The sequence below is a fragment of the Rodentibacter pneumotropicus DSM 21403 genome (assembly GCF_000379905.1).
Classification (GTDB): Bacteria; Pseudomonadota; Gammaproteobacteria; order Enterobacterales; family Pasteurellaceae; genus Rodentibacter; species Rodentibacter pneumotropicus.
This window is the reverse complement of the sequence record NZ_KB904042.1, coordinates 1-57,671: the sequence shown is the minus strand read 5'-3', so window position 1 is coordinate 57,671 and position 57,671 is coordinate 1. Positions and strand designations below refer to the sequence as shown.

General features: G+C 38.6%; 41 protein-coding genes, 3 tRNA genes and 1 rRNA gene (1 of these 45 running past the window's edge). 24 read left to right on the top strand and 21 right to left on the bottom strand.

Annotation, left to right across the window (positions count from 1 at the left end; translation table 11 throughout):
- The 7 genes from A3GE_RS12325 to A3GE_RS0102945 all read right to left on the bottom strand — a co-directional run.
- Positions 1 to 353: the 5' end (the start) of a hypothetical protein gene (locus A3GE_RS12325; RefSeq protein ID WP_018355793.1), read on the bottom strand. Its footprint begins 787 nt before the window's first position; the window shows 353 of its 1,140 coding nt (coding positions 1–353); its start codon is at positions 351 to 353; its stop codon lies beyond the left edge, outside the window.
- 3 nt (positions 354 to 356) lie between these two features.
- Positions 357 to 704, bottom strand: coding sequence for a hypothetical protein (locus tag A3GE_RS0102970; protein ID WP_018355792.1), 348 nt, complete (start codon positions 702 to 704; stop codon positions 357 to 359).
- Between the two features lie 101 nt (positions 705 to 805).
- Positions 806 to 1,987, bottom strand: coding sequence for a hypothetical protein (locus A3GE_RS11695; RefSeq protein WP_018355791.1), 1,182 nt, complete (start codon positions 1,985 to 1,987; stop codon positions 806 to 808).
- A 3-nt stretch (positions 1,988 to 1,990) separates the two neighbouring features.
- Positions 1,991 to 4,954, bottom strand: a complete 2,964-nt coding sequence (locus A3GE_RS0102960; RefSeq protein WP_018355790.1) for a toxin VasX — start codon at positions 4,952 to 4,954, stop codon at positions 1,991 to 1,993.
- Positions 4,944 to 6,395: a DUF4123 domain-containing protein gene (locus A3GE_RS0102955; protein WP_018355789.1), complete on the bottom strand. Its 1,452-nt coding sequence runs from the start codon at positions 6,393 to 6,395 to the stop codon at positions 4,944 to 4,946. The genes A3GE_RS0102960 and A3GE_RS0102955 overlap by 11 nt, the downstream gene beginning before the upstream one ends.
- 192 nt (positions 6,396 to 6,587) lie before the next feature.
- On the bottom strand, positions 6,588 to 8,663 hold the full coding sequence (locus tag A3GE_RS0102950; protein ID WP_018355788.1) for a type VI secretion system Vgr family protein: 2,076 nt from the start codon (positions 8,661 to 8,663) through the stop codon (positions 6,588 to 6,590).
- A gap of 58 nt (positions 8,664 to 8,721) precedes the next feature.
- A complete protein-coding gene (locus A3GE_RS0102945) occupies positions 8,722 to 8,991 on the bottom strand; it encodes a PAAR domain-containing protein (RefSeq protein ID WP_018355787.1) in 270 nt (89 codons plus the stop codon).
- A gap of 284 nt (positions 8,992 to 9,275) precedes the next feature.
- On the opposite strand from A3GE_RS0102945, the gene tssB reads away from it, so the two are divergent.
- From tssB to tssM, 12 genes are read left to right on the top strand one after another with little or no spacing between them, the layout of a single operon-like run.
- Positions 9,276 to 9,773 carry a type VI secretion system contractile sheath small subunit gene (tssB, locus tag A3GE_RS0102940; protein WP_018355786.1) on the top strand — a complete coding sequence of 166 codons (498 nt, stop codon included), beginning with the start codon at positions 9,276 to 9,278 and terminating at the stop codon, positions 9,771 to 9,773.
- A gap of 10 nt (positions 9,774 to 9,783) precedes the next feature.
- Positions 9,784 to 11,271, top strand: a complete 1,488-nt coding sequence (gene tssC / locus A3GE_RS0102935; protein WP_018355785.1) for a type VI secretion system contractile sheath large subunit — start codon at positions 9,784 to 9,786, stop codon at positions 11,269 to 11,271.
- A gap of 7 nt (positions 11,272 to 11,278) precedes the next feature.
- Complete coding sequence (gene tssE / locus A3GE_RS0102930; protein ID WP_018355784.1) at positions 11,279 to 11,695, top strand: type VI secretion system baseplate subunit TssE; 417 nt, start codon at positions 11,279 to 11,281, stop codon at positions 11,693 to 11,695.
- Entirely contained in the window at positions 11,696 to 13,450 is a 1,755-nt protein-coding gene (tssF, locus tag A3GE_RS0102925) for a type VI secretion system baseplate subunit TssF (RefSeq protein ID WP_018355783.1), read from the top strand.
- Positions 13,414 to 14,412, top strand: a complete 999-nt coding sequence (tssG, locus tag A3GE_RS0102920; RefSeq protein ID WP_018355782.1) for a type VI secretion system baseplate subunit TssG — start codon at positions 13,414 to 13,416, stop codon at positions 14,410 to 14,412. Before tssF ends, tssG begins: the two co-directional genes overlap by 37 nt.
- The gene (locus A3GE_RS0102915; protein WP_018355781.1) at positions 14,413 to 15,180 is read left to right on the top strand and encodes an FHA domain-containing protein; all 768 of its coding nucleotides are present in this window, start codon (positions 14,413 to 14,415) and stop codon (positions 15,178 to 15,180) included.
- Positions 15,181 to 15,193: 13 nt separating this feature from the next.
- Positions 15,194 to 15,877 carry a type VI secretion system lipoprotein TssJ gene (gene tssJ, locus A3GE_RS0102910; protein ID WP_018355780.1) on the top strand — a complete coding sequence of 228 codons (684 nt, stop codon included), beginning with the start codon at positions 15,194 to 15,196 and terminating at the stop codon, positions 15,875 to 15,877.
- Positions 15,878 to 15,880: 3 nt separating this feature from the next.
- On the top strand, positions 15,881 to 17,227 hold the full coding sequence (gene tssK, locus A3GE_RS0102905; RefSeq protein ID WP_018355779.1) for a type VI secretion system baseplate subunit TssK: 1,347 nt from the start codon (positions 15,881 to 15,883) through the stop codon (positions 17,225 to 17,227).
- Entirely contained in the window at positions 17,227 to 18,072 is an 846-nt protein-coding gene (icmH, locus tag A3GE_RS0102900) for a type IVB secretion system protein IcmH/DotU (RefSeq protein WP_018355778.1), read from the top strand. Before tssK ends, icmH begins: the two co-directional genes overlap by 1 nt.
- A gap of 32 nt (positions 18,073 to 18,104) precedes the next feature.
- The gene (locus A3GE_RS0102895) at positions 18,105 to 18,737 is read left to right on the top strand and encodes a type VI secretion system-associated protein TagO (RefSeq protein ID WP_018355777.1); all 633 of its coding nucleotides are present in this window, start codon (positions 18,105 to 18,107) and stop codon (positions 18,735 to 18,737) included.
- 2 nt (positions 18,738 to 18,739) lie between these two features.
- On the top strand, positions 18,740 to 20,194 hold the full coding sequence (locus A3GE_RS0102890) for a TssA family type VI secretion system protein (protein ID WP_026215363.1): 1,455 nt from the start codon (positions 18,740 to 18,742) through the stop codon (positions 20,192 to 20,194).
- The gene (gene tssM, locus A3GE_RS0102885) at positions 20,191 to 23,877 is read left to right on the top strand and encodes a type VI secretion system membrane subunit TssM (protein WP_018355775.1); all 3,687 of its coding nucleotides are present in this window, start codon (positions 20,191 to 20,193) and stop codon (positions 23,875 to 23,877) included. Before A3GE_RS0102890 ends, tssM begins: the two co-directional genes overlap by 4 nt.
- A 134-nt stretch (positions 23,878 to 24,011) precedes the next feature.
- Here tssM and A3GE_RS0102880 read toward each other — a convergent pair whose 3' ends face one another.
- The 6 genes from A3GE_RS0102880 to A3GE_RS0102845 all read right to left on the bottom strand — a co-directional run bounded on the left by A3GE_RS0102880 (position 24,012) and on the right by A3GE_RS0102845 (position 35,225).
- On the bottom strand, positions 24,012 to 24,527 hold the full coding sequence (locus A3GE_RS0102880) for an Hcp family type VI secretion system effector (RefSeq protein WP_018355774.1): 516 nt from the start codon (positions 24,525 to 24,527) through the stop codon (positions 24,012 to 24,014).
- 2,257 nt (positions 24,528 to 26,784) lie between these two features.
- Positions 26,785 to 29,676, bottom strand: a complete 2,892-nt coding sequence (locus A3GE_RS0102865) for a toxin VasX (RefSeq protein WP_018355772.1) — start codon at positions 29,674 to 29,676, stop codon at positions 26,785 to 26,787.
- Between the two features lie 7 nt (positions 29,677 to 29,683).
- Positions 29,684 to 31,060, bottom strand: a complete 1,377-nt coding sequence (locus A3GE_RS0102860; protein WP_018355771.1) for a DUF4123 domain-containing protein — start codon at positions 31,058 to 31,060, stop codon at positions 29,684 to 29,686.
- Positions 31,061 to 31,166: 106 nt separating this feature from the next.
- On the bottom strand, positions 31,167 to 33,764 hold the full coding sequence (gene tssH, locus A3GE_RS0102855; protein WP_018355770.1) for a type VI secretion system ATPase TssH: 2,598 nt from the start codon (positions 33,762 to 33,764) through the stop codon (positions 31,167 to 31,169).
- A gap of 194 nt (positions 33,765 to 33,958) precedes the next feature.
- Positions 33,959 to 34,519 carry a CDP-diacylglycerol--glycerol-3-phosphate 3-phosphatidyltransferase gene (pgsA, locus tag A3GE_RS0102850; RefSeq protein ID WP_018355769.1) on the bottom strand — a complete coding sequence of 187 codons (561 nt, stop codon included), beginning with the start codon at positions 34,517 to 34,519 and terminating at the stop codon, positions 33,959 to 33,961.
- A gap of 103 nt (positions 34,520 to 34,622) precedes the next feature.
- Entirely contained in the window at positions 34,623 to 35,225 is a 603-nt protein-coding gene (locus tag A3GE_RS0102845; protein WP_026215361.1) for a peroxiredoxin C, read from the bottom strand.
- 138 nt (positions 35,226 to 35,363) lie between these two features.
- Here A3GE_RS0102845 and metC point away from each other — a divergent pair, with 138 nt between their 5' ends.
- The 3 genes from metC to A3GE_RS0102830 all read left to right on the top strand — a co-directional run bounded on the left by metC (position 35,364) and on the right by A3GE_RS0102830 (position 38,717).
- The gene (gene metC / locus A3GE_RS0102840; RefSeq protein WP_018355767.1) at positions 35,364 to 36,554 is read left to right on the top strand and encodes a cystathionine beta-lyase; all 1,191 of its coding nucleotides are present in this window, start codon (positions 35,364 to 35,366) and stop codon (positions 36,552 to 36,554) included.
- Positions 36,555 to 36,661: 107 nt separating this feature from the next.
- Positions 36,662 to 38,017 carry a UDP-N-acetylmuramate:L-alanyl-gamma-D-glutamyl-meso-diaminopimelate ligase gene (gene mpl, locus A3GE_RS0102835; protein ID WP_018355766.1) on the top strand — a complete coding sequence of 452 codons (1,356 nt, stop codon included), beginning with the start codon at positions 36,662 to 36,664 and terminating at the stop codon, positions 38,015 to 38,017.
- Between the two features lie 193 nt (positions 38,018 to 38,210).
- Positions 38,211 to 38,717 (top strand): DUF2301 domain-containing membrane protein, encoded by a 507-nt coding sequence (locus A3GE_RS0102830; protein WP_018355765.1) that lies wholly within the window; start codon positions 38,211 to 38,213, stop codon positions 38,715 to 38,717.
- Positions 38,718 to 38,874: 157 nt separating this feature from the next.
- On the opposite strand, the gene gltS is transcribed toward A3GE_RS0102830, so the two are convergent.
- The 4 genes from gltS to A3GE_RS0102810 all read right to left on the bottom strand — a co-directional run bounded on the left by gltS (position 38,875) and on the right by A3GE_RS0102810 (position 45,305).
- Positions 38,875 to 40,089, bottom strand: a complete 1,215-nt coding sequence (gltS, locus tag A3GE_RS0102825; protein ID WP_018355764.1) for a sodium/glutamate symporter — start codon at positions 40,087 to 40,089, stop codon at positions 38,875 to 38,877.
- Positions 40,090 to 40,122: 33 nt separating this feature from the next.
- Positions 40,123 to 42,381: a DNA topoisomerase IV subunit A gene (gene parC, locus A3GE_RS0102820; protein WP_018355763.1), complete on the bottom strand. Its 2,259-nt coding sequence runs from the start codon at positions 42,379 to 42,381 to the stop codon at positions 40,123 to 40,125.
- Between the two features lie 13 nt (positions 42,382 to 42,394).
- Positions 42,395 to 44,293 carry a DNA topoisomerase IV subunit B gene (gene parE / locus A3GE_RS0102815; protein ID WP_018355762.1) on the bottom strand — a complete coding sequence of 633 codons (1,899 nt, stop codon included), beginning with the start codon at positions 44,291 to 44,293 and terminating at the stop codon, positions 42,395 to 42,397.
- 76 nt (positions 44,294 to 44,369) lie between these two features.
- Positions 44,370 to 45,305, bottom strand: a complete 936-nt coding sequence (locus A3GE_RS0102810) for a Kdo(2)-lipid IV(A) acyltransferase (protein WP_018355761.1) — start codon at positions 45,303 to 45,305, stop codon at positions 44,370 to 44,372.
- 98 nt (positions 45,306 to 45,403) lie between these two features.
- Between A3GE_RS0102810 and hldE the strand changes: the two genes are divergently transcribed.
- Positions 45,404 to 46,834 carry a bifunctional D-glycero-beta-D-manno-heptose-7-phosphate kinase/D-glycero-beta-D-manno-heptose 1-phosphate adenylyltransferase HldE gene (gene hldE, locus A3GE_RS0102805; RefSeq protein WP_018355760.1) on the top strand — a complete coding sequence of 477 codons (1,431 nt, stop codon included), beginning with the start codon at positions 45,404 to 45,406 and terminating at the stop codon, positions 46,832 to 46,834.
- Positions 46,835 to 47,224: 390 nt separating this feature from the next.
- Positions 47,225 to 47,494 (top strand): 30S ribosomal protein S15, encoded by a 270-nt coding sequence (gene rpsO / locus A3GE_RS0102800; RefSeq protein WP_005628925.1) that lies wholly within the window; start codon positions 47,225 to 47,227, stop codon positions 47,492 to 47,494.
- 105 nt (positions 47,495 to 47,599) lie between these two features.
- On the opposite strand, the gene mrcB is transcribed toward rpsO, so the two are convergent.
- From mrcB to erpA, 3 genes are read right to left on the bottom strand one after another with little or no spacing between them, the layout of a single operon-like run.
- Positions 47,600 to 49,945 (bottom strand): penicillin-binding protein 1B, encoded by a 2,346-nt coding sequence (gene mrcB, locus A3GE_RS0102795; protein WP_018355759.1) that lies wholly within the window; start codon positions 49,943 to 49,945, stop codon positions 47,600 to 47,602.
- 6 nt (positions 49,946 to 49,951) lie between these two features.
- Positions 49,952 to 50,305 carry a YacL family protein gene (locus A3GE_RS0102790; RefSeq protein WP_026215360.1) on the bottom strand — a complete coding sequence of 118 codons (354 nt, stop codon included), beginning with the start codon at positions 50,303 to 50,305 and terminating at the stop codon, positions 49,952 to 49,954.
- 1 nt (position 50,306) lies between these two features.
- Positions 50,307 to 50,651: an iron-sulfur cluster insertion protein ErpA gene (gene erpA, locus A3GE_RS0102785; protein ID WP_018355757.1), complete on the bottom strand. Its 345-nt coding sequence runs from the start codon at positions 50,649 to 50,651 to the stop codon at positions 50,307 to 50,309.
- A gap of 126 nt (positions 50,652 to 50,777) precedes the next feature.
- On the opposite strand from erpA, the gene map reads away from it, so the two are divergent.
- Together map and glnD are read left to right on the top strand one after the other, a co-directional pair.
- A complete protein-coding gene (gene map, locus A3GE_RS0102780; protein WP_018355756.1) occupies positions 50,778 to 51,584 on the top strand; it encodes a type I methionyl aminopeptidase in 807 nt (268 codons plus the stop codon).
- Between the two features lie 71 nt (positions 51,585 to 51,655).
- On the top strand, positions 51,656 to 54,247 hold the full coding sequence (glnD, locus tag A3GE_RS0102775; RefSeq protein ID WP_018355755.1) for a bifunctional uridylyltransferase/uridylyl-removing protein GlnD: 2,592 nt from the start codon (positions 51,656 to 51,658) through the stop codon (positions 54,245 to 54,247).
- 135 nt (positions 54,248 to 54,382) lie between these two features.
- On the opposite strand, the gene hemL is transcribed toward glnD, so the two are convergent.
- Positions 54,383 to 55,666 (bottom strand): glutamate-1-semialdehyde 2,1-aminomutase, encoded by a 1,284-nt coding sequence (gene hemL, locus A3GE_RS0102770; protein ID WP_018355754.1) that lies wholly within the window; start codon positions 55,664 to 55,666, stop codon positions 54,383 to 54,385.
- A 125-nt stretch (positions 55,667 to 55,791) separates the two neighbouring features.
- Between hemL and wecA the strand changes: the two genes are divergently transcribed.
- The 5 genes from wecA to A3GE_RS10990 form a co-directional block, all read left to right on the top strand.
- Entirely contained in the window at positions 55,792 to 56,856 is a 1,065-nt protein-coding gene (gene wecA / locus A3GE_RS0102765) for a UDP-N-acetylglucosamine--undecaprenyl-phosphate N-acetylglucosaminephosphotransferase (RefSeq protein WP_026215359.1), read from the top strand.
- A gap of 165 nt (positions 56,857 to 57,021) precedes the next feature.
- Positions 57,022 to 57,098: transfer RNA gene (locus A3GE_RS0102760), tRNA-Arg, on the top strand.
- Positions 57,099 to 57,120: 22 nt separating this feature from the next.
- Positions 57,121 to 57,196 (top strand) — tRNA-His (locus A3GE_RS0102755).
- An 18-nt stretch (positions 57,197 to 57,214) separates the two neighbouring features.
- Positions 57,215 to 57,291, top strand: a tRNA-Pro gene (locus A3GE_RS0102750).
- Positions 57,292 to 57,458: 167 nt separating this feature from the next.
- Positions 57,459 to 57,671: ribosomal RNA gene (locus tag A3GE_RS10990) — 16S ribosomal RNA — on the top strand; the annotation flags it as partial.

The window sequence follows — 57,671 nt, the reverse complement described above, 5'->3', positions numbered from 1 at the left end:
ACAATAAAATACCCCCACCATCTTTCTTCTTTTCGAGTTTTATCTGCCTCAAGTCTATATATTTCTTTCGGTTCACCCCAACGAGTAACATTAGGATCGGAGATTGATTCAACTTTAGAATATTCCTTTTCAAACCACACTGTTGGTTGAAATGCAGCATAAATATAAGTTTTTGTCATTTCTTGGTAACGGGCATCAATAAAATCATAATACCCCCCTCCCATTAGGATTAGTCCAAGTATAATTTTTATCCATCCCCAACGTTTTTCTTTCAATTCAATAGCATTTTCATCGGTTTTTCTAAACCAACGACGCATTAAATGCTGCTCTTTCTTTGTTAATTCATTTTGCATTACTTACTCCGAATAGCCGTCATCTATTGCTTTTTCCATTACGGATTGTGCTTGTTGTTGGATTTCCTTCGTTTTATTTTCAAACACTTCACTCAAATAAACATCCTCAAAGGTGTCGCCTTCCTTATCCGTAAACTCCGCAACAATACGAATATCTTCTGTGTAGATATTATTTTCTGCAAGATAAAATGTGACTTCACTGGGAGTTCCTGCATAAAACCGTTTAATCGGGTGTGCTTGAGGGGAGCCCCATTGATACAGGTTAATGACCAGATTATGTGTGGTTGGTTCTGTGTGCCTAAATTCGGCACAGCTAATACGGTAATAACCTTGGCTGATTTTGCTATTCATTGTGAAAACAAAGTGCGGTCATTTTTCTTGGTATTTATACTGAAAAAATATCTAAAATTTTAACCGCACTTTTACCAAGCGTTAATTTAAATAAAATATAACTATTTCTTATTCCTGTACTTGAGTTTCTGCGTTTTCCATTTATTTGGTTTGGGTGGTTTAGCGCAAGGCTCGACATCCTTTGCTTCATTTCCCCAAGCAATACCGAATCGGTTGTAGTGTAATGAAAGAATCGGATATTCATATAACTGAGGGCAGGGTACGATACCATAGCCCGCTTTGATATTTTCCTCCTGCGAGATAATCTTCATATTTTTAAATTTCCACTTTAATCTCATCCCTTCTTCATAAGTACCCATCTCAAATGCAGGAAGTGCCGTGATATGAGGGGCTTGTTCGGTAAAATAACGTTCAATTTCTTTTTCCAACACTTCGTCTTTCGGTAATTTACGGCAGTATAAGCCACCGTCTATCCAACCAAATAAAATCTTTTCTAGGCATTCAAAAATACTTGGACGGGTTTCCAGTGCTTTCATCATACTTGCAATGCGTTCCGGTGGCGTATGCGGGTTCATAAACTCCACTAAAAACCGTTTAAGTACAGCGCCTTTACTATGTTGGTACATTCTTGGGGAGAGCATAAAAATCATAAATATCATCGGTAACCACATGGTGCGGTCTGACACAATCATTTGTGAGCCGCCTCTAAAATTAGCAAAGTGTTTTGCTTGTTGATACGGATGAACCCAGAAAAATAATGCTCCGCCTACAAATGCAAAATATTCAGGAAACGGGCGCATGAGTTTATTGACTTCCGTTAAATAAAACTTGTTATTCACATAGGTGTAAATAATGCCTCGTTTGCGGTCAAAACGGACTCTGCGTTTGGTTGGCCAGAGGCAGTAGATTAAAAATAGAGCATATTTACCTGCAATAAAATAACCAACCCAAACACCGTTTTTATGGTGATCCCACATTCTAGCCATATATTCATTTTTAGTTTCCCCAAACCTTGTATAATTAGGATTATTATCATCTTCTATACGCGAAAACTCTTTTTGAAAACGGGTTTCAGGTTGAAATGCAAATTTTAGCTCTTGTATCGTAAATGCTTGGTAACGGGGATCAATAAAATCATAATAAATCCAAGTAATAAACAATGGTATAAAGAAAAACTTAATTAATCCCCAACGTTTTTCTTTCAATTCAATAGTATTCTCACCGTTTTTTTTAAACCAACGGCGCATTAAACGCTGCTCTTTCTTTGTTAATTCATTTTGCATCATTTACTCCGAATTACCTTCCTCTATTGCTTTTTCCATCACAGACTGTGCTTGTTGTTGAAGTTCCTTCGTTTTATTTTCAAACACTTCACTCAAATAAACATCCTCAAAGGTGCCGCCTTCCTTATCCGTAAATGTCGCAATAATACGAATTTCATCTATATGAATATTGTTTTCGGCAAGGTAAAAGGTGACTTCGCCGGAAGCGCCTGCATAAAACCGTTTAATCGGGAGTGCCTGAGCGGAACCCCATTGATACAGGTTAATGACCAGATTATGTGTGGTTGGTTCTGTGCGTCTAAATTCGGCACAGCTAATACGGTAATAACCTTGGCTGATTTTGCTGATTTTTAATCCCGATTGAATATCATATTCATAGAGTTCTTTTTCAAAACCTTGACTGATTAAAATATAATCTTCAACTTGTTTATTCATTGGTAGTCCGCCACCTGCAACGGCATCTACCTGACCGGTAGCTAGCAGTTCCAACCTTGCGATGTGTTGCTTGGTTATATCTGCTATTTCCTCGTTAGCTAAAATTGCTGCACGCTGGATTTGATTATTAACATCATCGCGTTTTTCACCCCAATAAAAATAATCTTTTTTACCCCAAAAGCCTTTTTTCACCCAAGTTTCTAATGGTGTGGAACCCCAAAGGAATATTGAAGCCGTAGCTACCAACAAAATAATCCAACCAACAGGACCAAAAGAAGAGAAAACGGGAATCATACCTACCAAGATCATTGCACCGGAAAGTATGATCGCACCGTTCGCTACTATTGATACTTTATCTTCATTCACAATAGCCTCTTGTAACCCACCCCAAGCAATCACCATAGTCAGCACTCCGCCAACCACCGCAGCGCCTGTATAAGCCAGTGCCCGCAGACCAACCAATATTGAGCGAGTTGAAGCGCCGGCAATATTTCTTAACACGCCCATTCCCGCCCCCGGTTTGCCGATTAATTTCAAGGCATACGCCATATCCGCCGTTCCCACCGAAATATCCAGTATTGCTGTGGTTTTGACTATTACCGGGTCTAATGCCAGTCTGCCAGCTGCCGTCCGTGCCAATTTTCTCGGTATGGTTAAGTCATTGTTTAATGACAGTATCCCCGCATAAATCGCCAATACCCCGCTAAATCCATAATAGCGTTCGGTAAGCTGTATGCGGGCTTCCAAATCCCGAATTTCATCGAGGGTAATTCGCCGGTAATTGATTAAGTCTTGTTTGATTTGGCGGAGTTCTTTTTTAATGGCTTTCTTACCGCCATTGCCTCGGCGGTGATTATACTGTCGTGAACGTTCTTCCTTTATCAGCCTGTCTATCTGCTTGTCCGCCACTTCGGCAAAGAAATAATCGGCATTTTTGATTAATCTTTTCTCATCCCAACCATAAATCGCCATCACCTTATCAAACTGTATTTTTCTTAATGCTGCTAAATTCGCCACGGTGCGTCCGCTGTTCAGATACACATGCTCCATACCTCGGAAATAGCCTTGTAATATATTATGCCGTTGCTGGGGAGGAAGTATTTTCATTGCCAACCCGTACACCGCATCGGTTACTTTTTTACTGTGCTCTTTCAGCCACCCCATCGTGGTCGGGGCATTATTGGCAGGTGCCGGTTTATCACTAAACAAATTTTCTAATACTTCAACACCGTCAGCGGTGCATTCTAACCCATAGGTTAAATCCGCCAGTAAACGATAAAATACATAAACACCACGGTCGATACTGTTTTCAGTCGGAGTATAACTAACAATATCACTGGAAATATTGAAAAATTCTTTAAACGATGCACGTTGTGCGAGTTGAACCACTTGCTTCACCAATTTGCCCGCCGGTTTTTCATAACGCTCAAAGGGCTCTTTCAGTAAAGCGGTCATTTTGCTGTTGAATTCATTAATCAGCGCACTTTGTACGCCTTTTTGCTCAATGACCCGTTGTTTTGTTTTAAGCGGATAGGTTTTTCCCCGTACATCATAAGCAATTTTCGGGTCAATAATATTGCCGATAGTTATCGGATAGGCATAACGGGCGTAATAGGCTTTTTGTTTTTCCGTTAGATCAATAATAACTTTTTGTAACTCATGCATTTCACCGACAACATCCTGCAACGCCACCATCAATCCCGTTTCTTGATAATCAGGTAAACCGGCTACAGAGGTGGGGATAGCAGCATAGTTGAGTTTTGTGTACCAACTTTGTGTTTGCTCGGATAAATCATTTGAGTTTTTAGGCGGTTGATATTCCAATACATGTATGTTGAGGTCTTTTAACGGCGCCGAATGTTTTTCCGGCGTGTTAATATTGACCGTTGTCATGACTATCTGTCTTAATTTATCGTCTTTTTCAAAGCGTTCAATGATTTCTGATGACCACATATACTCACTATAAGCAATATCGACAATATCAACATCTTTATCAACAAATACGGTATTGAAACTTTTGATATGAGAAATACAAGGGTAGTTTTTTGTGTCAATTTGACCAAGAGCCCAGTCGCCGTTCGCACCTTGCTCGCCCCATTTGCAAAGTAAAAAGCATGCGTTTAATCCGGCATTTTGACCGGTGCTCAATTGCTCAAATTCGCTTGCGCTATTGGTGTCATCATTGTTGGTCACATAGCGAAATACCAGCCATTTTCCTTTATCATCGGTAGAAAATAAACGGTGTTTGGTATGGGCATAGATATAGACAAAACCTTGGCGGAGTTGCATCAGTGAGTGTTCCGATGATTGCCCGATACCGGCAGGTGCAGTCTCAGTTAAGGCCTTGATGTTTCCCGCACCGGCTTTTGCTAAATAATCAATACTTAATCCATAACGTACAGGATAAAGGGGGATAATCGGTAATTCACATTTGCTGTGTCCGTCTGACAATTCTTGAGCGGCTTGATTGATTTTGGCCGCATCAAGCTTCATTTTAGGTTTAGTTTGTTTGGTCTGTTTGCTATTTTTCATCTTTATTTTCTTTCTCAATGAGATTATTCATTAGCGTTTCAAGTAAGTTTGTCGTTGAAAACTGTGTTTTTTGCCAGAGCTCTTCAAGCAAGGTGAAATAATTCAATTCATTATTTTCAGCAATTAAACGACCGACTAAATAAAACCAATATTCACGTTGGGATTGTGCTATGTTGCGTGATTTAGCCTCTTCTAACCACTTATCAATGATATCTAAATCAACTTCGTCAAAATAGTCTAACGCCATATTTTTTAATGTCGATTTTGTATTGAGCCATTTACTGCGTTCAAAAGCGTTCCGCTCTACTTCGCCTAACTCAATCTTCGCAGGTTGTGTATTTTCCAGTAACGGGTTTAAATTAAAGCAAATAAACTCGTACTCCACCCGCAAGCCAAAGGCTTCAATGATTTGTTCTTGCGTTGGGCTTGTCGGTGTTGTGTCGTCTTTTTCTGCCTGCCCGTTTTCTTTTATGTCGGTTTTCACGCCAAACAGTGCTGCCAACTGGGCGGGATAATGGGTCAGTTGTGGTAGATAACGATTCAGGACCAACGGGTCGTAGAATCGGAAGAAGTACCATTTTTCTGCTTTGGGGTCGTAAAGATGTGTCCATTTTCGTAGATGGTGATAAACCTCATCAAAGGATTTTCGGCTTTTAATAAAAATCACCGGATTAATTGCCCAGTGGCTAAACACCTTGCTGTCACTTTTTCGGAAAAGGCGTTGTAAGAATGCCACGGTTTCTTGTTGATAAGGGTCAAACTCTAAGAGATAAGGGGCTTGGTCTTCAAGCATTTGCCCGACTTTGCCGGTATAGAGGTTTTCAAGTCGTCCGGCGGATTCAAGGCGGGAAGGAAAGCTGACGGCTTTGGCACAATCGACCACGGCGTAAAAGTGCGGTGGATTTTGGGGCTGTTTTTCCTTTTCTTCTCTTTCTTCTTCCTTCTCTTTTTCTTTCTTATGAGCCGCTTGATTTAGGATGTTGTGGTATTCGCCTAATCCCTCAAAATCCGCAAAGAAACTTGACCGCACTTCATCAGGCAATACCGTAGGCGCAATAAATTCGGTAAAGGGGGTAAAGTGCACGGAATGTTGATTTAGATAGGATTCAACATTTTGTCCGTGTTGTTCGCCTTCCTCTTGCGTATATAAACAGAGTAGAGGAGTGCTTGTTGAAATCTGCTGTGCTGCACGCCAAAGTTTGGCATCAAAACCGTGTCGGGTGAACCAAGTTTGAATGGGGAGCGGGGCGAGTTGAGCCTGTCCGTCAAGTTGATTGTCGGCAAGGTAAGTCTGAATTTGTTGGTAATAATCCTCGGTATCGTCGGCAAGACAAAGCAGGAATGCCGTGCGTGTGAGGGGGGGCTGCTGTGTCGGGCTGAGATGATAATGGGTCAGCCGGATTTGTGGTGAGGTTTGAGGTATCAGGTCGTTGATTCGCATGGTGATAATTTGTTTGGTTTTGAATGAAAATGAAGGTTAAAGTGCGGTAGATTTTCGCATTGTTTTAAATTAAAAAATACCCAATCAATTGACCGCACTTTAACCTCACGATTAAACAGCTAAACAGCTAAACAGCTAAACAGCTAAACAGCTAAACAGCTAAACAGCTAAACAGCTAAACAGCTAAACAGCTTAGTTTTTCTCGGCTTCTTTTTTCTTATTTTTCATGGCTTCACATACCTGACAAAGTTCTTCTCCCTTATTGGCTAAAAAAGAAAGGGTTTCAATTTTATCCGGTGCACCGCCGGTGGTGACTAAATCGCCTTTGACGGTGACTTTGCCTTTAAGGGTAATCCCTTTGCCGTCAATAATAATGGTTCCAGCGGGACCGGCAAGACGCATTTTCGTCTCTGCATCCATCTTGGCATGTTTGGTATGATGTTTTAATAATTGCCCCACTTCAAGTTGTGCTTTGCGTTGAACAATATGCTTATAGTCCCGACCGGTTGTTGCCGCTTGGTTTGCATAGATATCCATGGCGAGATGGTTCCCAATATTGAGCACCTCATCTTTTTCAATCTTGGTCATCCGATTACGATTGATTTTATTGGTTTGGTCACGCCCGACGGTTAAGGATTCATCCTGCCCGACGGTTTCCGTGCGGTTGTTGCCGATATGGATGGTTTCATCATGTCCGACTTGTTCGGAACGGTCGTGACCGATTTGGGTGGTCTCATCATTTTTCACCACATTATTTTGGTCCCGTTCGGCATGAATAAACACTTCTTCTTGACCGTTTTCGTCTTCAAAACGCAGTTCATTAAAGCCATTGCCTTTATGGGTTTTGGATTTAATGGTCATCCGGGTTTTATGTTCGGGTAAGGCATAAGGCGGTTCGGTCGTACTGTGATAGGTTCGACCGATAATCACCGGTTGGTCCGGGTCGCCTTCTAAGAAATCGACAATGACTTCATGCCCGATACGGGGAATGGCAATATGGCCGAACTGAGCGCCTGCCCAACCTTGGCTCACCCGAATCCAACAAGAGCTGTGTTCGTTGTTTTGTCCTTCCCGATCCCAAGGGAACTGGACTTTGACCCGTCCCCATTCATCACAGTAAATCTCTTCATCGGCAGGACCGACCACATGGGCTGTGTGCGAGCCTTCCACCACCGGTCGGGGTTGGGGAGTCGGACGCCATTGGGTGGTACTTGGAATGAGTTTAATGCGGTTTTCATAACGATTGCCGTCTTCCCCGGCTTCTTCTTCCAATACGCCGGGTTGCCACCCGTAATGCTCGACACTCACAATGAGCCAATCACGATTAAAGGCATCACGGGAATGACCGGTTAAGCCAAACACATAGCCGGGCTGAACGCGTAAATCATCACTGTGGGCAAAGGCGAGTTCTGCCTCACGGCGTTCGTAGTCTAAACGGTATTGGGTAAAGGGTTTACCTTGCGCATCCCGCTTATAGCGTCCCGGGTAGTCATAACGCTCATATTGTCCTTGATGATTTTCGCCAAGCTCATTGGTCTTTTGTACGATAGCCTGATGTTCTTGATTATAGCGGGGATTAGTGAAGGTGTAGTCACGTAAGGTTTGGAGGGTTGAGCTGAGTTTTTCTTCGTAGGCCCAATGCCATATTGCGGCTTCAGGGCGTTCCCCGGCAGGCATGGCGTTATAAATCAGGTCGCCTTTTTTGAGGGAAAGGGCGGTACTATTGGCGAAATGAAGGATATGGTTTTCTTTTGTATGCTCAAAATAGTAATAAGTTCCTTCCTCCGCCGCCAATCGTTCAATAAAATTTAAATCGGTTTCGCGGTATTGTACGCAGTATTCTCGGGTCCAATAGGGCGTTTGCAGATGGAATTGGTTTTGTGGCGTATGATTTTTTTGAAGGAGGGTTTCGATAATTTTTTGGCTGTCTTGCTGTTGGAAGATACGCAAATCGCTTTGTAAATTTGCACGGCAAAGAGAAGGTTCAATTACCATGCGATACCGAGTACGGGAAAAGCCGGTTTCCCCTTGATTAAAGCTTGTTACGATACCGTTCACATGGCGAATTGCTTGCTCGCCTTGCCAAAAGGTGAGTGTGGCGTTGTGGTCGATAATGGTGAAGAAATCAGGTTCGGCACCAGAGCTTGCAACATCCAGTTCTAGGTGGAATAGGGAAGAAAGTTGTTCTTTTAACACGAAACGAACGACATCAAATTGGATATGCTCGTTTACGGTGAGACTGTAGCGATAATCTGATTGTACTGCCATGGGATATTCCTATAAAGATACGGTTTTAACCAGGTTTATATAATTTCAGTTTTTAAATTTATGTCTCAGCTTTAACAAGAGATTGAGAGGCTATAAGTTCAGCGCCACAAGCGGTTTTCATACCTTCTAATGCTACCCCTCTACCATTAGCTGACATTTTAGATGAACTTTCGGCAATAGGAAAATTGCCTTTACACTTGGGGCAAGCAACGAGATCACCTTGTAACGCAATGTTTTTACCTCCTGCTGTCATAGAGTGTGAGCCTTGTAGGACCGTTCCTCCGTGAGTGGTTTTGTCTCCAATCACAATCACGTAACGAGCTGACATACCTTACCTTCTCCTGTTTGTAAAGTTTATTTTGAACATTCTAAACTAAAATACTTAAATTTTCTCAAGTAATTTCATTTTTGTTGGAAAATTAAATTTTTATAGTAAAGGCATAGCTGAATTTGTGTATATTTTTATAATGAACATTTTAGTTTGTGCTATATTGATTTCTAGCATTGATTTAGTTATAGGGATTTTCTATAATCGTACCATTTCTATACAAACAGTGTCGTATCACAGCTTCTAACAATCGGAATGTTGTTTACTATCAAAGAGGATTTTATATGTCAAAAACAGGTTCTGTCGCACCAAAAGAGCGAATTAATATTAAATACACTCCAGCTACCGAGGGGCAGACTGAGGAAGTTGAGTTACCCTTGAAACTTCTTGTAACGGGTGATTTTAAAGGTTCTACTGAAGAGCTAAGCCTTGAAGAAAGAGAAACAATTTCTATTGATAAACATAATTTTGATGCGGTAATGGAACAATCAAATTTAACGATTGATGTCGTTGTTCCAAACCGTCTAGAAGAAAATAGTGAAAATCAAGATATTGCGGTAAATCTTAAGATTGAGAGCATGTCTGATTTCTCTCCGGACAATATTGCGAAGAAGGTTCCTCAATTGAATAAGCTTTTAGAATTGAGAGAGGCATTGCTTGCTTTGAAAGGACCAATGGGAAATATTCCTGCATTTAGAAATAAATTACAGGAGCTAATTGCAGATCCAGATGCAAGAGAGTCATTAGAAAAAGAATTAGCTATCATTTTAGAAAAAGAATAGGGTAGGACTTATGGTTGCGAAAAATCAAACAGCAAACGCTGATAAGAACATCCAGGCAACAAGCTTGCTTGATCAAGTAATGGAGCAGACTCGCTTTAAACCTGATAATGAGGATTATAGTATTGCTCAGCGTGGGATTGCTGAATTTATCTCTGAAATGTTGAAATCAGATAATGCGGACACTGTTGTAAATAAAAACTTAATTGATGAAATGATTGTCCGCCTAGATGAAAAAATTAGTCATCAAGTGGATGAAATTCTGCACAATGAAAAATTCCAAGAAATAGAATCAGCTTGGCGCGGCCTAAAATTACTTGTTGATCGTACTGATTTTCGTGAGAATATCAAAATTGAACTATTAAATGTGAGCAAAGAGGAATTGCTTGACAATTTTGAATATGCGACAGATATCACACAAAGCGGATTATATAAACATGTTTATTCTGCTAACTATGGACAATTTGGCGGTGAACCCGTTGCTGCTATAGTAGGTAACTATACATTTACTCCGTCTACTCCAGATATTAAATTGTTAAAATATGTGTCTTCTGTTGGCGCTATGTCTCATGCTCCATTTATTTCTGCTGCTGGACCAGAATTCTTTGGTTTAGACAGCTATGCTTCTTTATCTGAAATTAAAGAAGTTAAAGATATTTTTGAAGGGCCTCGTTATGCTAAATGGAGAGCTTTGAGAGAGTCGGAAGATTCTAAATATCTATCCTTAACTATGCCGCGTTTCCTATCTAGATTACCTTATGATCCGATTGAGAATCCTGTAAAAACCTTTAATTATCAAGAGGGAATTAACGGTAAACATAGTAACTACCTATGGAGTAATGTTGCGTTCTTAATGGCTTCAAAAGTAACAGATAGTTTCGCAAAATATCGTTGGTGTCCAAATATTATTGGTCCACAAAGTGGTGGTGCAGTTGAAGATCTCCCTGTGCACTTATTTGAGTCATTTGGCCAACTTCAAGCTAAGATTCCGACAGAAGTATTAATTACGGATCGTAAAGAGTTTGAGTTAGCCGATGAAGGTTTTATTCCTTTGACGATGCGTAAAGGAAGTGATAATGCTGCATTTTTCTCTGCAAACTCAGTGCAGAAACCGAAAAAATTCCCTAATACAGAGGAAGGAAAAGCGGCTGAAACAAACTATAAATTGGGTACACAGCTTCCATATATGTTTATTGTGAACCGTTTAGCACACTATTTGAAGGTTCTACAACGAGAGCAAATTGGTTCTTGGAAAGAACGTCAAGATCTTGAAAGGGAACTTAATGTGTGGTTGAAACAGTATGTTTCTGACCAAGAAAACCCTCCGGCAGAAGTTCGTAGCCGTCGTCCTTTACGTTCTGCAAAAGTAGAAGTTTCAAGTGTAGCAGGTGAGCCGGGGTGGTATAAAGTTTCTTTATCAGTTAGACCTCACTTTAAATATATGGGCGCAAGTTTTGATCTTTCTCTTGTTGGCCGCTTAGATATTGATAGTAATAAGTAGTTATTTTATGGGATTTTGGGACAGGATTAAAACTATATCGCAAGATGCTGATGTGATTAAGAGAAAGACAGAAGCCGAGACTGTAAGCGATTTGATCCGTTCGATAAAAAAGAACATAGAATTAATATTGAATTCAAAGGAAGGGTGTACATTGTGTGCACCCGATTTTGGTTTAAAGGATTTTAATGATGCTACTGCGACGGCAAGCAGTTTAAGCCAAGCAATAATTTCGGATATTCGTTCAAGCTTAGAACGATATGAACCTAGAATTCGAGTGACTAGAATTGAGTATACTCCCGATATGTATGATGTGCTCCAGCTTAATTTTCGTGTTACTTGCATTGTATTATTAAAACAGAAGAGTGAGCTAACAGAGCTGAATATAATTCTAGATAGTTCAAATAAAAAATTCAGGGTTGTATAGATGTCTTTGAAAGAGTTTTTTAGAGCTGAGTTAGATTTTTTGAAAAAGGATGGTCAGCATTTCTCAAAGATTTATCCACATTTATCTCGCTTTTTATCAGATGAGATTGTTGATCCGGAAGCTGAAAGAATAATTGAATCTTTTGCATTTTTGACAGCTCGTTTAAAAGAAAAATTAAAAGATAATTTACCAGAGATAACTCAGTCAATGATTCAGCTTCTTTGGCCAAATTATCTTCGCCCTTTACCCAGTTGTGCGATTTTAAATTTTCAGCCCAAAGAAAGAGCTATTAGTACAAAGCATGTTATCCCCAAAGGCACATTTGTTTCTTCAAAACCAGTTGATGGTACTACGTGTCAGTTCCAGACAACAATGGATGTATCAGTTTATCCGCTCGTTCTAAATAGTGTAACGAGTACATCTGGAACTGAATCAACAATAATTGAATTAGAATTAGAAAATATATCGGATGGAGATTTTTCATCATTACAATGCGATGAGTTATCCTTTTATTTATCGGGTAGTGATTATAGTGCATTGACGACTTATCAGTGGTTTTTTAATTACTTAACGAAGATTTATGTGAAAACTGAAGATAAAATTATTAGTTTACCTCTTGATAGCATAAGTTCGGTGGGATTTGATAAAAGTGAATCACTTATTCCATATCCAGATAATACATTTGAAGGGTATAGGCTAATTCAGGAATTTTTCTTTTTTCCTAAAAAATTCTATTTCTTTAAGCTGAAACAACTACATTTGTATTTAAATACGCTTAGTAAGAAGAATTTTAAAATTGTATTTGAATTCAATCGTGCTTTACCTAGGGATCTTAAATTAACAAAGTTTGATTTTTCTCTTTATTGTGTACCAATAATTAATTTATTTGAACATGATGCAATACCAATAAATTTTGATGGAGTAAAGGATTTATATCCTGTTATTCCTGCAGGTTTTAATAGCGATCATTTTGAGGTGTTTGATATTAAAAATGTATTAACTTCAATTGTATCTAAAGAGTTTTCTTCTAATAAGACATATAATTATCCCAGATTTGAATCATTTGTGCATAACTCATCAATAAATAATAAAGGATATTATAAATCAGTTATTAGAGATAATATTGAAGAAACTAGATATGAACATTATATTTCTTTTGTTTCTAGTATGAATAAGTTGCTGGATAATTCTAGAGAAATAATATCATTAGAGTTAGATTGTACGAATCATAATTTACCAGAGCTCTTGGGGATTGGAGATATTTGTATTCCTTCTCAAAATACACCTTCTTATATTGATTTTAAGAATATTACTTTACCGGTAAAAACAGTTAGAGCAAGTTTGGATGATACATTACATTGGAAGTTGGTTTCTAACCTTTCATTGAATTATTTATCTTTAACGGATTTGGATGTATTAAAAGAAATCTTATCAATCTATGATTTTTCGGGGATTTATGATGTTCAAGCAATGAGAAGAACTGAAAAAAGGTTATCAGGCATAGAGTCAATTCATACTCGACCTATTGATAAAGTTATTAAAGGTATTGTATACAGAGGACAGAAGTCTCAATTAAGAGTAGATAGTAATAATTTCTTATGTGAGGGGGAGCTGTTTTTATTTGGGGCTATTTTAGCTGAGTTCTTTCGATTATATGGAACGATAAACTCCTTTCATATGTTAGAAATTGTGAATACAAATAATAATGAGATATTTAGATGGGAACAAAAAACATCTCTTCAACGAGTGATTTAAAAAAGTTTGGATTTCATCAGCTTGTAGAAGCTATGGCGGACTTATCTTCTGTTGAATTGGATAATTTAGAAAATATTTTAATTAAAGAGTCTATATTTCAGTTTTTTAGTAATCCTAATATTAATTTCCCAATTGGAGATATTGAAAATTTATTAATTATTGAAGAGGATGATAAAAGAAAATTTCAATTTTTAGTCAACTTTCTGGGATTACAAGGCTCCTCTGGTCCTTTACCCGGTAGTATATTAGATGAGATAGCTAAAGAGTTTTATGAAAATGAATTAACTCAGACAAGGTATCTAGATTTTTTTAACCATCACTTAATTGGGATTTTTCATCAGATTTGGCGAAAATATAAGCATTACATTAAATTTAAGAGTGATTTTTCCGATGATTACTCTCGTGATATGTTAAGTTTGATTGGGGTATCTAGGGACTTTCTAGATATCTCTTTGCTTAATTGGAAGAAAATTTTCTATCATATTGGAATGATCCATTCTGGAGTGAGAACTCCTGAGGTAATCGAAAATATAATAAAAACTTATTTTGAGTTAGATGATGTTCATGTTAATGAGCATGTTCGTCAATTGGTTGAGATTGAAAATGATCAAAAAAATCAGCTTGGAATGAGGAATATGGCATTAAGTGGCGATTTTATTTTAGGTGATAAAATTGAATCATATTCAAATAAGTTTAGAATAAATATTAATAATTTATCTCCTGATGAGTTTTATCAGTTTTTACCTAATACATCAAAATACATGCATCTTAGAGAATTAGTTTACTTTCTATTGAAGGATCCATTACCTTACGATATTTCATTAGGATTATATCCTGGGACACAGTCAACATTTGTTCTTGGAGATGAAAACTCAAGTCTTTTAGGTTGGACGACATTGATGAATTTTAGTGGGGAAGAAACCTATAATTTGAGTAATGTTCTCATAGAAGGAGGCATCTAAGTGAACAAACTTTTATTAATGGTAACTGACTCCTTTATGCTTGAACGGGGGACATTGCCATATTGCTATTTTGATTTGTCAGGCGGTTCTATTGGTTCTGGAGTAATAGCGAGATGGAAGATAAATAATCTAAAAAATGAAATTTCAGATATTGAATTTGAAATAAAATACTATAATGCCAGTTTTTGTTTGATTGCTCACTCTGAGCATATTTTTATAAATAATTCAACTAGGTTTCTTCCTCAAGGCAGTATAATTAAGTTGAATGATAATGATCTTATTTCTTTGTTCAATTATAAGATCAGAGCTAAGATTTTTATTAATGAATCTGAAGTTGTAACGTTACAAGATGAGTTATCCTATTTAGTAAATAAAGCCACAGATAAAACGGTACTCAATTTAAATGATAAATATAATGATGATACCTTTATGAATAGGATAGACGGAAATGATGGGTTATTAACCTTAAGGCCTAATGGTCACAATTTGGATCCATTATCAGCATTAAAGAAAAATGATGTTGATGTGAAACTCATTAGTGATACTCATCAAGTGACTCGTGTAGGTTATAAATTTTTTAATCCACACGTTGAAACAGGAACAGAGTATTATGTGCCTTCTGAAGTTAATATGTCATTTGATGAGTTTCAAGTTGATAGTTCGAATCTTAGAAGTGAAATACCATTGTCAAAAGAAGTGCCATCCCTTCAGAAAAGTGATATGAAGCAGGAGGATGTTATATTAGATCCTCTATTTTTTATTAAATAACTAAGGAAATCTTATGAAACTAAAATCTTTATTTCTACTTACTGTGACATCATTAGTTATGATGGGCTGCTCTTTGTCTAACGAACCTAGCGTAAACCCTCGCTTGATTAAACCCTCAACCTATTCTCTTTCTATTTATGCCACAGACCGAGCAAATATTAATGTTTATTCTCCAAAAGATGATTCAGTCACTGCTGTTAGTGATGAAGTTGAAATGGAGTACTCTGATGAGTTTTATGATACCAAGGGGAAATTAAAACGTCCTATTACAATTGATGAATACAGAAAAAATATCACAGCTAATAGTTCTAATACAGATAAGCAAATTATTGAGCAAGAAAAAGGTAAAGCAGATCCTCGTGCAACTCCTGTTATGTTGAAAGTATTTCAGTTAACTGATAAATCTTTGTTTTTAAGTAGCACTTATGATGATTTTAGAGGTAATGATTTTTCTGATTCATTAGGTAAAACTTACATTTCTAACATTGATTTAATTATTGCTCCTAGCCAATTTAGATTCATTGATCCTGAGGACTTAAATGAGAAAACGCACTATATTGGTGTTGTTGCACTTTATAATGGATATGAAAATAGAAAATGGAAAGGAATTGTTCAAGTTAAACCAAAAGGTGGGGAAAGCTACCCTTTATTAATTCGGGTGTTAGATTCAAAAGTTGAAATTTATAAGGATAATTAGCCCATGTCTTTATCGAATCGCGTTTTATGGAAAGAAGGATTATTTATTAGGCCTCAGCATTTTCAGCAAGAGAGTCGTTTTTTGACAAGTCAATTAAAACAAATTATAGATATCTCTGCTTATAATTTAGGTTTTGGAAGTCTCATTCTCGATCAACAGCAGCTTACTTATGGTAAGTTTGCATTAACTCAGTGTAAGGGAGTCATGCCGGATGGAACCCTCTTTGATTTACCTTTAACTGATAGTCTTCCTTCCCCGATAACAATTTCTAGTAGTTTAATTGGTGAAACAATCTATCTTTGTTTGCCTCTAGTTGCTATAGGGGAAAGTGAAGTTAAGTGTTTGGCAAATAATTCGGATATGCTTGATTCTAAAAGTGAGATTATTTTCACAGAAATAAAGGATATACATAGCGAAAATGGAAACTATGCTCAAATTGAACTGCTAAAAAATCAATATTTTTTTAAGTCATCATTAGATGATCTTAGTAATTACGTATCTTTGCCGATTGCCAAAATCAAGGATATTTCTTTAGAGCATCAAGTTGTACTAGATGAAGATTTTTATCCGATGTCATTGCATATTAGTGCAATGCCGCTTTTTGCTAGGAAATTATCAGAATTATCTGATTTGATTGGGTTACGAGCACAAAATATTGTGAATAGAATAGGTCGTCCCGAACAGTCTGGAGTGGCAGATGTTAATGACTTTTTAATGCTCTTAACATTAAATAGAGTGCTACCTATCATTAAAAATATAGTGAAACTAGGTAAGAGTCATCCTTTAAGTGTTTATGAATTTCTAGCCTCTTTACGTAGTGAGCTTGCTACATTTGTATTAAAAGAGCGTTTTTCTGAAACATTTTACGATTATTTACATGATAATCCGGCTCAATCCCTTAATCCATTATTTAGTGATATTAAATCCTATTTAAGTGTTGTAACGAATGCTAAGGTTATTCCATTGCCTATTGTTGCTCATCAGTATGGGATTTATACAGCTCAAGTAAATGATCCATTACTTTATTCTACGGCTGAATTCATCATTGCAATTAAAGCACATTTACAACCGGAGTTATTGAAAAATCAATTTGTTCAACAAACTAAAATTTCAAGTATTGAACAAATTAATCAATTAGTTCATTTACAATTACCGGGAGTACCTGTTCATGCATTACCTGTAGCACCTAGATATTTACCTTATCATTCTGGTTTTATGTACTTCCAGTTGGATAAAACCTCACCATATTGGGAGAATTTAATACGATCGTCTGGTTTTGGCTTTCATATAACAGGAGATTATCCGGGATTAGAGATTGAGCTTTGGGCTATTCGTGGAGAGTTAGCATAATGAGTAATAGAGAATTATTAAATACATATAATCCTTCATTAGATGTTCCCTCAGAGAAGGTCTTTATTAGAAATAATATTCCAGTTATCAATGAAAAAACAGAATTGCTATACGAACAAGTTGGAAATGTTGATTTTGATATTGATTATGATTTCCAGTTGCAATCCGGTTCTTATAATTCCTTAGTTGAACTGGCGAATCCTTTACTGGCTACAGCGCTTCGTTTAAGAAAGCTATCCCATTTAGATGATATCACTGAGTTATATTCTAGAATGAAGAATGAAATTGTTGCTCTAAGCGAAAAAGTAAAAGAGCTTAATTATGATAGCGCATTTCAATTATCGTTCAGGTATTGTTTATGTACTTTTATTGATGAGATGGTTATGGCAACTCCATGGGGAAGTTCGTCTATTTGGGGACAGCGTTCTTTACTAGCTCATTTTCATAATGAAACTTGGGGAGGGGAAAAGTTCTATTCTATTTTGTCTAGAACAATGTTAGAGCCAGAAAAATACCGTGAATTATTAGAATTTATGTATATTTGTCTTGCGTTAGGGTTTAAAGGTCAATATGCCTTGGGTCATCATGGACAAGAAAATATACAAAATATATTGCTAAAATTACAAAAAACATTAAGACCACTGAGAGGTTATGATTATCAGCGAAATCAAAAAATAAATTTATATAAGACTGATTATTCGGTAAAAAAACCGCTTTTATTAAAGCATTTTGTATGGGGCTCACTGTTAGTTTTTGTGTTTATCTATTTCTTGTATAGTATGTTTTTAGATTCGTATTCAACGAGTATTATTAGTAATGTTAATGACATTATGAATTCTATGTAAAATGTTATTGGGGAATTGACTTGAGGTGGCTCATGAAGTGCGATTTTTCTTTTATATATAAATCAATTTTATTTATTTTTTTATCAATAATGTCTTTGGGTGTTTTATCAAAAAATGAAACGGTTAAAGCTGAACAATGTACATTGATAAAATCAAATATAAGCCGTCTTGCTTGTTTTGATAAGGTTTTTAATACACCGGTAGGGACACAAATTCTTGATGATAGACTTATTGCTAATATCATTCCTCGGTTAGTTAGCGACATTTTTATATTAGCAAAAAATGATACGAATGATTCCCAAGAGAATAATCTGGAAGTTGCCTTATCTAGCAATGATGAGCGTGCAGCAATTTATATTACTTGCAAGGATAATATCACGCGGTTTCAGTTAGCTTTAGATCAACCGATTAACCAAAATATGCTAAATGTTCATATAGCAAATAATGATACAAATAAAATTGTATCTAAAATTGACTGGCAAAGTGCTGAACGAGGATATATGTTAGACTCTGGGCGAGGACTGTATGCAATCCAACAATTAAAATCAATTTTATACATTGACTCATTCACAGTAACACTTCCTCAAGAAAATAAAAGCTTTATTTTTAAAAATAATGGATTAGCATCTAGGGTTGCGTCAATCAGAAAAGAATGTGGGTGGTAAGCATGAAATATCAGAATATTTTAAACGATATTAATGATGAAACCCCTGTAGGTATTCCTGATGAAGAGGGAGAGATATTTTCTGCTATTGATGAGCAGGTGATGAAGTTCGGTTCATTACAACATGATAGTATTAATTGGGATATACTAATTAATCGTACAGAACAGTATTTATCTTATACCTGTAAAGATTATAAAGTATTGCAATATTTAGGATACGCTTTATTGCAAAAGAATTTTAAATCTAGTTTTGAAGATTTTTTGCTTTTATTTTCTGCATTTAATAAAAAATATTTTTTTATTGCGTACCCTAAACCTTCAGAAAATAAAATGATTAACCGTTTCAAAGAGAAATCAGTAGGTCTTATATTGGAACGAGTTGAAAGTGCGACCAGCAATAATTTGGATGAAAGATTTTCATCTTTAGAAGGGGAACGTATTGTTGGGGTCATTCAGGAATTAATTTCTCAACTAGCTGAATATATTTCTAATGCGGAGCCTGTTCTGAATCGACTACTTCGTTTTGTTAAAGATCGAGTAGATGCAAGAGAAAAAGTATCTATAAATGAAACGAATTTAGAGCAATATTTGCATAATGTTCAAGTAGATAATATTGCTTCCTTAGAGCAAAATAATATGGTGTCCAATACCTTAAACTTTCCTGAGGTGGCATCAACAGATATGAATAACGTAAGGCAATTAAAGCAGTTTTACTTTCAGGTAGCTGATACAACTTGTTCAATTGATTCATCGTCTGCATTAGGTTACATCAGCCGTCGTTTTGGGCTATGGCATGGTATTGTGCAATTACCTGAAATGAATTCCCTAGGGAATACTATGATGCAATCAGTTCCGCTAGAGAAGGTAATTGATTATAGAGAGCAAGTTGTTTCTTCGCCTAGTATAGCGCTGTTAGAACGTATTGAAAAAACTGTTACAACAAGTCCGTATTGGATTGAGGGGAGCTATTTATCTGCAAAATGTTGTTCAGCCTTGAATTTTGGGGGGGCAGCTGAGGCAATTAAGAATGTGACAAAGCAATTTGTTGATAAATTTTCAATGTTTCATTTTGCAAAATTTCAAAATGGTGAACCTTTTCTTAATGATGTTGTATTAAATTGGTTAAGTGATGAGCCTATAACAAATTCATCAACTCAAGTGCCATCTGTTAATGATTTAATAAATAACTTCGATGAGTGTTATTCATCTGATGGGTTTGTGGCGGTATTAAAACTAATTGATGAACAATTGAAATCAGCTGGTGATATTCGTTCTCGCTCCTATTTACAATTTGAAAAAATACGTTTCTTCTTGAAAGAAGGTATGCGAACAATTGCGATAAATGAGCTATTAGAGCTGATTAGTAGTTCTAAAAAGTGCGTAGTAGAAGAATGGGATAGCATTTTCTTTACTCGTTTAGAACGATTAAAAGATAAATTACTAAAGGATAATGAATGAATTACTTTAAGCAAATACTTGGTCTTTTTCGCCAATTTATAAATCCAATTTTTTCACATCTCAAAAATTCATTTCCTGTACTTTTTGTATTGGGATTGATCATTCTTTTTGTTGGCATCTGGACTTATGGGACATCATGGAGTTTTTCTGGTATAACAAATGAGAATGGCTGGGACTACGAATTTGCAAAGCAAATAGGGGTAGGAAGTAGAATTATTGCAACAACGGGTGTTTTGTTGACCCTAGCTATTATTGCTATTTTAAAACTTCAGTTAAAGAATATTCGTTTATATAAAGAAAAAAATCAGCTGGAGAAAGAGCAAGAAGAGAAGGATACTATCCTTCCTTATATAAAAGGACAAGATGATAACCTTGAAATAATGGTTGAATCATTAAAAGGACGTTTATCTAATAGAGATTATATATATCAATTGCCTTGGTATATGGTTATAGGCTCTCCTCAATCAGGGAAAACCAGTTTTATTAATCGCTCTAATCAAAAATTTACGTTGACAGAAGCTGAAAGAACCTCCAAACGTTATATGCGTGCAAATTCTATGTATCAAGTTGATTGGTGGGCAAGTGATGATGCTATTTTGCTTGAGCCTGAGGGAGGAATGACTCAACAATTGAGTTCAGAGCAAGATCCTGATGGAAAAATAGCAAAAGGATTATGGATGAATTTACTTGATTGGGTTAGTGATATTCGTCCTCAACGTCCAATAAATGGGATTATTTTAGTTGTTGAGCTTCCAAATCTCATTGCATCAAATCATAGTGATAGACAAGCCTTAGCAGTAATATTACGTAATAGAATTAGAGAGATCACAGAACAATTTGGTGCCCGCATACCTGTGTATGTTGTTTTAAATAAATCTGATCTTATTGAAGGTTTTGAGACTTTTTATGGGAATTTAAAGCAAGAAGAACGCCACCAAAATCTTGGTTTTTCCTTTACATTAAATACGGATGCCCAAGTTGATAATTGGACAAAGGAGTTTGCTGATAGTTATTCTTCTTTCGTTAAAGAAGTAGAAGAGGTTATTTTTGATAAGTTGGCCACAACTATCTCTCAAGAAGAACGTGAATCGCTTTATATGTATGCTCGCCAACTAGGTGGAATGCAAAATATTTTACTACAGTTTATCAGTGATGTTCTGGAAAGTGATCGTTTTACTACAACACCTTATGTGAGAGGGGTTTATTTTTCTTCGATATTTCAAGAAGGGATGCCGACAGATTTCTATCAAGCTGCGATTTCTAAGCAGTTTGATTTACCTCATGTTGTGCCAAGTTACTTACCAGAAAGGGCTCAAAGAACATTTTTTACATATAACTTCTTCCAAAATATAATTTATCCGGAAGCCGGCTTAGTCAGTGACAATAAAAAAGAAGTTCGTCGGAATAAACGTAAATTTATTTTAGGAACTATTGGTATTATTGTTTGTGGTGTTTGCATATTGGCAACATGGCAAAATTATTTTTATCAAAATAAAACAGCTTCACTTAAGCTTATTAAATTGACAGATGAATTTCGTCAAATGACTATAAGTCAATCTATGGATCCTACCGGACGTAATTTATTAAAACCACTAAATGTACTGCGCCAAGCTACGTATGCCTATGGTGATTACGAAAAAGCATTACCTATCATTGAAGATTTTGGTTTATATCAGGGGAAAAAAGTCGGTGAAAAAGTAAGTGATGCTTATAAAAAGTTCCTAAGTGAGCGCTTTCTACCTGAAATTGCTATGGGATTAATTGAACAAATGGATGCATTACCAGAGGACAGTAATGAAGGGTTAGAACTGTTACGTGTTTATCGCATGATTGATGATATGGCAAATCGTAAAGCTAATATTCCGGAATCATGGATGGTCAATTATTTACAAAAAAATTACCCTAAAAATCCGGATATTCAGCGTCAACTAATGGCTCACTTTACTTATGCAATGACGTATGTTGACCCTGATTTAAGTATGTTTGATAAAAAAATAGCAGAAAAACAACAAGAATATAGTAAGTTGCCTTTGGCAGATCGTGTTTATCAAAATTTTAAAATTTTGGCTAATACAGAGTTGCACCCGGCGACAGATCTTAAATCTGAAATTGGATCAACGTTTAATACGATTTTTAAAACTGATTTAACGATAGAAGATCCTAAACTGTTTTTTAAAGACAAAAACATTAGTTGGTTCGGTACGTTAATTAGTCCATTGTTTACTGATTGGGCATATAAAGATTTCTATGATCCAAAAACACAAGATTTATTACAATTAGCAGCTATTGATGCTTGGGTTCTTGGTAAACAACAGACTACGAATTACTCAAAAGAGGAGTTAGCGAATTTATCTAAGGAAATTCGAGGGCATTATATTGCTGATTATATTAACTCTTGGCAGGAGGCATTAAATAATCTTGAAATTGTACATTTTGTTGATCTTCGCCATGCAGTGGATGTGCTAGAAGCATTAACCGGTAATGAGAAACCATTGCAAAAAATGGTCAATTTAATTGATAAAAATAGTGATATCTATCCGGGATTGTCTGATGCTAATCTTGAAAAAACAAGTAAAAATACGAATGTTGCGACTGAAAACCAAATAGCATCCTTACAGATTGGCGATCATTTTGCTCCATTAACAAATGAGGTAAAAGCATCTAGTGGTAGTCAGCCACATATTGATGATGTAATGAAAAAGTTATCTGAGCTTAAGTTTTATATGCAAACTATTCAGAAATCACCAGAACCATCACAGACTGCATTAAAAGCTATAATGTCTGAATTGAATTTAGAACGTACAAATCCAACAGTAGATTTGAAACGTTTGGCAGATGAAATGGCTGAGCCGTTATCTACTCAATTAAACCGAGTAGCCGATGAAGCATGGTTATTAGAATTAAAAACAGCATTAAGTGAAATTAATACATTATGGAATCGCAATGTTTATAGTTTTTACCAAAGTAGGATTGCAAACCGTTATCCACTAAACCGTAAAGCTGAGCAGAGTATTTCGTTGGAGGATTTTAGAGATTTCTTTGGACCTAATGGGCGAGTACAGCGTTTTTATAATGATTATTTAAAATTCTTCTTAGAAGATAATGCGGAACTTTCGGTAGTAAATGGTGAAAGTGTAATTTCCTCTGAATTTTTAGCGGCATTTCAGGATCTTCAAGATATTCAAAGAAATTATTTTGACGCATCCGGTAATTTAAGTGTTTCATTTAGCTTAAGACCTTTAGGGCTTTCTGGTAAGTTTACCGCTTCAACCTTTAATATTGATGGTCAATTATTGAAGTATAGCCATGAAGCACCATCGGTGACCCGATTAATTTGGCCAAATACAACACGTCAAGATGTAGAAACAAGTTTAACACTGATTTCCTCAACGGGAGAATCATCTACGTTGCGTCGTATAGGGGATTGGTCTTTATTTAGAATTCTTGATATAGCATCGAAAAAAGTAAATGGGCAATCGGTTGATCTTTCATTTAAATTAAACGGTGGAGCAATTAATTACCGGTTAATGGTTGATAACGGATCAAATCCTTTCTTTAATAATATGTTAAGCGGTTTTAGATTACCGTCTAAATTGCTTGATCCTGAGAGGGAGCCTAAGGGGTTATTAGAGCCGCTAGATAGCCCTGATGAATCAGATTCTTTAGAGAGGAATGTACTCTAATTACTAACTTGATTGGGGGAGGTTTTATTCTCCCCCTTTTTCATCAAGTGCTTTGTTTACGATGTCATTTCGTTATACATAAAATAAAAAAGCTAAATAGACAACTATTTAGCCTTTTAATCGTTTTAGTTACATTAAACTTGAGGTCTACGCCAGTCATCAGAACCTGATGTACCTGCGATAGTGTGATCCCAATTAATTTTACGATAACTCATACTTACTTCTAATAATTGAGTATATGGCGCATTTTTTGGGTCTTGTGCATTTGGCATCACTAAGTTCATATCTACAATCACCGCATCTTCTAGTACAGTAGAGAAGAATTCTTCTTGGCGACCATCAATAGAAGTACGATACCAAGTTACTTCAACTTTAGGTAACATTTCACCAGAAGCTAAAGCATTGTACATTAACGGTACCGCTTTATTTAATGAACAGGTGAATTTAAACGCTTTGTGAACTCGCTGACCGGAAGGCTGGCCTGATTGGGGATCGGTTGGAACAGTAACGATATGGCTAATCGCTTGTGCCATGATTTGATCTTCATGACCTTCAACATAAACATTACCGACAGAATCTTCGGTAAATGCGCCTGCTGTAATTTTCCCTTGGTTACTACCTTCAATGGAAATAAATGCTGGTGTAGGCATAAAATTCTCCTAATGACTTTAAAGATTAAACAGTTTTGTCCTTAATAGACAAGCCTAACTATATCAAATTAAACGCTCTTTAACATTAAATTTTCATCAAAATAAGTAAATTTTTAAAGGTATCAAATAAAAAATAAGAGTATAAATAATCGTAGTCTAAAGTGCGGTTAAAATCATTCCGGTTTTTTAATTTGATTGTCCAGTTCTTGATCTTCAAGTTGTTGATTAACCCGCTTTTGATAGCCGTGCATGGTATTAAACCAGCCTTGTTTTTGATTTTCGGTTTTTTGCAGCCATTTTTCGAGGGCATTATCCAAGGCGATTTGGGCTTTTTTGTGGGAAAAACAGCAAGGCAAAAGGCGGCGAAATTGCAAAAGGTGATTGCCGGATAGCTGCCAAAGACTTTAAATCGCTTGCCGATATATTGAAGAAATTCGGGGTTTTCTTCCGTTAAATAGGCTTGAACGGCAAGTAAAATATGGTCGTTATGTTGTTCGTTTGGGATGGGGTAAACACCGGCATAATGGTGTGCTGGTTCTTTTTCCCCTTGAGTCAAAATATCAAAACGTAAAGAAAAACGCTTTCCACCGCCAAAAGCATATAAACCGAATTTATCGTAAACCAAGCCGGCTAAGGGNTTGCCCTTTTCAGGCACATAGGCAATTTCAAAGGTTTTTCCAATACTTTGCCAATAAATCAGGCGTTTTTTACGGTTTACCCGAATNCCGTTCATCCTTGGGAAAAAGATGAGGAAAATAACAAAAGGAATCCAAATAAAATGAAAGTATGCTCTAATTCTTTCTAAAATTCTTTTATCTATATGCTCTTTTTTAAATTCGTAATAAGATAATGTTTTGTAGTTTGGAAACATTTTTGAAAACTCAGGACCAGTCGTCGTCATTACATGTTCTTTATATTCGGATAGTAGTCGTTCATCAGGGGAAAATGCCCACATGAAATCTTCTTGAATAGTATTAATTTCTCTGCTAAATGGCACTATTCCATGGCTAGTATCAAAATACATACCAACACAGAGCATACCCACTAAGATTGTCCGAACAAATCCACGAATATAGCCATCAAAGGTGGATAACCTTATCTCAATTTCATCTTTTCCGCATTTTCGGATGGAAAAGCCTAAATCTTTATAATCTTGTTTTTGCATATTCTTTATCTCATGTTAATTTCTTGATGTATTGAGTACAGAGAAATAAAACTTGCTAAAAAACGACCGCACTTTAAAAGTGCGGTTAAAATCATTCCGGTTTTTTAATTTGATTNTCCAGTTCTTGATCTTCAAGTNGTCGATTAACCCGCTTTTGATAGCCGTGCATGGTATTAAACCAGCCTTGTTTTTGATTTTCGGTTTTTTGCTGCCATTTTTCGAGGGCNTTATCCAAGGCGATTTGGGCTTTTTTGTGGGAAAAACAGCAAGGCAAGGCGGCGAANTTGCAAAANGTGATTGCCGGATAGCTGCCAAAGACTTTAAATCGCTTGCCGATATGTTGAAGAAATTCGGGGTTTTCTTCCGTTAAATAGGCTTGAACGGCAAGTAAAATATGGTCGTTATGTTGTTCGTTTGGGGTGGGGTAAACACCGGCATAATGGTGCGCCGGTTCTTTTTCCCCTTGGGTCAAAATATCAAAACGTAAAGAAAAACGTTTTCCACCGCCAAAAGCATATAACCCGAATTTATCATAAACCAAGCCGGCTAAAGGGTTACCTTTTTCAGGCACATAGGCAATTTCAAAGGTTTTTGTAATACTTTGCCAATAAATCAGGCGTTTTTTACGGTTTACCCGAATACCGTTCATTCTTGGGAAAAATATGAAGAAAATGGCAAAAGGGATCCAAAATATCTTAAAAAATAATTTTGACCAAGGATGTTGGGGAAGAATGTCATTTTTATATTCTTCGTATAAAGCTGGGGGGGCTGCGTAAGGATCTTTTTCTTGTAGTCTAATTTGATAATTTGCTTCTGCTATCTCTTTATATTCCATATATTGGGGATATGCGAGCTTATCGGGATTGGTTGCCCAATGATAAGCTCTTAAAACATTATTTATTTCCTGACTAAATGGCTTTATTCCATGACTGGTATCAAAATATGAACCGACACAGAGCATACCCACTAATATTGCCCGAACAAATCCACGAATATAGCCATCAAAGGTGGATAACCTTATCTCAATTTCATCTTTTCCGCATTTTCTTATGGAAAAGCCTAGCTCTTTGTAATCTTGTTTTTGCATATTCTTTATCTCATATTAATTTCTTGAAAGGATGATGAAAAACGGGATTCCGATCCCTGATAGTCAGACATGGATACTTTTATTTTGATGGTATGAACCTGTTTTTCATCCATTGTTAAATACATTGGATCTTCTGTGTTGAGTAAATAAAGATTTTCCCATGGTGTTTTAAAGTGAAGCAGGGCTTTACCCGGTTCAATATATTCAATTTGATGAGGTTGTTTTTCATACTCCCAATAGCCGTTAATTTGTAATTTTTCAACTTTTATTGATTGTGCCAATTCATTGTTCATAATTGCAGGATGCCCAACAAGAATGCTCTTTGATGTCTCTTTTGATAGAATGATTTCTTCTTTAAATTGGAAATAGCGTTGCATTTCTATGTGATAATATTTCAATATATTATAGTGTTCACTTTGATTGTTAAATAAACTAACATCAAAAATAAATTTCTTGAAGTTATCCATAGAGGCTCTTTGCTTTTCCCATTTAAATTCTCCAACAGCATTACCCCAATAAAATTCACTATCCCCCCAGTATCCATTCTCAATCCAAAGCTCAATATCTTCTTTTTTCAAGGAGGAGAAAATGATGCCCACAAAAATCATAGCAAGCCCAATATAGATATTTAAACGGGCAAGTAAGGTTAAGCGACTGATAAGTGCGGTCTGTTTTCCGGCTAAAATCCCTAATGCGCCAAAGGCGGTTTCGACAGTTAAACCGCCTATGCCTCTCAACATTGCACCATAGCCGGAAAAGTTATCGCCTTTGTAATTTGCTTCTTTCCAGTTACCGTATTCAACCAATGCACCAATCGAAGCAAATAGGGTATTCGCGCTCATTAAAGAGGCTCTAAAACGGGTGAAATATCGATCGAATTTATCCGGTGTTTTTGCCGGATCAAGTATGATGATCTCTTTGTTAGGTAAATTTTCAACGGCCGAGTAAATTCGTTTGGTTAATTGTTTACTATATCGTTCTAGCCCGCTTTCCGTGTTTGCCGCCTCTTGTGCAAGTATTAGCATTAAGGAAAGCGTTGGATCATTGGCTAAACGCCCTTCTAAGGTTTTGCTTTTATCTTCGGAGAAGAAATCAAAAATCGGTGCAAAAGCCAATAACTTGGTTAGACCGGCATATGTTCCGGCACTTTCTTGGAAAATTGATGTTGTTATCGGATTTTGTGTGATTGACGGCAAATTATTTTTATCTTTTACCAGCTTGAATCGCTCACTGATTTTTTTCATATTTTTAGGCGGCTTCACTTTATTTTCGCCATGCTTGCCATTATCTTTTAAATGAATCTCTTGCGTATAGGGGTTCACTTGATAAACTCGTCGAATTTGTTCGCTTAAGGCAAGTGTTCCACGTTTCCCCCGATAGTCTTTGATATACACTTTATCAATCATAATATCGACAAATAAATCATAAGCCGATATATCAAAGGTATTGGCTTTGGCGAGGGTTTCTAATACGCTAAGAATTTTTTCCAGATTATCAAAATGATCTTTTAATAAGCCATTGAGATTGTGATCAATTTGCTCGCTCGGTGGAAAATTGAATTTGTCCTCTTGCGTAGTTAATGAAGCGAGTATCGCATTACGCCCGTAAGAGGTAAAATCAAGCCCAAACAATAAACCGTGCATAAATAAACACCAGTTGGAGGCTGATTTTTCAGAGGATTGGGTGAGCAAAATATGACGAAGCATAGCAAGGCGTTGCGGAATATTATCGCTATTTAAATGTTTTACCATCACATTTGCTAAATTTTTGAAAGGCAAACCGTACAGGCTGGGAATCATCGCCATTTTATGAATCGCATTCATTCCTTTAATCTCATTCGGGTTCAGTTCTAGGTCTTTCGCAATCACATCAAAAATTTCTTGATCGCTATTGGCTGACAAGTGGCCTTCATGGATAGGTAATTTGCGATAATAAGATTGCAATGTATCGTCTTGTCTTTTTGAATACCATGCTGCCGAACCGTTAGTGAGAGATGCGTCATAATGATATTTATCTTTCCAATGTTCACTTAATACATGACTGTGAATGAGCTCTGCGGTCATGATTGCGTATTCGTATTTTCTGAGTTTATCTTGACGCAGTTGCATTAGGTGGTGATGGTAATTGGATAAATCCCGTGCCGTACCGATAGAATCCTCAACAGGGACGATAAATCCTTTTCCCGATTCAGAATGAAGATGAATCGGCTTGCCGGTTTTTCCAATAGGGAAAAAACGATATAAATTACTTATATCTTTATTGATAGGGAGAGCATCATTTGAAAAGTCTTTAACGTATTGTTCAAGATTATCCAGAGAGGTAACGCCGGAACCTTGTGATAAATTAACCCGTCTCATCCAGATTTTTCTACTGCTGTCATCTTTCATTAATGTGGATAATAGCTCGGGAGATAACAGCATATCGCTATAAAGAATATCAATCGTACTCGCTGATTTTGGTAACTCAATGTATTGTTTGGCGACAAATATCATGGGTGGATGGGCTTTAGTCGGCTTTTCATTGAGGCTTTTGGAATAAAAAAGCTGTCGGAAAGAATAGGGGATGTCTTCATTATCCTTTGTGAATTCGGGAGACGAATATTTATAAAGATAAAGCTGATAATCATCAGATGTATAACTTGCCTCATTATTCTCACCGATATTGAGGGTGAGAATATAGATATACCCGTCACGTAAACGGCGTAACTCATAGTCTGGTGAGCCTTCAGGCTCAGGTAACCCTTTGGGCAGGGATAATGGTTCTGCAGAAAGGGCGGTTTTTGCTAATCGTGCGGATGTCAGTGCCAAACGAGCAGGATAAATAATATTTTTTTCCTGACATTGTTTTATAGGGGAAATATTTTTAGCAACTTGTTTATCAATAGATTGTTTAGCCATTGTGTCTTTACTTTAATTTTTTGTACAAAAGTGTGGTAATTTCATCTTTATTATACCCTTGTTGGATAAAAGATGATTTCAGTACATCAAGGTTTATCTGTTTTTTATCTGAGTAAAATAATGCTAATGCGTAGAAAATGATCGTTTTTTTATCTTCATATCCGTGAATCACTGCGTTATCGAGATAATCCAATAGCCGATTTTTATCTTCTTCTAGGAAATTATCGTTGTAATTTAGCCAGATTTCATCTAAATAGTCCTGTCTTGTTTCCAACCATTTCTTATTTTTAAACCCCTCCAATTCCCAATCTGTCATTACCACAGATGCAGGCAAGGTATCCTCAGGGAGTGCTTTTAATGTGTAGTAATGAAAACTATCGCCAAAGCCTGAGCCAAAGGCATAAATAATGTTGTTATCATAACCGAAAAACTTATGCAATTTTTCCGGGCGTTTAGCGATGATGTTGAGGTAATCCCGTAGGACTTTTGGATCATAAAAACGGAAGAAGTGCCATTTCCCACGCTCATCTTGTAGCATAGGGAACTTACGCAGATGTTGATAAACCGAATCAAAATCAGCATAAGAATGAATAAAAATACCAAGATTATCTTCCCAGTTAAACTCGTGTAGGGCGGATTTTAAACTAAATAATCCCATCATTTCACCGGTGTGGATATGGGCTTCATCACGAATCACTTCAATGAGATAAGGTGCAACCTTTGCCGTATCATCGCCAAATTTACCTTGGAATAGGCTTTTCATTTTAGCTTTCAGACTGAGCGAATGAAAGAACTGTATTTTGTTGGCATCGAGTACAAAATAGGTTTTTAGACTAAGGGGAGGATTTTCATTATGGGAATATTGGTCGAGATGACGTTTTTGCACGGACTCATCAATTTTGGGTTGAGGGAAATGGAAAGTCGGGGGATTGTGCCGATTTTGAAAATCAAGCAGATTGGGAGGAATTGGAAAATCCGGCCATAAAAGCAGTGCAATCGATTCAGGGGCGAAGAGAGCCGGAATACGGTTAAGCTGCATATCAAGTGGTTCTACGTTATCAATCACATGACAATCCAGATATTCAATGTCTTCTTCAATCTGCACTTGAGGGGCTTCATCATTTAGCGGGATTACACGTATTTCCTCTTCGGTAAGGGTGGCGGCTTGGTGGAGTAACCAGGTTCTTCCGTGACGTTGAAAAAAGATATTTGCCGGAATGGGGGCAAGTTGAAAACGAATGTGAGCAGGCTGTTGAGAAAAATGCTGTTGTGCGCGTTGTTCAAATTCTTCACTTGTTTGAACAAAGGCAGCTAATGCGACAAATTGGTCGGATTGATGGGCACGTTGCACATGAGCAGTGGCAAGCCAAAGTGATTTTTCCATAATAAAACCCAAAAATTAAAAATAATAAAATGAAACTGACCGCACTTTAAAATAAAAGTAAAAGTGCGGTCAAGATTTTAGGTGTTTTTATCACGAAAAATCAGGGTTATTCAATATGAACTTGATATTCCTCTTTTTCGAAATTAAGGGTGATGTTTGTCATTTTCTCTCCGCTTGCGATACGTTGCAGTAAAGCTAAAGAAAGTGGCGGTAAGAGCTGACTTTCTAAAATCGCATCCACTAATCGCGCACCATTGGCATCGGCTTCACATTGTTGTTCTATATGTTCAAGAATATTAGGGGCGATACTGAAAGCGGCTTTATAACGTTCAGAGACTAATTTTTCTAATTTAGCCAGTTTTGCTTTCACAATGCGTTGCATTACATCAGTGCTTAAATAGTGGTATTGAACGATTTGCATGCGCGCCAATAATGCCGGTTTGAAGAACGCGAGGAGAGAGCGGCGAAGTTCTTCATCGGTTTTCACGACAAAACGGTCGTTAGCGGCATCGAAGCCACAGTTTGAAGTGAGCATAAAGAGAATATTTTTACAATCAATCAAACGACCTTCACCATCGGCAAGTTCGCCTTTATCAAAGGCTTGATAGAATAAGTTGAGTACGTCCGGATGGGCCTTTTCCACTTCATCTAATAGTACGATGGAGTAAGGTTTTTGGCGAATGGCCTCGGTAAGCAAACCTCCCTCTCCATACCCCACATAACCCGGAGGTGAGCCGATTAAGCGTGATACAGTATGTTTTTCTTGATATTCAGACATATTAATCGTGGTGAGGAATTGTTTTCCTCCAAAAATATGTTCAGCAATTTGAATAGCTGTCTCGGTTTTCCCTACACCACTTGGACCTACCAGTAATAAGGCTCCGAGAGGCGTACCTGCACGGCGTAAATCCGCCATAGCGGTAAGTAGATTTTTGTGAATTTGTTCAATGGCTTGCGATTGGCCTTTAATGTTGTCATTAAGAATTTCAGGAAGCTCCGTTAATTTAGTGAGTTCATCCCCTGTCATGCTATTGACAGGAATACCTGTTAAATCGGCAATGACAGCGGTAATCTGTTTACTTCCCACCTCAGCGTGAATTAAACACTCCTCAGGTTTTATTGCTTCATATTGAGCTTTTTTGGCTTTTAGCTGTGTAGTCCATTCTTGACGTTCCTCTTCCGTATATTCTGTTTCAGAATCAGAGAGTTTTTCGCGTAATGATAGAATTTCTTCAACTAGCGCTTTTTGTGTTTCAAATTGTGTAGAAAGCGTAATTTTTTCTTCCGTTAGTTCCGAAAGTTGGTTTTCTAGTTTGCTTTTTACATGACTATCCACGGTCTCGCCTAGTTGATCATCACGCTCAAATTCGGCGATAGCAACGTTAATTTCATGAATTTTATTGTCCAAATAGCTCAGGCGTTTAGGCGGCGTATCTTTTGCTGTGGAAACACGGGCGCAGGCGGTATCTAAAATATCGATGGCTTTGTCCGGTAATTTTTTAGCCGCAATATAACGAGCTGAAAGTTTCGTGACTGTTTCAAGTGCTTCACCCGTGATATAAACACCATGGGCTTTTTCATAGAGTGGCTTCAAACCACGCAAAATGACAATGCTTTCCTCAATGGAAGGTTCATCAACCTTCACTAATTGAAAACGACGGGAAAGAGCCGGATCTCGTTCAACATATTTTTTATATTCCGACCATGTAGTTGCGGCAATCGTACGAAGTTCGCCACGAGCAAGTGCCGGTTTTAATAGATTTGCGGCATCATTTCCGCCTTCATTGCCGCCGGCACCGATGAGTGTATGTGCTTCATCAATAAAAAGGACAATTGGCGTTGTGCTGTTTTTTACAAAATCAATTACGGATTTTAAACGTTTCTCAAATTCCCCTTTAATGGAGGCGCCGGATTGTAACGCGGCAAGATCGAGACTCCATAATTCAACATGTTGTAAATGAGGGGGGACTTGTTTATTGACAATACGTAATGCTAATCCTTCAATCAATGCACTTTTTCCCACACCGGCATCGCCCACAATAATGGGATTATTTTTTCTGCGGCGAGAAAGAATATCGATCATTAAATCAATTTCTTGATCACGGGCTAAAACAGGATCGGTTTCCCCATTTGCCGCTTTCTCTGTTAAGTTTTCAGCGAAACGGGATAAATCGGAAATATCGGTATGAATATGTTTATTTGTCGCAGTATTTTCTTGTAATACCTGAGATTCTGCTGATCCTTTTGCCAATTCAAGCAAAGATTGTCGCAAGGTTTCTTTATTGATTTGGTTTAAGAAACTTGCGACTGAGGTCGGTAAATAGCGAGAGGCGTTTAGTGTTAATGCAAGAAAAATAGTGGCACTTCTAATTTTGGATTGTTCAAACTCAAGAGAACCGAGCAACCAGGCTTCTTGCAACATTTCAACTAAAAGTGGGGAAAAACTGGGAATAGAGTCGATATTGGTATTTGAGTTTTGGTTTCTGTGCAATAAAAGTTCGGTCAATTCTTCATGGGATATATTGAGCTTGTTGAGAATAAAACGAATATCAGAGAAGGGATTATCTAACGATTTAAGCAGTAAATGGGCTGGCAGAATTTCAGATTCTCCACAACTGATAGCATAGGCTGCGGATTCTTCCAACATTAATTTTGAAACATCATTCAATGCAGCTAAGGTAGCGGATAAGTTAATTTTTATCATGATGCGTGATCCTTTAATGAAGCAATTAGATATATTAGAACCCAAGTATTCTATTTTTTTACATGTAATTTGACCACAACTATTTTAATTATTTGGAAATGTGCAAAATAAAGTGTTTTACATTATACAGGTTGCGTTTTATTGTTTGAAACTGAGGATAATAACCATGGCAACCCAAGCCGACTCAAATGGTATTATTTATTTTCCAATTCATCCAATACATTTTCTTTTGCTGCATCTAAATATTGAACCATTGACCAAACCGTTAAAATAACGGCTACATAAAGTAAAATGATTGCTAAAATTTCCATATAAATATTGTAACGCCATAATAAACCACCTAGCGCAAGCATTTGAGAAGTTGTTTTGACTTTGCCTAGCCAAGAAACCGCCACTTTGTTACGCTCGCCTAATCCTGCCATCCATTCACGCAAGGCAGAAATGATAATTTCGCGGGAAATCATAATAATTGCCGGGATTGTGATCCAAAATGAGTGTTGATGTTCCACTATGAGAACAAGTGCCGCTACCACCATCACTTTATCTGCCACAGGATCTAAAAATGCACCAAAACGGCTGGTTTGTTTCCATTTACGTGCGAGATAGCCATCGAGCCAGTCAGTAACTCCCGCAATAAAGAAAATAAGAGTCGTAATAAATGGAGCGGATTCAATTGGTAAATAAAACGTGATCACAAAAAAGGGGATCAGAATGACACGAAAAATCGTCAGGAAAATAGGAATATTAAATCTCATAGAAAATTAACCGCACTTTGGTCACAGATAGAGCTATTCTAAAGGATCTCGAAATATAAAAAAAGCCACATAATGTGGCTTTATTATAAAGGCTTAGTAAAGATTACAATTTGTCGGCATTTTGTTTTAAATATTTAGCCACACCTTCAGGGCTGTCTTTCATGCCTTCTTTACCTTTTTCCCATTGTGCAGGACAAACATCGCCATGTTCTTCGTGGAATTGTAAGGCATCAACCATCCGTAACATTTCGTCAATATTACGACCTAAAGGAAGGTCATTAACGATTTGGTGGCGAACAACCCCGTTTTTGTCAATTAAGAATGAAGCGCGTAATGCTACACCTTCGGTTGGATGTTCAATACCATATGCTTGGGCGATCTCATGTTTGACGTCTGCCGCTAATGCATATTTTACCGGACCGATACCGCCATTTTCAGTCGGTGTGTTGCGCCATGCGTTGTGGGTAAATTGGGAGTCAATTGATACACCTACAACTTCAACACCACGTTTTTTGAATTCTTCATAACGGTGATCGAATGCAATTAATTCGGAAGGACACACGAAAGTGAAATCTAATGGGTAGAAGAAAATTACCGCTGCTTTTCCTTCAATATGTTTTTTGAAGTTAAAATTATCAACAATTTCACCATTGCCTAAAACCGCAGATGAAGTAAAATCTGGTGCTTGGCGAGTTACTAATACCATAGTCATTATCCCTCTTAATAAAAGTTAATAAAAATTTTGCTGATGCAAAAGTGAGTTCCACATTCTAGAAGATTTGACCGCACTTTTACAGTTGTTTTTATTTTCATTAATTAATATTGGCTAAGTAAGGTGAAATTTATGGCAAAAAATCATTCATTATCAACGATATTGGTTCATGGCGGACGCAATAAACGTTTTACCCAAGGAGCTGTGAACCCGGTGATTCAACGGGCATCCTCGCTTGTTTTTGACACGATAACGGATAAAAAACACTGCACCAAAAATCGTTATAAAGGTGAATTGTTTTATGGTCGCCGCGGTACGCTCACGCATTTTGCACTGCAAGATTTAATGTGTGAAATGGAAGGCGGAGCAGGCTGTTATCTTTATCCTTGTGGTGCGGCTGCAGTGACAAATGCTATTTTGTCTTTTGTGAAAAGTGGTGATCATATTTTGATGAGTGGTGCTGCCTATGAGCCTACACAAGATTTCTGCAATATTATTTTGAAAAAGATGCAGATCGATACCACTTATTATGATCCTTTAATCGGTGACAATATTGCTCAACTCATTCAACCGAATACCAAAGTTCTCTTTTTAGAATCGCCGAGTTCTATCACAATGGAAGTACCGGATATTCAGGCTATTGTAAAGGCTGCCCGAGCGGTAAATTCAGAAATTGTGATTATGATTGATAACACTTGGAGTGGTGGTGTGCTGTTCAAAGCCTTAGAATACGGCATTGATATTTCTATTCAAGCCGGCACCAAATATTTGGTAGGACATTCCGATGTGATGATTGGAACTGCCGTTGCAAATGACCGCACTTGGGATCAATTACGTGAACACTCTTATTTAATGGGGCAAATGGTGGATGCAGATTCGGCTTATACTACGGCTCGGAGTATTCGTACCTTGGCAGTACGGTTAAAACAACACCATGAAAGTAGCATTAGAGTAGCGAAATGGTTGAGTGAGCAGACTCAAGTGAAAGCCGTATATCATCCTGCTTTGCCAAGTTGTCCAGGGCATGAATTTTTCCTACGGGATTTTAGCGGCGCAAGCGGATTATTTTCTTTTGAGCTAAACCAACGTTTAACGGATGAACAGGTCGCCCAATTTATGGATCATTTCAAACTATTCACTATGGCATATTCATGGGGGGGCTTTGAATCCTTAATTTTATGTAATCAACCGGAAGAAATTGCAAGAATTCGCCCGAATATTAAACGAAAACTAACGGGTTCATTAATTCGTGTTCATATCGGTTTTGAAGAGGTTGATGAGCTTATCGCTGATTTAAAGGCAGGATTTGAACGAATCGCTTGATACCCTTTTCTCATGATTCAAAGGGCTTAATAGAATAAGCCCTTGTTTACTCATTCTTTGAGTTGATCTATCATATTTCCCGTTTTTAATGTAAAAAAGAGAGCATAATGAAGCATATTCATATTTTAGGTATTTGTGGCACATTTATGGGTGGCGTGGCGATGATCGCTAAACAAATGGGATATAAAGTGACCGGCTCGGATACCAATGTTTATCCGCCGATGAGCATCTTTTTACAGGAACAGGGCATTGATATTATTCCTAACTATGATGTCGATCAACTTCAACCGGCACCGGATATGGTGATTATTGGAAATGCGTTAAAACGTGGCAATCCTTGCGTGGAATATGTGTTAGAAAATAGCTTACCCTATACTTCCGGTCCACAATGGTTACACGATAATTTATTGAGAAATCGTTGGGTTTTAGCGGTTTCCGGTACACATGGTAAAACAACCACAACCGGTATGCTGACTTGGATCTTAGAACAAAACGGCTTGAAACCCGGTTTTTTAATTGGCGGAATTGCCGGTAATTTTGGGACTTCTGCCCGTTTAGGAGAAAGCAATTTCTTTGTGATTGAGGCGGATGAATATGATACGGCGTTTTTTGATAAACGTTCTAAGTTTGTTCATTACAATCCTAAAACGTTAATTATCAATAATATCAGTTTTGATCATGCGGATATTTTTGATGATCTGAAAGCAATTCAACGTCAGTTCCATCATATGATTCGTACTATTTCGGCAAGCGGGCGTATTCTTTCTTTTGCCAATGAACAAAGCGTAAAAGATACCTTAGCCATGGGATGTTGGTCTGAGCAACAATTTATCGGGGAAGATAAGGAATGGTTTGCAGAACGTATCACAACGGATGCGTCCCATTTTGCCGTGTTCCATCATGGCGAGAAAGTTGCCGAAGTGAAATGGAATGTTGTCGGTGTACATAATATGAATAATGCCTTAATGGCAATAGCAGCTGCTTACCACGTTGGCGTACCCGTTGAAAACGCCTGTACAGCCTTAGGTTCTTTTATTAATGCAAAACGCCGTTTGGAAGTAAAAGGTGAAGTGAACGGTATTACGGTTTATGATGATTTTGCCCATCATCCCGAAGCGATTTTGGCTACTTTGACGGCATTGCGTGATAAAGTCGGTGGTGGCGTTCGGATTCTTGCCGTGTTGGAGCCTCGCTCAAATACGATGAAAATGGGGGTACATAAAGATGAAATCGCACCTGCATTAGGGAGAGCTGATGTGGTCTTTATGTTGCAGCCGGATAATATCCCTTGGGAAGTGGCTGAAATTGCAACACAATGCGTACAACCGGCATATTGGACAGCAAATCTTGATAAATTAGTGGATATGATCGTGGCAGAAGCACAACCTAAGGATCATATTTTAGTGATGTCAAATGGGAGTTTTGGGGGAATTCATCAAAAGATTTTAGATAAATTGAGATAACTTTGTGATTGAAGTGCGGTTATAAAATGATGTATTTTCTGACCGCACTTTTGTTTTATTGCGATATTATGTAGCAAATGCACAAAGTAGGAGTTTCAATGAAATGTAGGGATACTGTCCTTACTAATAGAACAAAAATAAAGTTTGTGAGACTACGGCATAATTCAGTTTTATTGATTAAAAAGGAGAAAAAATGGCTGACCCGCATATTCAATCCCCAATGGACAGTTGGGATAACATCACAGTGATGATTTATCGGACCGGATTTATTATCGCTGCTTTTAGTGTTTTACTCTTGACTTGGTTTCCAAATGAGGCAGAAATTGCGATTTTAATCGCAGCGACTTGTTGTGCTTCATCTTTGCATATTTATCTCAAACATTTTCGTTTAACATTTCAATTTGCCACTTGGATTGGCTTAGTTTGCTCTATTTTAGGTTGGCATGAACTTGCATTAGGCGGAGCATTGGTCACATTGGGTGGGCTTTGTTTTAAAGAATATTTTTGTTTTCGTGTGCCGTTATTAAATTTACAGCCTATTTTTGTGGCGATACTCTGGTTTTTTTGGGTATTTGAAGGCGGAATACTGACTCGAGTTTTATCGATTATTGTTGGCGTATTGTTGTTACTGCTTGCCGTTCAGAAATTGAGAATGCCATTGCATTTTGATATTGGCGATAAAACAAAGTATCAAATCTAGTATGGAAAAGAGCGGTCAATTTGACCGCTCTTTTCAACATTTTCGGTATTATGCAGTAGTTACACAAACTTGATTAGGATTTATTTGTAGGGATACACTTTGTGTGTCCCTACATTTTTCGTTTTGTGTATTTGCTGCGTAATAATGAACATCTTAATTAGTGTAGATAAGTAACCACAACTAAGAAAACTTTTAATAGTGACGCATTAATTAAATCAATAAAGAATGCTCCCACCATTGGTACGATTAAGAAGGCTTTGTGAGATGCGCCAAAACGACTTGTAATCGCTTGCATATTTGCCACCGCAGTAGGTGTCGCACCTAAACCGAAGCCACAGTGTCCCGCACTAAGTACGATTGCATCATAATCTTTCCCCATGGCACGATAAGTTACATAAATTGCGAAGCATGCCATAAAAGCAACTTGGATAGCTAGGATAATTAATACATCTGTTGCAAGACCTGCTAATTCCCAAAGTTTTAATGACATTAAGGCAATAGCTAAGAAAATGGATAAGCCTACGCTGCCCAATACATCAATAGCGGAATCTGCCACACGGAATTTGAAAATATGTGCTAACACATTACGAATGATAACACCGGTAAATAAACACCAAACGAAGGTTGGTAGTTGTAACGCTGTACCTTTTGTAATGCTATCCAGATATTGACCGATCAATAAACAGAAAGACATCATTGCAATGGTTTCAATGATCGAACGTGCATTGACTTTACGTTGATAGGTTGGATGTTCAAAGGCTTCTTGGACATCATCAACATCATCATTTTCCGGATTTTCTCCTTGTTTTTGACGATTTAATAAGAAACGTGCCACAGGGCCACCGATAATACCGCCAAATACTAAACCGAATGTGGCACAAGCCATGGCGATTTCTGTTGCTGCCGGTAAGTTAAATTTTTTGATGAAGGTTTCAGCCCAAGCCACGCCGGTACCATGGCCACCAGTTAAGGTGACAGAACCTGCTAATAAACCATAGGCAGGATCAATCCCTAAAATCTGAGCACCGACAATGCCGATCACGTTTTGGAAGAAAATCAATGTCGCTGCAATAAATAGGAAAATAATGAGTGGTTTACCGCCTTTAATTAAACGGGCAAAGTTTGCACTTAAACCGATTGATGAGAAAAAAACTAACATCATTGTGGTTTGTAAGCTTTTTTCAAAGGTAAATGAAGTACGATCCACTTTGTACCAAATTGATAGTGCGATAGCGATAATAAAACCGCCGACAACCGGTTCCGGAATGTTAAAGTTTTTAAGTACGCTAATGCGTTTTACTAAAAAATAGCCTAATAATAAAACAAGGCTGGCGAGTGCAAGTGTTTGATAAGTATCAAATACAATATTCACGAAATATCCTCCTATAATCTGGTTTCGAAAAATTTATATGTTATGTGCAGGTTCGATGACCACAATATCCACATTACTGTGTAAGCCACGGGGGAGTGGTGAGCCTTTTCTGCCGCGTTCCGCTCGGAATTTTTGCAGATCCTCCGGTTTTAATGTAACTTTTCGTTTGCCGGAGTGGAACTCAAGACTGGCTTGATCTGAAATGAGCAATAATTTGACTAATAATTCGCTGCGATCCTTTGCGTTCGCCGCAGAAATACTCACAATTTTATTGCCTTTACCTTTTGATAATACCGGTAAATCCTGTACCGGGAAAATTAACATTCTGCCGACTGAAGTCAAGGCTACGAGAAGTGCGGTTGAATCCGACAGAATTTTAGGCGCCAACACTTTGGCATTTTCCGGTAAAGAAATCAAGGCTTTTCCTGCTTTATTACGTGCAATTAAATCTTCAACTTTACAAATGAAGCCATAGCCCGCATCAGATGACATCAACAATTCCTGCTGTTCCGGCTCCATAATGACATGCTCAACGGTTGCCCCTGCCGGGAGGGTTAATTTTCCTGTGAGCGGTTCGCCTTGTGAACGGGCAGAAGGCAAGGTAAGCGGATCAACGGCATAGCTACGTCCTGTGCTATCAATGAATACGGCGGCTTGATTGCTTTTACCGCAAGCATGAGTGCGATAACCATCGCCGGCTTTATAACTTAACGCTTTTGGATCAATATCATGTCCTTTTGCACAGCGTACCCAGCCCATTTCCGATAAAATAACAGTAACAGGTTCAGCCGGTGTCATCTCGCTTTCTGAAATGGCTTTTGCTTCCTCACGTTCGACTAATTGTGACATCCGTGGGCTAGCGTATTTTTTTGCATCTTCTTGGATCTCTTTTTTGATGAGCGTATTGAGACGACGTTCAGAGCCTAAAATCGTTTCTAAATTTGACCGCTCTTTTTCTAATTCATCTTGCTCCGCACGGAGTTGGTGTTCTTCCAATTTCGCTAAATGGCGCAAGCGCAAATTTAAAATAGCATCGGCTTGTTCATCACTTAAATTAAAGCGTGTCATCAGTTCTGCTTTGGGATCGTCCTCATGGCGAATGATCTCAATTACTTCATCAATATTTAAGAAGGCAATCATTAATCCTTCTAAAATATGCAAGCGAGAAAGCACTTTATCCAACCGATATTGTAAACGGCGTGTCACAGTGGTACGGCGGAAATTCAGCCATTCATTAAGAATTTGCAATAACCCTTTCACTGCCGGTTTATGATCAAGTCCAATCATATTCATATTCACACGATAGCTTTTTTCAAGATCGGTGGTGGCAAATAAGTGTGCCATGAGGGCATCGGTATCTACACGATTGGAACGAGGGACAATCACAATTCGAATTGGATTTTCGTGGTCGGCTTCATCACGAATATCTTCTACCATCGGCAATTTCTTTGCCGTCATTTGATCAGCGATTTGGGCAATGATTTTAGATGGAGAAGATTGGTGGGGAAGGGCTGAAATAATGATTTCCCCCTCTTCTTTTTTCCATGTGGCACGCATTTTGATCGAACCGCGACCTTGTTCGTAAATTTTACGAATTTCTGCTTTGGGTGAAATAATTTCCGCTTCCGTTGGGAAATCAGGTCCTTGCACAATATTTAACAGATCATCAAGGTTGGCTTTGGGGTTATCAAGCAATAGAACCGCAGCATCGGCAATTTCATTAATATTATGAGGAGGAATATCCGTTGCCATCCCCACTGCAATCCCCGTGGTGCCGTTAAGCAAAATATGCGGTAAACGTGCAGGCAAATATTGTGGTTCTTCTAAAGTGCCGTCAAAGTTTGGTTGATAGTCCACCGTACCTTGCCCAAGTTCGGAAAGTAAAATTTCAGAAATTTTAGATAGGCGTGATTCCGTATAGCGCATTGCCGCAAAAGATTTAGGATCATCCGGTGCCCCCCAGTTACCCTGACCGTCCACTAACGGATAACGGTAAGAAAAGGGCTGAGCCATCAATACCATAGCTTCATAGCAAGCGGAATCCCCGTGCGGGTGGAATTTACCTAAGACATCACCCACAGTACGTGCGGATTTTTTGTATTTTGCCGTCGCGTTTAAGCCAAGTTCCGACATGGCATAGACAATACGGCGTTGAACGGGCTTTAAACCATCACCGATAAAAGGTAATGCACGATCCATAATGACGTACATTGAATAATTGAGATAGGCACTTTCGGTGAAAGTGCGGAGTGGCATTTGCTCAATGCCTTCATAGTTGATATTTGTGCTCATATAAATTTTCCCATTACACCGCTAAATCCACTTGATCGCCCTTGGTTTGTAGCCAATTTTTTCGATCTTCGGAACGTTTTTTCGCCAGTAACATATCCATCAGCTCTAAGGTTTCCGTGCCTTGTTCTTCTTCTGAATTATAGGTTAATTGCACGAGACGGCGGGTATTCGGATCCATAGTAGTTTCCCGTAATTGAGAAGGATTCATTTCGCCCAAACCTTTAAAACGTTGAACATTAGGTTTGCCTTTTTTATTTTTCAGGCGATCCAAAATCGCCTCTTTTTCCCCTTCATCCAAGGCGTAGAACACTTCTTTATTTAAATCAATGCGGTAAAGGGGGGGCATTGCCACATAAACGTGTCCCTCTTGCACCAATTTTGGGAAATGGCGTAAGAATAGGGCACAAAGTAGCGTAGCGATATGCAAGCCATCGGAATCCGCATCCGCAAGAATACAGACTTTGCCGTAGCGTAGTTGGGATAAATCATCACTGTCCGGATCGATGCCCAATGCAACAGCGATATCGTGAATTTCTGTGGAACCCAGTACCTGCTCAGGTGATACTTCCCAGGTGTTTAAAATTTTTCCACGCAAGGGCAAAATTGCCTGATATTCCCGATCTCGGGCTTGTTTAGCTGAGCCGCCTGCAGAATCCCCTTCCACTAAAAATAGTTCGGTTTTTTCCAGATCTTGTGATCCGCAATCCGCTAATTTACCCGGTAATGCCGGGCCGCTAACGAGTTTTTTCCGCACCACTTTTTTGGCAGCACGCAAACGGCGTTGAGCAGAGCTGATCGCCATTTCTGCGAGTTTTTCTGCATCTTGGACATTTTGGTTAAGCCATAGGCTGAAGGAATCTTTTAAAACTCCGCTCACAAAGACCGCACTTTGACGCGATGATAAGCGTTCTTTAGTTTGACCGGCGAATTGGGCATCTTGCATTTTGAGTGAAAGAATATAAGAACAACGATCCCAAATATCATCGGCGGTAAGTTTGACTCCACGAGGGAGTAAATTGCGAAATTCGCAAAATTCACGAATGGCATCAAGCAAGCCTTGGCGTAAACCGTTGACGTGTGTGCCGCCTTGGATAGTCGGGATTAAATTCACATAGCTTTCACCAATCAGTTCCCCGCCCTCAGGCAACCATAACAATGCCCAGCTGACGGCTTCGTTATTGCCTTTAAATTCGCCCACGAAAGGTTTTTCCGGCAGGGTTTCATAACCATTGACCGCTTCAATAAGATAATCGGACAAGCCGTCTTCATACAGCCAAATATCCTGTGTGTTGTTTACTTTATCCGTGAATTTAATCTCTAGTCCCGAACAAAGCACTGCTTTGGCTCGTAATAAATGGCGCAAACGGCTGACGGAAAATTTTGCGCTATCAAAATATTTTGCATTGGGTTTGAAATGAACGGTCGTTCCGGTAGTGCGTCTGCCGCACGTGCCGACCACTTCAAGTTCTTCCACTTTTACTCCATTTTCAAAGACGATTTTATACACTTCGCCATTGCGTTTGACCTGAATATCCACCCGTTCGGAAAGCGCGTTTACCACAGAAATTCCCACACCGTGTAAGCCACCGGCAAATTCATAGTTTTTATTGGAAAATTTACCGCCGGCATGGAGCTTGGTTAAAATCACTTCCACACCGGAAACCCCTTCTGTAGGGTGAATATCTACCGGCATTCCCCGACCGTTATCAATAACTTCAAGAGATTGATCTGCGTGCAAAATCACTTCAATCTTGGTGGCAAATCCGGCAAGGGCTTCGTCCACACTGTTATCAATCACTTCTTGTGCAAGGTGATTAGGGCGGGTAGTATCCGTGTACATACCGGGGCGAATTTGCACCGGTTCGAGATCTTTTAAAACCGTAATTTCTTGAGCTGAATACTGAGTTGTCATTTTTAGGTTGTTCATTAAATAGAGAAAAAATTGTGAAAGAGTGTATCAAAAAGTGCGGTCATTTTCGACCGCACTTTTAATCATACAGGCTTGGGTCGTTTTCATTTGGTCGTGTTTTAAAACGGCGATGCAGCCACATATACTGCGCTACACCTTTTAGAATTTCTTTTTCTACGAGGCGGTTCATTCGCATAGCAATGCTCGTTTCATCCTCTAAATCCGTGAAATCCACCGGGGGAGAAATGCTCACCGTATAGCCCGAACCGTCCCGATTGCGAAGCGGTGCAAAGGGGATGATTTTGCTTTTCGGAGAGGATTTTAATAAATAGTAGCTGCCGGTGGTGGTGCACGCATCAGGTACGGAAAAAAACGGCACAAACACGGCATTTTTTCGCCCATAATCGTGGTCGGGCGCATACCAAATGGTTTCACCTTGGCGTAAGGCTTTAATCATACCGCGAAGATCTTTACGATCCAGCATATCTTTATTGGAACGCAAACGTCCTTGAGTTTGTAGCCAGTCCATAAGCGGGTTATCATTCGGGCGATACACGCCTAATCCGGGGTGATGTAACCCCACAATGCGAGCGCCGAGTTCCAGCGTGAGAAAATGCACACCGACAAAAATAATGCCGTTTTGCTGGCTCTCTTTGAGATGATGTAACCCTTCAATTTTCGACCACTTTTTTATGCGGGCATCAGACCAAAACCACGCCATACCCGTTTCAATGATTGCCATTCCCACCGAACGTAAATTTTCTTGTAACAGGGTTTCACGTTCATTTTCCGGCATATCGGGAAAGCAAAGTTCTAGATTTCGGCGTGCGATAGCGGCACGGCGTTTGCCGATGCTTAAATGGGAAAAAAGCCAACCTAATCCGTTTCCAATATGGTGCAAAATGGGATAGGGTAGTAAAAGTAGCGTACGCCAAATACCCAAGGCAAGCCAAAAGCCCCAATATTTGGGAGCAAGAAAAGCACGTTGAAAAGTCGGGAGTTTGCTATTTTTCATTGGCGGTTAATCATTCATTCTTTGTGAAAATGCGCGGTAGTTTAACGTAAAAATGACTTGTGGTAAAATCACGCCAATTTTTTCCAAGAGAGAACATCATGGCTCAGTATTTAGCAGAATTTAAACAGGCAAGCGTCCTTGTATTAGGCGATGTAATGCTTGATCGTTATTGGTTTGGTGCAACCAACCGAATTTCACCTGAAGCACCGGTGCCGGTGGTGCGAGTACAGGAAAATGAAGATCGTGCCGGTGGGGCTGCGAATGTAGCGATGAATATTGCTTCATTGAATGTACCTGTACAGCTGATGGGATTGGTTGGGCAAGATGAAGCCGGTGCGGCATTGTCTCATTTGCTAAAAGGTCAGCATATTGATTGCAATTTTGTGGCATTAACTAGCCACCCGACGATTACCAAATTACGTATTTTATCCCGTCATCAACAGCTTTTACGCCTTGATTTTGAAGAAGATTTCCAAAGTGTTGATTGCGAAGATTTACTTGTCAAACTAGAAAGTGCGGTTAAAAATTACGGTGCTTTAGTGCTTTCCGATTATGGCAAAGGTACGCTGAAAGAAGTGCAAAAAATGATTCAAATTGCTCGTAAAGCTAATGTGCCGGTACTCATTGATCCAAAAGGCACGGATTTTGAGCGTTATCGTGGGGCGACATTGCTCACACCAAATATGGCGGAATTTGAAGCGGTGGTGGGCAAATGCAACACGGAAGAAGACATCATTGAAAAAGGCTTGAAACTAATTTCTGACATAGAATTGACCGCACTTTTGGTGACCCGTTCAGAAAAAGGGATGACCTTGCTTCGTCCAAATCAAGAACCTTATCATCTGCCAACGGTGGCGAAAGAAGTCTTTGATGTGACAGGGGCGGGTGATACGGTAATCAGTGTGTTGGCGACAGCGCTTGCGGATGGACGTTCTTTTGAGGAATCCTGTTATTTAGCGAATGTTGCCGCAGGTATTGTGGTGGGTAAATTGGGGACTTCAACAGTTTCTAATGTTGAACTGGAAAATGCCATTCATGCCCGTCCTGAAACCGGTTTTGGTATTATGACCGAATCGCAACTCAAAGAGGTTGTCAAACAAGCGAAAGCCCGTGGTGAAAAAATTGTGATGACGAACGGCTGTTTTGATATTTTGCATCCGGGCCATGTGTCTTATCTTGAAAATGCCCGTAAATTAGGAGATCGTTTAATTGTTGCGGTGAATAGTGATGATTCCGTCAAACGCTTAAAAGGCGAAAGTCGCCCAATTAATCATCTTGAAACCCGAATGGCAGTATTGGCAGGGTTGTCCTCCGTAGATTGGCTCGTGCCTTTTACGGAAGATACGCCACAACGCTTAATCGGTGAAGTCTTACCGGATTTACTTGTAAAAGGCGGAGATTATAAACCGGAGGAGATTGCCGGTAGCCAAGAAGTGTGGGCAAATGGTGGAGATGTGAAAGTGTTAAACTTTGAAAACGGTTGTTCTACCACTAATGTGATTGAGAAAATTAAAGCATTAAACGAGTAGGAATGAAAAGGTTGGGAAATCCCAACCTTTTTACTTCAACATTTTTCTATAATATCCGTTTGAGCATCATTTCCTACCACAAAAGTATGTTTATCAAATTCTATAAAGCCATTTTTTCGATAGAAATTTTGTAGCGCATTGAGATCAACAATAGAAAGAGGATAATTTTGCTGAGAGAACTGAAAGTTTATTGAATTGTGTTAGCACAATTAGTCCTATTTTGGTGTTTTTTAATGTTTTAGTTCGAAATAAGATTAAATCAAGCCTGTGGATATGGTAGGAATTACTTGCTTTTGCTATGCACAATAGATAGAATGCGTTTTCCTTGTCATCGCTGGGTTAGAGATCGGCGAATGATGTATCAACAACACTACCTTTTAGGAGTAAAAAATGTCTCTAAGTACTGAAAAAAAAGCAGCAATCGTTGCTGAATTTGGTCGCGATGCGAAAGATACCGGTTCTTCCGAAGTGCAAATCGCATTATTAACTGCACAAATCAACCATTTACAAGCTCACTTTGCAGAGCATAAAAAAGACCATCATGGTCGTCGTGGTTTATTACGTATGGTTTCCCGTCGTCGTAAACTTTTAGACTACTTAAAACGTACTGATCTTGCTTTATATCAAAGCACAATCGCTCGTTTAGGTTTACGTCGTTAATTTTTATTACGATATTAAACAGAAAAGCCCTCGATTTTCGAGGGTTTTTTGTATCTGTTCTATAATGAAAAATAAAAAGTGCGGTCAAAATTGACCGCACTTTTGCTATTCGGATTTGGCTTCTTCAATAGGGATTTTATCCAATACGTCCCACAGGCTGCCACGAGAGGGGGATTGATTTGTTGGTGGAGGCATTGTTGAAGATGAGCAGAAATTTTGTCCTTTGTTAGCCCACACAGGAATCATGTAGTTACTGCCACAATCCCAACTACCATATTGAGTAATGCCAACCCATTTTATCGCAGCGGGCTTTTGGAGCTTTAATTTTTCAATGTAAACTCGGTTGAGATAGTCTTTATAAATTTGTAATGCACCGGATGCACCGGTCAGCTTTGTTTCTCCGTTGTCATCACGTCCTAGCCAAATGGTGCTGACATTTCGTCCGTCAATGCCAACAAACCAAGTGTCACGTGCATCATTTGTTGTACCGGTTTTACCGGCAAGTTGAAGCCCTGCATAATCATTTTGCAGACTACGTGCTGTGCCACGTTCGACAGTTTTTTGCATGGCAAACAGAGTTTGGAATGCCGCTTCTTGTGGTACAACTTGTTTGGCGGTTTTATCATGCTGATAAATCAGGTTTCCTTGACGATCAGTGATACTGTCTATTGTGGTTAAATTAATTCTACCACCTTGGTTTGCGATAGTCTGATAAAGTCTTGTAACGTCATAAGGTGAAATTGTATAAGAGCCAAGTAACATTGCCGGCACTTTAGGGATTTCTATATTATCCCAACCCATCGCTTTTTGTGTGTCGATAACATTTGCTAAACCCACTTTCATACCAATATTGACTGTTGGAATATTTAATGAACGGGCGAGAGCATCCATTAGCATGACAGAGCCACTATATTTGCGGTCATAATTACGTGGCTGCCAAGGTGGGCTACCTTTTATGTTAATCGTGATAGGCTGATTGTTAATTGGCGTATTTAAACGGAACTGTTCAGGATTTGAAAGTGCGGCTAAATAAATGGATGGTTTTACCAGTGAACCAATTTGGCGTTTTGCCATTAAAGCCCGGTTGAAACCGGCATACTGTGTTTGTAATCCTCCTACTATCGAACGAATTTCACCGGTACGATAGTCAGCCACAATCATCGCCCCTTCTAAATGGGGATTTTTAGTCTGAACTTGTAATTTAGAAACAGTATTTACTACGGCGTTTTCTGATTGTTCCTGCTGTTTTAAGTCCATTGTAGTGAAAATACGGGCACCGAGTAAACCGGACATTTTAAGGTCGCCAAGCTGACGGCGTAAGTCACTCTGTAAAGTTTGAATAAAGGCAGGGTATTTGCGCGAAATTTGCCCTTTGGCTTGCACACCGAGTGGACGTTTACTGAGTAACTCGTAAAGTTCGTCTCCGATCATTTGGTGATCAAGCATCAATTTTAACACCACATTACGGCGTTCAAGGGCATTTTGTGGGTTACGCCAAGGATTATAAAGCGAAGGTCCTTTTACCATTCCCACTAGCAAGGCGATTTGATCAAGGCTAATTTCACGAATGGAGCGCCCGAAATAAAATTGGCTGGCAAGTTCAAAGCCGTGGATTTGAGTATCACCGTTTTGTCCGAGATAAATTTCATTGAGATAGGTTTCGAGGATGCGGTTTTTATTATAACGCCAGTCTAAAATTAGGGACATTAAAGCCTCGTTGGCTTTGCGTGTAATGGTACGTTCGCTTGATAAAAAAAGGTTTTTGACTAATTGTTGCGTTAATGTACTGCCACCTTGAACGGTTTGTCCGGCACGGATATTTGCAATTAATGCGCGTACAATTCCAACGGGATTAATTCCGTTATGCTCATAAAAACGGCGATCCTCTGTTAAAATCAGTGTATCGATCAATAAACGAGGGTAATTTTGCAGGGGAATCGCAAGACGATCTTCGTTATCTGATGCCAACATTGCGATAAGTTTAGGGGCTAGGCGAAATTCATCAATAGCTTGAAGGGCAACAAGATCTTCAATTCGGCTTAATTTATTATCAGTAAAACGTAGGCGTAATACCCGCTGAGGTTCAGGTTTATCGGGGAAAGGAAAAGCACGACGTAGAACAACGATTGTATCATCTTCTAACTTAAAATCACCCGGTGCTGCAACCATGGTAGTTTGACGGTATTCGTTATTAAGTAAAATTTGAATGACTTCGTCAAAAGCAAGATTATCGGTAATTTTGACACTTTCAATGCGGCTATATACTTCTGCCGGTAAATGCCAAATTTGCCCGTCCATTTTGGAACGAATTTGCCAATCTAAGTAGCCGCCATAAAATATTGCCAGTACTGCTACAGTGAAGCTGCTTTTGAGTAGAAACATTTTGCAAGCATGACGCTTGCTTGGTTTCGATTCTTGGCTTTTTTCTTGTTCGTGGTTTTCTACTGTCATCGTTGGCTATGCAATAAAATCAATGTAGGATTTAAGGAAATGAATAAAATCGGGCGTGCCGCAAAAGGCGATACTTTCTTCATCATAATAATGGAAATCATCTTCTAATATTTCGTCGGATTCCATCATCAGGTTATTGGCACGTATCATTACTTCGTCGGCATTCAAAAAGAGCGTATATTCTGCACCAATTAGACGGGTTTCTTGATTTTTAGCTAATTGCTGAGCGGTAGAAAGTGCGGTCAAAATCGCTTGTGGATTTGACCGCACTTCTGTATTAAACCAGTTGGCAAGGGCAATATGTTCCATTGAACACTTAACCGTGACATTGCCCAAATGCGAAGTAAATTGAAAATCCATATTAAATACTGAAAGAGGAGCCACAACCGCAGGTGCTGGAGGCATTTGGGTTGTTGACGATAAAGCGGGAACCTTCCAAGCCTTCTGTGTAATCGACGGTCCCACCGATCAAATATTGTAAACTCATGGGGTCAATGACAAGTTGAACGCCGGATTTTTCGATAGTCAAATCACCTTCATTCACTTTTTCATCAAAAGTAAACCCATATTGGAAACCGCTGCAACCGCCACCGGTGATATAAACACGTAGTTTGAGATTATTATTTTCTTCTTCGCTAATTAAACTTTTTACTTTATTGGCAGCCGCATCGGTAAATGTAAGAGGGACGGCAATATTATCTGTCATATTATTCTCCACTTTCCTAAAACTTGAATTGGGCTATTATCCAATAACCGACTAATGCATTCAAGATTTTTCACGGAAATCGTGCTATAATCCGCCCCATTGTTATGTTCAAACAGCGAGAATAAAATGGCGATTCCATTAAGAACTGAAGAAGAAATTATGAAACTTCGTGAAGCTTGTAAATTGGCTTCGGATGTATTGATCATGATTGAACCTTATGTCAAAGCAGGGGTAACAACGGGCGAATTAGATCGTATTTGCCACGAATATATGGTCAATGAACAAAAAGTGATTCCTGCCTGCTTAAATTATCATGGTTTTCCTAAGGCAACTTGTATTTCTATTAATGAGGTCGTTTGTCATGGTATTCCAAGTTCGGACAAAGTGTTGAAAAACGGCGATATTGTAAATATTGATGTGACCGTGATTAAAGATGGCTACTTCGGCGATAACTCAAAAATGTATATTGTGGGTGGTGAAACCAATATTCGTAGTCAGAAACTGGTGGAAGCGGCACAAGAAGCACTTTATGTTGGTTTACGTACCGTGAAACCGGGGATTCGCTTAAATGAAATTGGTAAAGCTGTGCAAAAATATACGGAAAGTCAAGGTTTTAGTGTTGTACGGGAATATTGCGGGCATGGTATCGGAACAGAATTCCATTGTGATCCGCAAGTGTTACATTATTATGCCGATGATGGCGGAGTGATTTTAAAACCGGGTATGGTGTTTACCATTGAACCGATGATTAATGCCGGTAAAAAAGAAGTGCGGGTAATGGGAGACGGGTGGACGGTGAAAACCAAGGATCGTAGTCATTCTGCACAATACGAGCATCAAATTGTCGTCACAGAAACCGGTTGCGAAGTGATGACGATTCGTGACGAAGAAATTCGTGAAGGTCGGATTCAACGTATTATGGTGAATGTTTAATCAATCATGGAAGCCCACTTTTGTGGGCTTTCCTGTATTATGCGTATCAAATAAATTTAATCGAGATCATTATGCTTTTTCCTTTCGATATTCATTCTCCCTTAACGCCAAGTGCGGTCAAAATTCAGCGTGAAAATCTTAAGCAATTTGAGCTGAACAATTTTTCACAATATTCTGTTTTCGAATTGATTGAAAATCGCACGGATTTTTATGATGCCTTATTGCAACGGTTATGGATTCAAATGGGGTTGGATAAACAATCGCAACTTTCCTTGATTGCTGTCGGAGGCTATGGGCGACGGGAAATGTTTCCACTATCAGATTTGGATTTTTTGGTTCTAACGGCACAAATTTTGATAGCCGAAGTACAAGAAAGGATAGTGCAATTTGTTCAGTTTTTGTGGGATTGCGGTTTTGAAGTCGGGCATGCAGTACGCACATTAGCAATGTGTGAGAGTGAAGGGCGGGAAGATATTACGATTGCAACAAATTTACTTGAAGCCAGATTTCTTGCGGGAAACCGACCGCACTTTGATGCATTTCGTGAATTGGTGAAAGCTGATAATTTTTGGTCAAAAGAAACCTTTTTTAATGCAAAAGTGCAAGAGCAAACTGAACGTTATCAGCGTTATCACAACACAAGCTACAATCTTGAACCGGATATTAAATATAGCCCCGGTGGGTTGCGGGATTTGCATTTGTTGTATTGGGTGGCATTGCGTCATACAGGGGCTCAGACCTTAGAGGCGATTTTACAAAGCGGTTTTATTTATCCGCAAGAATATCAACAGTTGCAGGAAAGTCAGGCGTTTATGTTTAAAGTGCGGTTCGCTTTGCATCTCATTTTGAAACGCTATGACAATCGTTTGTTATTTGATCGCCAAATCAAAGTGAGCGAATTACTGGGTTTCAAAGGGGAAGGAAATCAGGGCGTGGAAAAAATGATGAAACAGTTTTTTCAGTCGCTGCAACGTATTTCTCTCATCAGTAATCTTCTGATTCAGCACTACCGAGAACATTTTTTATCACCTCATTATGATGTATTTATTCATCAATTAGATGATAATTTTGAGCTGATAAATGAACGTTTATGCTTGCGTAAGCCGAATTTATTTTTTGAACAACCTGAGCGGATTCTTGATTTATTTTTTTATTTAACACAGTTCGAACAAGCGACGGTTCATTCTGAAACCTTGCGTAAGTTACGTCTTGCACTAGAGCAATTGCCGCAAAAACTGTGTGAAATCCCTGCTGCACGAGAAAAATTTTTACGTCTATTCAATCAGAAAAATGCCATTTCCCGTGCCTTTGTTCCTATGCATCAATATGGGGTATTGACGGCTTATCTTCCACAATGGCAGGAGATTGAAGGGTTAATGCAATTTGATCTGTTCCATATTTATACGGTGGATGAACATACTTTACGGGTAATGTTAAAACTGGAAAGTTTTTTACTTGAAGAAAATGCTTCTGAACACCCCATTTGTCATCGTTTATTTAGCCAATTTTCCGACCGCACTTTGTTATACATCGCGGCATTATTTCATGACATCGCTAAAGGGCGGGGCGGCGATCATGCTGAACTTGGAGCAATCGATGTGGCGGAGTTTGCCCAATTACACGGGCTTGATCGTCGTGAAATTGACACCTTGAGTTGGTTGGTGAAGGCGCATTTGCTTATGTCTATCACAGCGCAGCGGCGTGATATTTATGATCCGGAAATAGTGATGAAATTTGCGGAAGAAGTGCAAAATCAAGTTCGCCTTGATTATTTAACCTGTCTCACAGTGGCGGATATTTGTGCGACTAACAGCACGCTTTGGAATACTTGGAAAAGATCGCTTTTTTCTTCTTTGTATCATTTTACTAAACAGCAATTTAATCAAGGCATGGTGGAATTATTGGATTACTCGGAAAAATCGGAAGAAAACCGCCGCTTGTCGTGGCAAATTTTGCAGTCCTCATTGCCTTCTGTTTCCGAGGAAACCGTCCGGCAATTATGGGGACGTTGCCCTGACGAGTATTTCCTGCGTAATACGCCTAAACAAATTGCGGGACATACGGCATTGCTGGTGGATTTCTCAGGAGACTTGTTGATTAAGGTGACAAATGGATTTTCTCTTGGTGGAACGGAAGTCTTTATTTATTGCTTAGATCAACCGTACTTATTTAATAAAGTGGTGACAACCATTGGCACGAAAAAATTCAGTATCCATGATGCGCAAATTATCACGGCACAAGATGGCTACGTATTCGACAGTTTTATCATTACGGAGCTTAACGGCGATTTAGTAAAATTTGATCGTCGCCGTGAATTAGAAGGGGCGCTGACAAAAGTATTACGAAGTGAGAAACCGTTGTTATCCTCAATGGCTTCCAATCGCCAATTACAGCATTTCAGTGTGAAAACAGATGTTCGTTTTTTACATGAAAATAAAACAGAGCATACGGAAATGGAATTGATCGCATTGGATAAACCGGGATTATTGGCTGAGGTCAGTCAAATTTTTAATGATCTTCAGCTAAATTTGTTGAATGCCAAAATTACGACCGTAGGCGAAAAAGCGGAGGATTTTTTCATCTTAAAAAATAAAGAAAATAAAGCTTTAACACTAAAAGAAAGAGAAAACCTGCGTCAGGTCATTGAGCAAAAGATAAAATAAGACAATATTATGTGGCAGTTCTTATAACGGATACCCGTAGTGCGTCCCTACAAATAAACCCGAAAGTTTGTGCAACTGCTACATAGTATCGAAATAAGAAAAAAGTGCGGTGAAATTTGACCGCACTTTTGAGGACTAGCTAAGGGAAGCAAAGGCGATATCGGCAGCCTCCAGCGTTTTGGCGATGTCTTCATCAGTATGTGCGAGAGACATAAAACCTGCTTCAAATGCTGACGGGGCAAGATAAACGCCAAGATCCAACATTTTATGGAAGAAAATTTTGAATTTTTCCGTATCACATTTCATCACTTCAGCATAAGAAGTCACTTCTTTTTGATCGGTAAAGAAAATTCCGAACATTCCGCCTACATAATTCACGATAAAGGGTACATGATGTTTTTCTGCCAAGGCTTTTAAACCTAAACAAAGTTTTTCGGTTTTTTCAGCGAGCTTTTGTTCGTTTCCTGCTTTTTTCAATTCATTTAAACAAGCTAAACCTGCTGCCATTGCGATAGGATTGCCGGACAGTGTACCCGCTTGGTAAACAGGGCCTGTTGGAGCAAGATATTCCATTACGGCTTTTTTCCCGCCTACCGCACCCACAGGCATTCCGCCGCCAATGACTTTGCCAAGTGTGGTGAGATCTGGCGTGACACCATAATAAGATTGGGCTCCGGCAAGTGCTACGCGGAATCCTGTCATTACTTCATCAATGATAAAAAGTGCGCCGTATTTGTCACAGAGTTCACGTAATCCCTGCAAGAAACCGCTTTGAGGAGGAATACAGTTCATATTGCCGGCAACAGGTTCGATAATTACACAGGCGATACTATCGGGGAGCTGTTCGAATAATTGCTTAACCGAATCTAAATTGTTGTATTCGGCGGTAAGGGTATGTTTGGCAAAATCTTCAGGCACGCCCGGAGAACTAGGTTGACCGAGTGTAAGCGCACCGGAACCGGCTTTGACTAAAAGGGAATCCGAATGACCATGATAGCAACCTTCAAATTTTAAAATTTTGTCGCGACCGGTATAGCCGCGGGCAAGGCGGATTGCTGTCATGGTGGCTTCTGTGCCGGAACTCACCATTCTAACCATTTCAATAGAAGGCATCAGTTCGCAAACCAATTCGGCAAGATCAATTTCTGAAGGGGTTGGTGCACCAAAACTCAAGCCGTTTTCTGTGGCCTTCAGTACGGCGTTTAAAATAGTGGGATGGTTATGTCCTAAAATCATTGGCCCCCAAGAGCCCACATAATCAATATATTGTTTGCTATCCGTATCATAAATATAAGCTCCTTGAGCTTTTTGAATAAATACCGGTGTCCCCCCTACGCCTTTAAAGGCCCGAACGGGGGAATTAACGCCACCGGGAATAATTTGTTGTGCACGAGAGAAAAGTGCGGTCGAATTTGCCATTGTTTTTTCCTTAAATTACAAAAAGTGGTAGGTATTGTACTGAAAAATACAGGCTTTGTTAAAAATATCTTTCTTGCTAAATTTTCCTTATGTTATCCTTTGTAAAAAATGATGAAGGTCTATTTATGTTAAGTCTTATTGTTACTTTTCTTGGTGCATTCCTAACCTTAATGGTTATGCGTCCCATTGCGAATAAAATTGGGTTAGTGGATAAACCGAATTATCGCAAACGTCACCAAGGAGCAATCCCGTTAATTGGTGGTGTGTCCCTTTTTGTGGGAAACCTGTGTTATTACTTAATGGAGTGGGAGCAACTCCGTCTTCCTTATTTATACTTGTTTAGTATTTTTGTGTTACTTGCCATTGGAATTTTAGACGATCGTTTTGATATTAGCCCCTTTTTACGGGCAGGGATTCAGGCGGTATTAGCTATTTTAATGATTGATCTCGGAAATGTTTATCTTGATCATTTTGGGCAAATTTTAGGACCTTTCCAATTAACCCTTGGTTCTATCGGATTGGTTATTACGGTATTTGCAACCATTGCGATTATTAATGCCTTTAATATGATTGATGGTATTGATGGGTTGCTTGGTGGGTTGTCTTGTGTATCTTTTGCGGCGATTGGCATTTTAATGTTTCGCGATGGGCAGATGGATATGGCGCATTGGAGTTTTGCGTTGATTGCTGCAATGCTACCTTATTTAATGTTAAATCTCGGTATCCCTCTAGGACCAAAATATAAAGTATTTATGGGAGATGCCGGAAGTACGTTGGTGGGTTTTACGATCATTTGGATTTTATTGCTAAGTACCCAAGGTAAAGGGCATCCTATGAATCCTGTAACGGCACTTTGGGTGATAGCAATACCGCTAATTGATATGGTGGCGATTATTTACCGCCGTTTAAGAAAAGGGAAAAGTCCGTTTCGTCCCGATCGTTTACATGTGCATCATTTAATGGTTCGGGCTGGTTTGACATCACGTCAAGCCTTTCTCTTAATTACCTTAATGTCTGCAATTTGCGCAACGATTGGTATTTTAGGTGAAATTTACTATATCAATGAATGGGTGATGTTTATTGGTTTTTTTGTCTTGTTTTTTCTTTATGTTTACTCAATTACAAGAGCATGGCGAATTACACGTTTAGTAAGACGAATAAAACGTAGAGCAAGAAAAGCGAAAGTATAAGTAGTATAAGCCTGTAAATAATCGTAAAACGTTTTTAAAGTGAGCGGAAAATTCACAAAATCTGTACAGATTGAATAAAAAACTATCTTTCAAGAAAAAATTAAAAAAAAGTGCTAGACAAGGAATATTGAAATCATTAATATACGCCCCGCAACGACGCAGTACGCGTTCGTAGCTCAGTTGGATAGAGCGTTGGCCTCCGGAGCCAAAGGTCGCAAGTTCGAATCTTGTCGAGCGCGCCAGAGTCAATGCGGTATTTCAATGGTGGCTATAGCTCAGTTGGTAGAGCCCTGGATTGTGATTCCAGTTGTCGTGGGTTCGAATCCCATTAGCCACCCCATCTTTTATAAGATATTATCGGCGAGTAGCGCAGCTTGGTAGCGCAACTGGTTTGGGACCAGTGGGTCGTAGGTTCAAATCCTATCTCGCCGACCATTTTTGCTCTTTAACAACGAATCAGACAATCTGTGTGGGCACTTGTTGATTGACTTATTAAAAATATTTTAATTTTGAAGTCTTAATGGGTGCTGAAGCTAGAAATTCATATTACTTTAAGTAGTGTTTTATTATAGCGAAGCAGTTTATTGAGCGATTGAACTTTTGAATTGAAGAGTTTGATCATGGCTCAGATTGAACGCTGGCGGCAGGCTTAACACATGCAAGTCGAACGGTAACAGGAGAAAGCTTGCTTTCTTGCTGACGAGTGGCGGACGGGTGAGTAATGCTTGGGAATCTGGCTTATGGAGGGGGATAACTACTGGAAACGGTAGCTAATACCGCATAAGGTCTAAGGACAAAAGGGGGCGTAAGCTCTT

Bases quoted from the DNA above. Each gene is read 5' to 3' on its own strand.
- mrcB (WP_018355759.1), bottom strand. From the start codon at position 49,945: ATGACAGTAGAAAACCACGAACAAGAAAAAAGCCAAGAATCGAAACCA.
- tssK (WP_018355779.1), top strand. From the start codon at position 15,881: ATGTCTTTATCGAATCGCGTTTTATGGAAAGAAGGATTATTTATTAGG.
- tssG (WP_018355782.1), top strand. From the start codon at position 13,414: ATGGGAACAAAAAACATCTCTTCAACGAGTGATTTAAAAAAGTTTGGA.
- parC (WP_018355763.1), bottom strand. From the start codon at position 42,381: ATGAGCACAAATATCAACTATGAAGGCATTGAGCAAATGCCACTCCGC.
- A3GE_RS0102810 (WP_018355761.1), bottom strand. From the start codon at position 45,305: ATGAAAAATAGCAAACTCCCGACTTTTCAACGTGCTTTTCTTGCTCCC.
- hldE (WP_018355760.1), top strand. From the start codon at position 45,404: ATGGCTCAGTATTTAGCAGAATTTAAACAGGCAAGCGTCCTTGTATTA.
- A3GE_RS0102790 (WP_026215360.1), bottom strand. From the start codon at position 50,305: ATGGATTTTCAATTTACTTCGCATTTGGGCAATGTCACGGTTAAGTGT.
- tssJ (WP_018355780.1), top strand. From the start codon at position 15,194: ATGAAACTAAAATCTTTATTTCTACTTACTGTGACATCATTAGTTATG.
- A3GE_RS0102860 (WP_018355771.1), bottom strand. From the start codon at position 31,060: ATGGAAAAATCACTTTGGCTTGCCACTGCTCATGTGCAACGTGCCCAT.
- A3GE_RS0102830 (WP_018355765.1), top strand. From the start codon at position 38,211: ATGGCTGACCCGCATATTCAATCCCCAATGGACAGTTGGGATAACATC.
- tssM (WP_018355775.1), top strand. From the start codon at position 20,191: ATGAATTACTTTAAGCAAATACTTGGTCTTTTTCGCCAATTTATAAAT.
- tssC (WP_018355785.1), top strand. From the start codon at position 9,784: ATGGTTGCGAAAAATCAAACAGCAAACGCTGATAAGAACATCCAGGCA.
- tssH (WP_018355770.1), bottom strand. From the start codon at position 33,764: ATGATAAAAATTAACTTATCCGCTACCTTAGCTGCATTGAATGATGTT.
- A3GE_RS0102945 (WP_018355787.1), bottom strand. From the start codon at position 8,991: ATGTCAGCTCGTTACGTGATTGTGATTGGAGACAAAACCACTCACGGA.
- mpl (WP_018355766.1), top strand. From the start codon at position 36,662: ATGAAGCATATTCATATTTTAGGTATTTGTGGCACATTTATGGGTGGC.
- parE (WP_018355762.1), bottom strand. From the start codon at position 44,293: ATGACAACTCAGTATTCAGCTCAAGAAATTACGGTTTTAAAAGATCTC.
- A3GE_RS0102895 (WP_018355777.1), top strand. From the start codon at position 18,105: ATGAAGTGCGATTTTTCTTTTATATATAAATCAATTTTATTTATTTTT.
- glnD (WP_018355755.1), top strand. From the start codon at position 51,656: ATGCTTTTTCCTTTCGATATTCATTCTCCCTTAACGCCAAGTGCGGTC.
- A3GE_RS0102890 (WP_026215363.1), top strand. From the start codon at position 18,740: ATGAAATATCAGAATATTTTAAACGATATTAATGATGAAACCCCTGTA.
- tssB (WP_018355786.1), top strand. From the start codon at position 9,276: ATGTCAAAAACAGGTTCTGTCGCACCAAAAGAGCGAATTAATATTAAA.
- tssE (WP_018355784.1), top strand. From the start codon at position 11,279: ATGGGATTTTGGGACAGGATTAAAACTATATCGCAAGATGCTGATGTG.
- tssF (WP_018355783.1), top strand. From the start codon at position 11,696: ATGTCTTTGAAAGAGTTTTTTAGAGCTGAGTTAGATTTTTTGAAAAAG.
- A3GE_RS0102845 (WP_026215361.1), bottom strand. From the start codon at position 35,225: ATGGTATTAGTAACTCGCCAAGCACCAGATTTTACTTCATCTGCGGTT.
- rpsO (WP_005628925.1), top strand. From the start codon at position 47,225: ATGTCTCTAAGTACTGAAAAAAAAGCAGCAATCGTTGCTGAATTTGGT.
- A3GE_RS0102865 (WP_018355772.1), bottom strand. From the start codon at position 29,676: ATGGCTAAACAATCTATTGATAAACAAGTTGCTAAAAATATTTCCCCT.
- A3GE_RS0102950 (WP_018355788.1), bottom strand. From the start codon at position 8,663: ATGGCAGTACAATCAGATTATCGCTACAGTCTCACCGTAAACGAGCAT.
- metC (WP_018355767.1), top strand. From the start codon at position 35,364: ATGGCAAAAAATCATTCATTATCAACGATATTGGTTCATGGCGGACGC.
- A3GE_RS0102880 (WP_018355774.1), bottom strand. From the start codon at position 24,527: ATGCCTACACCAGCATTTATTTCCATTGAAGGTAGTAACCAAGGGAAA.
- A3GE_RS0102955 (WP_018355789.1), bottom strand. From the start codon at position 6,395: ATGCGAATCAACGACCTGATACCTCAAACCTCACCACAAATCCGGCTG.
- A3GE_RS11695 (WP_018355791.1), bottom strand. From the start codon at position 1,987: ATGCAAAATGAATTAACAAAGAAAGAGCAGCGTTTAATGCGCCGTTGG.
- A3GE_RS0102970 (WP_018355792.1), bottom strand. From the start codon at position 704: ATGAATAGCAAAATCAGCCAAGGTTATTACCGTATTAGCTGTGCCGAA.
- erpA (WP_018355757.1), bottom strand. From the start codon at position 50,651: ATGACAGATAATATTGCCGTCCCTCTTACATTTACCGATGCGGCTGCC.
- hemL (WP_018355754.1), bottom strand. From the start codon at position 55,666: ATGGCAAATTCGACCGCACTTTTCTCTCGTGCACAACAAATTATTCCC.
- A3GE_RS0102960 (WP_018355790.1), bottom strand. From the start codon at position 4,954: ATGAAAAATAGCAAACAGACCAAACAAACTAAACCTAAAATGAAGCTT.
- map (WP_018355756.1), top strand. From the start codon at position 50,778: ATGGCGATTCCATTAAGAACTGAAGAAGAAATTATGAAACTTCGTGAA.
- wecA (WP_026215359.1), top strand. From the start codon at position 55,792: ATGTTAAGTCTTATTGTTACTTTTCTTGGTGCATTCCTAACCTTAATG.
- icmH (WP_018355778.1), top strand. From the start codon at position 17,227: ATGAGTAATAGAGAATTATTAAATACATATAATCCTTCATTAGATGTT.
- pgsA (WP_018355769.1), bottom strand. From the start codon at position 34,519: ATGAGATTTAATATTCCTATTTTCCTGACGATTTTTCGTGTCATTCTG.